The sequence below is a fragment of the Solirubrum puertoriconensis genome (genome assembly GCF_001483135.1).
Taxonomy (GTDB): domain Bacteria; phylum Bacteroidota; class Bacteroidia; order Cytophagales; family Hymenobacteraceae; genus Solirubrum; species Solirubrum puertoriconensis.
Genome location: NZ_LNAL01000006.1, coordinates 684106 through 741776 on the forward strand (window position 1 = coordinate 684106; position 57671 = coordinate 741776).

At 59.0% G+C, this 57671-nt stretch carries 46 protein-coding genes and 1 tRNA gene (2 of these 47 only partly in view); 18 read left to right on the forward strand and 29 right to left on the reverse strand.

The genetic code is table 11. The features are described from left to right. Positions 1-711: the 3' portion of a CCA tRNA nucleotidyltransferase gene (locus ASU33_RS07810; RefSeq protein WP_059069925.1), read on the forward strand. 741 nt of this gene lie to the left of the window's left edge; only the last 711 of its 1452 coding nucleotides appear in the window; the start codon falls outside the window, past its left edge; the stop codon is at positions 709-711. A 318-nt stretch (positions 712-1029) separates the two neighbouring features. On the opposite strand, the gene ASU33_RS07815 is transcribed toward ASU33_RS07810, so the two are convergent. Beyond that, entirely contained in the window at positions 1030-3624 is a 2595-nt protein-coding gene (locus ASU33_RS07815; protein WP_059069927.1) for a PspC domain-containing protein, read from the reverse strand. 29 nt (positions 3625-3653) lie between these two features. Further along, positions 3654-4028, reverse strand: a complete 375-nt coding sequence (locus ASU33_RS07820) for a PadR family transcriptional regulator (protein ID WP_059069929.1) — start codon at positions 4026-4028, stop codon at positions 3654-3656. Positions 4029-4383: 355 nt separating this feature from the next. Here ASU33_RS07820 and ASU33_RS07825 point away from each other — a divergent pair, with 355 nt between their 5' ends. The 3 genes from ASU33_RS07825 to ASU33_RS07835 all read left to right on the forward strand — a co-directional run bounded on the left by ASU33_RS07825 (position 4384) and on the right by ASU33_RS07835 (position 11773). Continuing rightward, complete coding sequence (locus ASU33_RS07825) at positions 4384-5496, forward strand: putative type IX sorting system protein PorV2 (RefSeq protein ID WP_059069930.1); 1113 nt, start codon at positions 4384-4386, stop codon at positions 5494-5496. A 61-nt stretch (positions 5497-5557) separates the two neighbouring features. Next, a complete protein-coding gene (porU2, locus tag ASU33_RS07830; RefSeq protein WP_078062968.1) occupies positions 5558-10639 on the forward strand; it encodes a putative type IX secretion system sortase PorU2 in 5082 nt (1693 codons plus the stop codon). A 147-nt stretch (positions 10640-10786) separates the two neighbouring features. Then, entirely contained in the window at positions 10787-11773 is a 987-nt protein-coding gene (locus tag ASU33_RS07835) for a quinone oxidoreductase family protein (protein WP_216818548.1), read from the forward strand. A gap of 15 nt (positions 11774-11788) precedes the next feature. Here ASU33_RS07835 and ASU33_RS07840 read toward each other — a convergent pair whose 3' ends face one another. From ASU33_RS07840 to ASU33_RS07850, 3 genes are all read right to left on the reverse strand, one after another. After that, a complete protein-coding gene (locus ASU33_RS07840) occupies positions 11789-12280 on the reverse strand; it encodes a dihydrofolate reductase (RefSeq protein WP_059069934.1) in 492 nt (163 codons plus the stop codon). A gap of 13 nt (positions 12281-12293) precedes the next feature. Continuing rightward, complete coding sequence (gene fmt / locus ASU33_RS07845) at positions 12294-13235, reverse strand: methionyl-tRNA formyltransferase (protein WP_078062969.1); 942 nt, start codon at positions 13233-13235, stop codon at positions 12294-12296. A 109-nt stretch (positions 13236-13344) separates the two neighbouring features. Continuing rightward, the gene (locus ASU33_RS07850; RefSeq protein ID WP_149867103.1) at positions 13345-14610 is read right to left on the reverse strand and encodes an exo-beta-N-acetylmuramidase NamZ family protein; all 1266 of its coding nucleotides are present in this window, start codon (positions 14608-14610) and stop codon (positions 13345-13347) included. 63 nt (positions 14611-14673) lie between these two features. Between ASU33_RS07850 and ASU33_RS07855 the strand changes: the two genes are divergently transcribed. Further along, positions 14674-15888: an ABC transporter permease gene (locus ASU33_RS07855; protein ID WP_059069940.1), complete on the forward strand. Its 1215-nt coding sequence runs from the start codon at positions 14674-14676 to the stop codon at positions 15886-15888. Between the two features lie 8 nt (positions 15889-15896). After that, the gene (locus tag ASU33_RS07860; protein ID WP_216818549.1) at positions 15897-16262 is read left to right on the forward strand and encodes a hypothetical protein; all 366 of its coding nucleotides are present in this window, start codon (positions 15897-15899) and stop codon (positions 16260-16262) included. Between the two features lie 73 nt (positions 16263-16335). On the opposite strand, the gene ASU33_RS07865 is transcribed toward ASU33_RS07860, so the two are convergent. Next, positions 16336-17037 (reverse strand): peptidoglycan DD-metalloendopeptidase family protein, encoded by a 702-nt coding sequence (locus ASU33_RS07865; RefSeq protein WP_059069944.1) that lies wholly within the window; start codon positions 17035-17037, stop codon positions 16336-16338. A gap of 226 nt (positions 17038-17263) precedes the next feature. On the opposite strand from ASU33_RS07865, the gene ASU33_RS07870 reads away from it, so the two are divergent. Both ASU33_RS07870 and ASU33_RS07875 read left to right on the forward strand, forming a co-directional pair. After that, the gene (locus ASU33_RS07870; protein WP_059070755.1) at positions 17264-18373 is read left to right on the forward strand and encodes a ferredoxin--NADP reductase; all 1110 of its coding nucleotides are present in this window, start codon (positions 17264-17266) and stop codon (positions 18371-18373) included. A 126-nt stretch (positions 18374-18499) separates the two neighbouring features. Further along, positions 18500-20242, forward strand: coding sequence for a M3 family oligoendopeptidase (locus ASU33_RS07875; RefSeq protein ID WP_059069946.1), 1743 nt, complete (start codon positions 18500-18502; stop codon positions 20240-20242). Positions 20243-20335: 93 nt separating this feature from the next. On the opposite strand, the gene ASU33_RS07880 is transcribed toward ASU33_RS07875, so the two are convergent. The 7 genes from ASU33_RS07880 to ASU33_RS07910 all read right to left on the reverse strand — a co-directional run bounded on the left by ASU33_RS07880 (position 20336) and on the right by ASU33_RS07910 (position 25437). Next, on the reverse strand, positions 20336-20668 hold the full coding sequence (locus ASU33_RS07880; RefSeq protein WP_149867104.1) for a hypothetical protein: 333 nt from the start codon (positions 20666-20668) through the stop codon (positions 20336-20338). Positions 20669-20835: 167 nt separating this feature from the next. Next, entirely contained in the window at positions 20836-21435 is a 600-nt protein-coding gene (locus tag ASU33_RS07885; protein WP_059069950.1) for a hypothetical protein, read from the reverse strand. A 69-nt stretch (positions 21436-21504) separates the two neighbouring features. Continuing rightward, positions 21505-22014, reverse strand: coding sequence for a 1,2-phenylacetyl-CoA epoxidase subunit PaaD (gene paaD, locus ASU33_RS07890; protein WP_059069952.1), 510 nt, complete (start codon positions 22012-22014; stop codon positions 21505-21507). Between the two features lie 82 nt (positions 22015-22096). Continuing rightward, entirely contained in the window at positions 22097-22852 is a 756-nt protein-coding gene (gene paaC / locus ASU33_RS07895) for a 1,2-phenylacetyl-CoA epoxidase subunit PaaC (protein ID WP_059069954.1), read from the reverse strand. Positions 22853-22906: 54 nt separating this feature from the next. After that, the gene (locus ASU33_RS07900; protein ID WP_059069956.1) at positions 22907-23566 is read right to left on the reverse strand and encodes a phenylacetic acid degradation b; all 660 of its coding nucleotides are present in this window, start codon (positions 23564-23566) and stop codon (positions 22907-22909) included. Between the two features lie 254 nt (positions 23567-23820). Then, entirely contained in the window at positions 23821-24819 is a 999-nt protein-coding gene (gene paaA, locus ASU33_RS07905; protein ID WP_059069958.1) for a 1,2-phenylacetyl-CoA epoxidase subunit PaaA, read from the reverse strand. Between the two features lie 30 nt (positions 24820-24849). Beyond that, positions 24850-25437 (reverse strand): TetR/AcrR family transcriptional regulator, encoded by a 588-nt coding sequence (locus ASU33_RS07910; RefSeq protein ID WP_059069961.1) that lies wholly within the window; start codon positions 25435-25437, stop codon positions 24850-24852. Positions 25438-25719: 282 nt separating this feature from the next. Between ASU33_RS07910 and thiL the strand changes: the two genes are divergently transcribed. Continuing rightward, a complete protein-coding gene (thiL, locus tag ASU33_RS07915) occupies positions 25720-26763 on the forward strand; it encodes a thiamine-phosphate kinase (RefSeq protein ID WP_059069962.1) in 1044 nt (347 codons plus the stop codon). A gap of 70 nt (positions 26764-26833) precedes the next feature. Here thiL and ASU33_RS07920 read toward each other — a convergent pair whose 3' ends face one another. The 3 genes from ASU33_RS07920 to ASU33_RS07930 form a co-directional block, all read right to left on the reverse strand. Then, positions 26834-27208 (reverse strand): hypothetical protein, encoded by a 375-nt coding sequence (locus ASU33_RS07920; RefSeq protein ID WP_059069965.1) that lies wholly within the window; start codon positions 27206-27208, stop codon positions 26834-26836. A 34-nt stretch (positions 27209-27242) separates the two neighbouring features. Then, positions 27243-28343, reverse strand: a complete 1101-nt coding sequence (locus ASU33_RS07925) for an acyltransferase family protein (protein ID WP_078062970.1) — start codon at positions 28341-28343, stop codon at positions 27243-27245. Positions 28344-28457: 114 nt separating this feature from the next. Next, a complete protein-coding gene (locus ASU33_RS07930; protein WP_160328155.1) occupies positions 28458-29528 on the reverse strand; it encodes an alpha/beta fold hydrolase in 1071 nt (356 codons plus the stop codon). A 235-nt stretch (positions 29529-29763) separates the two neighbouring features. Between ASU33_RS07930 and ASU33_RS07935 the strand changes: the two genes are divergently transcribed. Next, on the forward strand, positions 29764-30012 hold the full coding sequence (locus ASU33_RS07935; protein ID WP_059069971.1) for a hypothetical protein: 249 nt from the start codon (positions 29764-29766) through the stop codon (positions 30010-30012). Between the two features lie 108 nt (positions 30013-30120). Here ASU33_RS07935 and rlmD read toward each other — a convergent pair whose 3' ends face one another. The 3 genes from rlmD to ASU33_RS07950 form a co-directional block, all read right to left on the reverse strand. Next, positions 30121-31533, reverse strand: coding sequence for a 23S rRNA (uracil(1939)-C(5))-methyltransferase RlmD (rlmD, locus tag ASU33_RS07940; protein WP_059069973.1), 1413 nt, complete (start codon positions 31531-31533; stop codon positions 30121-30123). Between the two features lie 197 nt (positions 31534-31730). Beyond that, positions 31731-35909 carry a T9SS type B sorting domain-containing protein gene (locus tag ASU33_RS07945; RefSeq protein ID WP_160328156.1) on the reverse strand — a complete coding sequence of 1393 codons (4179 nt, stop codon included), beginning with the start codon at positions 35907-35909 and terminating at the stop codon, positions 31731-31733. A gap of 73 nt (positions 35910-35982) precedes the next feature. Continuing rightward, positions 35983-38214, reverse strand: coding sequence for a GEVED domain-containing protein (locus ASU33_RS07950; RefSeq protein WP_078062973.1), 2232 nt, complete (start codon positions 38212-38214; stop codon positions 35983-35985). A 174-nt stretch (positions 38215-38388) separates the two neighbouring features. On the opposite strand from ASU33_RS07950, the gene ASU33_RS07955 reads away from it, so the two are divergent. Beyond that, entirely contained in the window at positions 38389-39198 is an 810-nt protein-coding gene (locus ASU33_RS07955) for an SDR family oxidoreductase (RefSeq protein WP_059069979.1), read from the forward strand. A 160-nt stretch (positions 39199-39358) separates the two neighbouring features. Here the strand turns inward: ASU33_RS07955 and ASU33_RS07960 are convergent, their stop codons facing one another. Further along, a complete protein-coding gene (locus ASU33_RS07960) occupies positions 39359-39895 on the reverse strand; it encodes a hypothetical protein (RefSeq protein WP_149867105.1) in 537 nt (178 codons plus the stop codon). A 258-nt stretch (positions 39896-40153) separates the two neighbouring features. Here ASU33_RS07960 and ASU33_RS07965 point away from each other — a divergent pair. Next, positions 40154-40226: transfer RNA gene (locus tag ASU33_RS07965), tRNA-Lys, on the forward strand. 119 nt (positions 40227-40345) lie between these two features. Here ASU33_RS07965 and ASU33_RS07970 read toward each other — a convergent pair. The 3 genes from ASU33_RS07970 to ASU33_RS07980 form a co-directional block, all read right to left on the reverse strand. After that, positions 40346-40534 carry a hypothetical protein gene (locus ASU33_RS07970; RefSeq protein ID WP_059069984.1) on the reverse strand — a complete coding sequence of 63 codons (189 nt, stop codon included), beginning with the start codon at positions 40532-40534 and terminating at the stop codon, positions 40346-40348. A gap of 129 nt (positions 40535-40663) precedes the next feature. Then, positions 40664-42025, reverse strand: a complete 1362-nt coding sequence (locus ASU33_RS07975) for a sensor histidine kinase (RefSeq protein ID WP_059069986.1) — start codon at positions 42023-42025, stop codon at positions 40664-40666. Further along, on the reverse strand, positions 42015-43403 hold the full coding sequence (locus ASU33_RS07980; RefSeq protein ID WP_059069988.1) for a sigma-54-dependent transcriptional regulator: 1389 nt from the start codon (positions 43401-43403) through the stop codon (positions 42015-42017). The genes ASU33_RS07975 and ASU33_RS07980 overlap by 11 nt, the downstream gene beginning before the upstream one ends. Before the next feature lie 298 nt (positions 43404-43701). Between ASU33_RS07980 and ASU33_RS07985 the strand changes: the two genes are divergently transcribed. The 3 genes from ASU33_RS07985 to ASU33_RS07995 all read left to right on the forward strand — a co-directional run bounded on the left by ASU33_RS07985 (position 43702) and on the right by ASU33_RS07995 (position 48333). Further along, complete coding sequence (locus tag ASU33_RS07985) at positions 43702-44961, forward strand: efflux RND transporter periplasmic adaptor subunit (RefSeq protein WP_059069990.1); 1260 nt, start codon at positions 43702-43704, stop codon at positions 44959-44961. A gap of 199 nt (positions 44962-45160) precedes the next feature. Beyond that, a complete protein-coding gene (locus tag ASU33_RS07990) occupies positions 45161-45850 on the forward strand; it encodes an ABC transporter ATP-binding protein (protein ID WP_059069993.1) in 690 nt (229 codons plus the stop codon). Positions 45851-45903: 53 nt separating this feature from the next. Continuing rightward, complete coding sequence (locus ASU33_RS07995) at positions 45904-48333, forward strand: ABC transporter permease (RefSeq protein WP_059069994.1); 2430 nt, start codon at positions 45904-45906, stop codon at positions 48331-48333. 81 nt (positions 48334-48414) lie between these two features. Here the strand turns inward: ASU33_RS07995 and ASU33_RS08000 are convergent, their stop codons facing one another. Further along, complete coding sequence (locus tag ASU33_RS08000) at positions 48415-49305, reverse strand: universal stress protein (RefSeq protein WP_059069997.1); 891 nt, start codon at positions 49303-49305, stop codon at positions 48415-48417. An 84-nt stretch (positions 49306-49389) separates the two neighbouring features. Further along, the gene (locus ASU33_RS08005) at positions 49390-49605 is read right to left on the reverse strand and encodes a hypothetical protein (RefSeq protein WP_059069999.1); all 216 of its coding nucleotides are present in this window, start codon (positions 49603-49605) and stop codon (positions 49390-49392) included. A gap of 721 nt (positions 49606-50326) precedes the next feature. On the opposite strand from ASU33_RS08005, the gene ASU33_RS08010 reads away from it, so the two are divergent. Beyond that, positions 50327-51262, forward strand: coding sequence for a DUF5996 family protein (locus tag ASU33_RS08010; RefSeq protein ID WP_059070756.1), 936 nt, complete (start codon positions 50327-50329; stop codon positions 51260-51262). Here ASU33_RS08010 and ASU33_RS08015 read toward each other — a convergent pair. After that, entirely contained in the window at positions 51259-52041 is a 783-nt protein-coding gene (locus ASU33_RS08015) for an oxygenase MpaB family protein (RefSeq protein WP_059070001.1), read from the reverse strand. The genes ASU33_RS08010 and ASU33_RS08015 overlap by 4 nt on opposite strands. A gap of 213 nt (positions 52042-52254) precedes the next feature. Between ASU33_RS08015 and ASU33_RS08020 the strand changes: the two genes are divergently transcribed. Continuing rightward, positions 52255-53313: a LacI family DNA-binding transcriptional regulator gene (locus ASU33_RS08020; protein WP_059070003.1), complete on the forward strand. Its 1059-nt coding sequence runs from the start codon at positions 52255-52257 to the stop codon at positions 53311-53313. A gap of 137 nt (positions 53314-53450) precedes the next feature. Here ASU33_RS08020 and ASU33_RS08025 read toward each other — a convergent pair whose 3' ends face one another. Continuing rightward, complete coding sequence (locus ASU33_RS08025) at positions 53451-54896, reverse strand: amidohydrolase (protein ID WP_059070005.1); 1446 nt, start codon at positions 54894-54896, stop codon at positions 53451-53453. Between the two features lie 298 nt (positions 54897-55194). On the opposite strand from ASU33_RS08025, the gene ASU33_RS08030 reads away from it, so the two are divergent. Further along, the gene (locus tag ASU33_RS08030) at positions 55195-56484 is read left to right on the forward strand and encodes a cation:proton antiporter (RefSeq protein ID WP_059070008.1); all 1290 of its coding nucleotides are present in this window, start codon (positions 55195-55197) and stop codon (positions 56482-56484) included. A gap of 22 nt (positions 56485-56506) precedes the next feature. Here ASU33_RS08030 and ASU33_RS08035 read toward each other — a convergent pair whose 3' ends face one another. Next, positions 56507-57421 (reverse strand): pirin family protein, encoded by a 915-nt coding sequence (locus tag ASU33_RS08035; RefSeq protein WP_059070010.1) that lies wholly within the window; start codon positions 57419-57421, stop codon positions 56507-56509. 117 nt (positions 57422-57538) lie between these two features. Then, positions 57539-57671: the end of a DNA-3-methyladenine glycosylase I gene (locus tag ASU33_RS08040; RefSeq protein WP_059070012.1), read on the reverse strand. 479 nt of this gene lie beyond the right edge of the window; 133 of the gene's 612 nt are visible here — the last part of the coding sequence; the start codon falls outside the window, past its right edge; the stop codon is at positions 57539-57541.

Consider the following 57671-nt stretch of genomic DNA (forward strand, 5'->3'; position numbering starts at 1 on the left):
CGCCGTGGACAGCACGCACACAAAGACAATTTTTACCACACGCTGCAGGTGCTCGACAACGTGGTAGCTGCCGGTGCCGACTTGTGGCTCCGTTGGGCTGCCATTCTGCACGACATTGCCAAGCCGCCCACCAAACGCTTCGACCCCAAAGTTGGGTGGACGTTTCATGGGCACGAGGACAAAGGTGCCCGGTGGGTGCCCGGCATCTTCGCGGATTTGAAGCTGCCCCTAGGTGAGGAAATGCGCATGGTGCAAAAGTTGGTAAAACTGCACCTGCGCCCCATTGCGCTGGTAAAGGAAACCGTAACCGGCTCGGCCGTGCGCCGCCTGTTGTTTGAAGCCGGCGACGATATCGACCGCCTGATGACGTTGTGCCGCGCCGACATCACCAGCAAAGACCACCAGCGTGTGGCCCGCTACTTGCGCAATTTCGAGCGGGTGGAGGAGAAGCTGAAGGAGGTAGAGGAAAAAGACCACCTGCGCAACTTCAAGCCCGTGATTACCGGCGAGGTAATCATGCAAACCTTTGGCCTCTCGCCCTCCAAAGCCGTGGGCGAGCTGAAGGATGCTGTGCTGGAGGCTATTCTTGATGGACAGGTGCGCAACGAGTTTGCCGAAGCGTACGCACTGCTACTCGAGCTTGGGCGCCGCAAAGGCCTCGAACCCAAATCGACCGACGCTGCGGGGGCTCCTGCGGTACCCTTGCCATGAGTATTGGCCGGATCTAACTGAGCACCTAGGAAAAACAAAGCGACGCGCCAGCACTGGCGCGTCGCTTTGTTTTTCCTCTGGGCAGCAGCCGCTGCGAGTTCGAGGAAACCGTCACCTTCCAGTTGCAGCGCGAAAGGTTGAAGGTCTCCTCGGGGGCAACCATTCACTCACCAAGGAGCCCCTAAACTCGTAGAGTTGTAGCGGAAGGTGTTAAGTCCCATGCTCCTGCTTACGCAGTTATCGCGCGAAGGATACACCTGTAAGATAAGCAGTAGCGCAGTAGATTAAGTACTTAACGCAAGGCTTTGTTTTCAAGAATTACTCCTGAACGCGGGATACCTTGGAAGCACCCGATTTGCTGTTGCGCACGTTGGAGGGGTTGCCGCTGTAAGCTACCTGGCTGGCTCCGGAAACATCGGTGCGTAGCTGCCGAACCACTGCTAGGCGGGCTTTGCTTACACCCGTTAGCTCCACCTCGGCGTTGTTTACCGGAAACTCGCTGGCTTGCACCTGGCAAGCGCCGCTGCCTTCGAGGCGCAGTTGGTCGGCTTGGCCCGTCAGCGACGATTTGCAAGCGCCGGCCAAATCGAGCGACAGTGCCTTGCAGGTGCCGGCGAAGCGCAGGTGGCTGGCACCTGCTTGCTCCACATTCAGGGTATTCAGGTCGTTGAAGCCCGTAGCTTCAGCCTTCACGGCACCGGCTAGCTCGAGGCTGCTTAGCGTGGGCAGGGTTACTTCTACCAGCACTTCGTCGCCATCGTTGCGGCGCCAGTTGCCGAAGAGGTTGCTGCGGCGGGGACGTACCACTAACTCGTCGCCGTTGCGATGTACATCCAACTGGTTTAGCTCGCGGTCGGTGCCGTAGGCTTGCACCTGGTACTGGCCGCCTTGGCGCAGCACCACGTGGTAGGCGCCGTTCACTTCTACTTTGCTAAAATTGGCCTCGTTGTAGCTGCGGCGGGCGTCGCCATAATCGGCGGGGTCGGTCGAGAACTCATCCACGTCGCCTAGGTCGACTTCGATGTTCACATCCTCGTCGTCCGTGTCTACATCAATGCGCACGCCGTCGCTGTTGAACTCGCCTTCGTAGCCTTCCTCGTCTTCGCCCTCGGGCTGTGGGAAATCTTCGGCAGAGCAGTCGATGCACTCAAGCTGATTGCCGCGCAGGCGGTAGAGGTGCTTCGACGCATCCTCGGGGCGCTGATCGTTCAGGAAGTTGTAATCGTCGAGCAAATGGGCAAAGTCGCGCGTGATACGGAACTGCTTGTTGCGGGGCAGGCGCAGGGTTACGTCGAGCTCCTGGTCGCGGAAGATGGCACCCGGGCGGAACGAGAAGCGGTTATCGAGCACCACGCTCGAATCGCGCAGCACGGCACGGTAGGCAATGGAGTTACGCGCGGTGTTCGTTGCGTCTTCCAGGGTGCGGCCGTGGGCGCGGGCTTCTTGCGTCATCACGATCGTGTTTCCGCTATCTGCCGGTGCAAATAGGATTTCGGGCTGCATATTCCAGTCGTAATCCAGCTCGCGGGCGTCGAGCGTAATGGTGTTGCCAGCCAACGTACCTAGGGTGCGGTTAGTGGTGTAGCTGCCTTCTTCCTGAAACTCCTGCGAGAGGCGCACGCCACCGGCAATGGAACCCACAATACCCAGCATCCAAAGGCCCAGCAATAGGAGCGTAAGCGTACGGTTCAGCAACCAGCGGCGCACCAGCAGGCCAACGCCCGAGAACAGCAGCAGCAACACCGGAATACCAGCCGCCAGGAAACCGCTCACCACAAACCACCACGGCACACCGGCCAGCACGGCAAAGGCCGGGGCATCGCCCAGCTGAATGTTTTGCGACTCGGGCAACAGACCAATGGCCACACCAGCCACAATCAGCAGGCCCATGAGCAGGCCAAAACCAATCAGGATAAACATCAGGCCTACGAATACGCGCACTACCGTGCCCAATACCCGGGCTACCGGCCGAATGGCGCGGCCCAGCTCCTCAATAAAAGCGCCTACGGGGCGATTACTGACGGGCGTAGTGCCTTGGTTGCGCAGGCTTTGCTCGAGGCCCGAAAGGGTTACGGCTTCGCCGCGCATCTGGGCTTTCTGGGATAGGGTGCGCGCTGGCGGCACCACCATCCACAGAATCAGGTACAGCAATAGGCCCGTGCCACCCAGGAAGATGCTAAGCACAAATACGATGCGCAGAATAGCTACCTCGATGCCCATGTAGGCGGCCAAACCAGCGGCTACACCGCCAATCGAGCCACTATCAGTGTCGCGGAAGAGTTTGCGCGTCACGTCATCGTCAGGCATGGGGCGGTCATCGAAGCGCTTGGGCAGCGCAATCCAGAGCACCACGTAGGTGAGCAGGCTAATGGCTGGCAGAGCACCTAGGATATCGCCGATGATGGGCGAGAAAAGCGTGCCGATAAAAATAAGGCGCACCCACAGCGGGTTGATGTTGAAGTAGCGGGCCAAACCGGCTGCCACACCCGCTACGCGGCGGTTCGTCATGTCGCGGTAGAGGCGGCGGGGTTCTTCAACCACCGTAGGAGCGGGCGCCGTGGCGGTGCTAGTGCCAGCGTAGGCGCCACCACCTAGGGGCTGGCCGTAGCTAGCGGTATCCGCTACGTCGTCGTCATCGTCGAGCTGGCCATCCTGCTGAAAGTCCTGCACGCGGCCCATTTTCGCCACCACGGCTTCCACGTCTTCGAACGTGATAACCTGCTTGGTGCTGGAGAGGCGGGCGGCAAAGATTTCGGCAATGCGTCCTTCGATATCGGCCACAATTTCCTCGTGTCCGCGGTAAGTACTGAAGTACGCCTTCACGTCCTGCAGGTAGCGCTGGAGTACTTCGTAGCCGTCTTCCTCAATGTGGAAGATCAGGCCCTGCAGATTGATGCTGATATTCTTTTTCATCGCAGTGCTGCAACTGTAGGGGTGGTGAGTCAGATGGAGGCGCCGGCGGGCGCGACGCTGGCAGAGGAGTTGCCGTTGGGGTTGGAGCGGATGATCTGGATCGAGTCCTCAATCTCCTCCCACGTTAGGCGCAACTCGTGCAAGAACTGCTGCCCCACCTCGGTAAGGGTATAGTACTTGCGGGGTGGTCCACTGCTCGATTCCTTCCAGGTATAATCGAGCAGGCCGGCATTCTTCAGGCGGGTTAGCAGGGGGTACAGCGTACCCTCCACCACAATCATGCGGGCTTGGGTTAGCTCCTCCAGCATGTCGGAGGCATACACCTCGCCCCGCGCAATGATTTCCAGGATGCAGAATTCCAGAATGCCCTTCCGCATCTGCACTTGGGTGTTTTCGACTTTCATAGGCTTTGCGGGCAGTAGTCGGTGAAGTATGGTACAAATATAAAAGCAGGTACTTTGTAAAGCAAGGTACTTGGTTGAAATAATTTTTGTTTCAGAATATCCCAACAATCATTTAGTTGATTGACAAAGCGTTGATGAATCAGCCGTGAGCTATGCTTATAGTAATCAGCGGCTGATTGTCGCCCGAGGGGCTGATGCAAACCAGCTGCCCCCGAGACTTCGTACCCTCATGTGGGTTTCCGCTAAAGCTAGGCCCCTGCATAAAGCTGAGGCAAATGAGCTGCCGCGTGCTGCACTATTAATAAGTAACTTGCGTTGTGAAAGCTCGTTCGTAACCGGGTGTTTTCGTTACTCTATGACACACTTCTTCCGTCGCTCTATCACCACGTTGCTGGTTGCTCCGCTGTTAGGAGTGGTAGCAGCGCAGGCACAAACCAATCCGGTGCCTAAGGACAATACCCCTAAGTATAGCAACGACTTTCTCTCGATTGGCGTGGGCGGACGGGCCCTGGCCATGGGTAGCACCCAAGTAAGCTTGGCCGATGATGCCACCGCCGGCTACTGGAACCCTGCCGGCCTGCTGCGGCAGAAGTCGAAATACGATGCCGTGCTGATGCACTCCGAGCTGTTTTCGGGCATTGTCAAGAACGATTACGCCGCTTTCTCGATGCCGCTCGACGAGCGCAGCGCCATTGGGGCCAGCATCATCCGGGTTGGGGTAGATGACATTCCGGACACCCGGGCTTTGGTGAACGAGTACAATCAGATTTCCTACGACCGAATTACCTACTTCTCGGTAGCCGATTATGGCCTGCTGCTTTCGTATGCCCGCAAGCTGGAAGCCATTGAGGGGCTGCAGCTAGGGGCCAACGCCAAAATTATTTACCGCAACGTGGGCGACTACGCCAATGCTTGGGGCTTTGGGATTGATGCCGGCGCGCAGTACGAGCGCAACAATTGGCGTTTTGGGCTGATGGCCCGCGACATTACCACCACCTACAACACCTGGAAAATCAACGCCGAGAAGTTTCAGCCTACCATCGATACGCTGGATTTCGTGCCAAGCAACAGCACGGAAGTAACGCTGCCTCGGTTTGTGCTAGGCGTGAGCCGCTCGTTTAAGCTGCCCGGCGAGCTGACAGCCGTTTTGGCTACTGATTTGGAAATCACTACCGACGGTAAGCGCAACACGCCGGTTTCTACCAACTTCGTGAGCATTGCGCCCCACATTGGGGCCGAAATTGGGTACCGCAACCTGCTGTTTTTGCGCGGCGGTGCTACCAACGTGCAGAAGATTGAGGCATTCAGCGGCAAGGAGGAGTGGAAGGTGCAGCCAACCCTAGGTGTAGGCGTGGCCCTGAGCGGCCTGCGTCTCGATTTGGCACTGTCGCGCTTGGCCATCGAACGGCTAGGACAAAGCTCGCAGGCCAATTCCATTATGGTGTCGTTGGGTTACGCCTTCAAATAAAAGTATTGGCAGATGGCGGTGTCCCTAGGTACCAACCGCCGACGTTATAGATAACAACGTTATGAAGAACCGATACGCACCTCGCATGTGGCGGTGGAGCATATTGCTGGCAGTACTCCTGATGGGGCTGGCCCAATCAGTTGGGGCACAAACCCGGCAGTACGGCAACGAGTGGATCAACCACAGCCAGACGTATTACAAAATCAAAATCATCAAGGACGGCATCTACCGCCTCGATCAGGCCTACCTCTCACGGCTTGGTCTGAACGGGGTAGAGCCCCGGCGCCTGCAGTTGTGGCGGCGCGGGCAGGAGGTAGCCATGTACGGCGGCGGCAACCAGGCACAGCTTGATGCTACTACTTACCTCGAGTTCTTCGGCCAGCGCAACGACGGCAAACTCGACCGCGACATGTACAAAACGGCTGCTGAGCAGCCGCACCAGCTCTACAGCCTATTTACCGATACGGCAGCGTACTTCCTTACCTGGTCGCAGGCTACCACGGGCAAGCGCATGGCCGAGCCGGCAGTTACGGCCAGCGGCCACCACAACAACTGGCTGCAGCCGCGCCTACTAATTGATAACGGCGACTACCACTATGGCCAAACCGATGCGCAATTAGCTTGGATGCCCTGGGCCGACAGCGGCGAGGGTTTCCTAGGCGGCGCGATTGGCAGCAGCTGGACTTACCAACTCGACGGCATTGGCCGCCGCTCGGCGCAGGGTGCCATGCCATGGGTAGAGGTGCTGTTGGTAGGCGCTTCGCCTTCGATGCACAACACCCTAATATCGGCTGTGGCAGGGGGCAACGGTGCCGAACGCGTGCTCACCTCTACACCTGTTAACTATGGCCCTTACGCTGTACGAAAAGTGCAGTACCAACTGCAGCGCAGCGACATTGGCGCCAATGGTCGGGTGGGAATCAAAGTAGCCGTTAGCAACCCTACAACCCCCATTACCGACAAGTTTAGGGTTGGCTACATCCGGGTGGTGCACCCGCAAACGGTTACGTGGCAGGCGGGGCAGGCAGCCCTGCAAGTCCTGAACGACTCTACCTTGGCCGAGCCGGCCAGCTACCAGCTCGATAGCATTTCGGCCTCGGTAGTTGGCTACGATGTAACCGACCCCGCCAACGTGCAACGGATTGCCGGCGCTGGTACTAGCAACTCGCGCGTGTTCACGTTCCCATCGGCGGTTGGCCGCACGCGCCAGTTGCTACTGGCCGATGCAGCGCAGGCCGAAGTACCCGCGCCAGCCGTGCGTGTGCGTTTTCGCCCCATCTCGCCCAGCGCCCATAATTTCTTAATTGTAAGCAGTGGAGCACTGATGCGCCCGGCAGGCAACGTAGCCAACCCAGTGCGCGAGTACGCCAACTACCGCGCGTCAAACTCCGGTGGGCGCTTCGACACCCTGGTAGTCACCAGCGACTTGCTCTACGACCAGTTTCACTACGGCGAACGGTCGCCGCTGGCAGTGCGGCGCTTTGCGCAATATATGCTCACGGCGCCGGTAGCCAATCGCTACTTGTTGCTGCTGGGCAAAGGCGTAATGATAACCGAAGGCTGGGGCGGTACCTTCTACCGCAAAGCCTCTACGGCTGCTCGGGCCACATTCCCGGATTTAGTGCCAGCCAGTACCCGCGGCGGTTCGGACATTTTCTTTACCGCCGATTGGCAAAACGACTCTTACTTCCCGCAAATACCCACGGGGCGTTTAGCTGCCCAAACTTCTGCCGACGTCCTCGGCTACCTAAACAAGCTGAAGGACCACGAAGCCCTAGGTGTTGAGCCGTGGCGCAAGAACGTGCTGCACCTAGGGGGCGGCGTCCGGCAGAACGAGTTCGATCAGTTCCATGGCTACCTGCGTCGATATCAAAGCCGCGCCGAAGCGCCGCTGTTCGGGGCTAACGTTGAGAGCATCTTCCGCAGCAACTTAGGGGCGTACCCTGTTGAAACCGACATTGCGCCTAAGCTCAATCAGGGTGTTTCGCTGATTACCTACTTCGGGCACGGCTCCACAACCTACCTCGATCTGAACCCCAAGGACATTACGCTCGCCAGCAGTGGTTACGCCAATAAGGGTAAATACCCCGTATTCATGGCTTTTGGCTGTGCAGTAGGCAACAACTACACCCCTTATGGCTCCTTCGGCGAAACCTGGGTATTGGCACCCGAAAAAGGTGCTGTGGGTTTTATGGCCACCTCTGACTTTGCCGTCGACAACGAGCTGAACGATTACGCCGACCGCCTGTACTTGTTGATGTTTAACGATCCGCAGTGGTACGGCAAGCCGCTTACGGTTATTCAGGCCGAGGTGAACAAGCGCTTAATGGCTATTCCGCAGTACACGAGCAGCCGTTATGCCGTGAGCATGATGATGAACACCACGTGGCAGGGCGACCCGGCGCTGTCGTTGTTCGCGCCGCCAAAGCCGGATTACGCCGCCAACAGTGCGCAAATACTGCCGCTCGATCCGGGCCCGGTGTTGGCTTCGTCGCAGCGGTTCAACTTGCAAATTACCGCAAGCAACTTCGGCAAATTCATTTCCGATGATGTAAAGGTGACGGTAGAGCGCCAGGTTGGATCAACGATTACGCGCACCTCCAAAACCTTTGCCGGCTGGCGCAACAACGCCGTGCTCGACTTTGAGCTGACGAATACCGGCAACGTGTTTGGCCTCAATACCTTCACGGTACGGATCGATGACCCCAATGCAATCGACGAGCTAAACGAAAACAACAACTCGGTCACCACCACGTTCAGCTTCCTGCAAGGCGGGGTAACGGCGCTCAACCCGCACAACTTTGCCATTGTGGGCAAGCAGAACGTGCGCTTGGTGGCGCAAAGCAACTTGCCACAGGCCCAGCTGCGCACCTACGAGTTCCAGCTCGACACGGTAGCTACTTTCAACTCACCCTTTTTGCGCAATAATTCGGTGCAAGCAACGGATGTGGTGGAGTGGCGCCCCAACCTGCCGGCACCTAGTGCGCCGCGCGATTCGGTGGTCTACTACTGGCGCGTACGTTTCGGGGCCAACCAAGGCCTCGACGAAAGCTGGGCAACCAACTCGTTCCGCTACATCAACAATAGCCCCGGGGGGTGGTCGCAAAGCCACTACGGGCAAATGGCCTCGAACCAGAAAACCGGCTTGGTGCAGGATGCTCCATCGGGCCGCTGGCAATTTGAGGAGCGCACCCGGCAGGTGCAGTTGAAAACCGCCGGTGGCGGCAGCGGTGGCAACACCTTCCGCCCGGGCTACGGCGTACTCACCGACAACATCTCTACCCAAACCGATAACTGTGGCTCTATCCGTACGGGTACGCCCAATATCATTGCCGCTGTGTACGATGGCCGTACGCTTAAGCAACTCAACAACATGGGCGGGGCCTACTTGCTTTGCGGCCAGAACGGTGCTCCGCTGTACCACTTCTACGCCGATGGCAGCGACAACATCAACACGGCTAGCGGGCAGGCAAAGCTGCTGCAGTTTCTGCGCGATGTACCAGCCGGGCATTATGTAGCGTTGGTAAGCATGAATACCGTGCGCTTCGGCAGCATGGATGCGGCCCTGAAAAACGAATTGGAAGCCATGGGTTCGCGGCTAATCAAGCAAGCTCAGGACGGCGACCCGCTGGTAATGATGCTACGCAAAGGTTTCCCCGGCCAAGTGCAGGAGCGTACGTTTGATGCTGCCAGCACTACACCGCGCCAGAATCAGGAAATCAGCCTAGGTGCCGCCGTAAATGCGCGCGCAGGCACTGGTACGGTGGTGAGCACGCGCGTTGGCCCCGCACAACAGTGGCAAACACTTTACCACACCATCAAGAAAACCGATGCTGCTGATGCGTACACGCTGCGCTTGGTAGGCTACGACGCCCAGAACAACCGCACCGTGCTGGTGCCCAGTGTTACCAATTTGGCTCATTCGCTGTCGGGTGTTAGCGCCCAGCAGTACCCGTACCTGCAACTTGAGGCGGTCCTCATCGACTCGGTCAACCGTACCGCTCCGCAGCTTAAGCAGTGGCTGGTAACCTACACGCCGCTGCCCGAAGGCGTGGTGCGCCGCGACCATCCGTCGTTGCCGGCCAATGTGTACGCCACCGCCAAGCTGAACGCCGACGCCGCCAGTTCGGGCTTCCTTGATATCCCGGTGAAGTTCGAGAACGTATCGGCTGTTGATTTCCCGGAGCGCCTGTGGGCCAAAGCTACCGTGCGCGAAACCGCCGCCAATGGGCAAAGCAAAGAAGTGGAGCTGCAGTCGGCCCGCATCCTGAAGTCCGATTCGGTGGCCACTTATGTATTCCGCCTCGATGTGCGCACGTTCAAAGGCGAAGGCGCCGTGCGAATTCAGGTGAACTCGCGCCAGGTGCCCGAGCAGTATTACTTCAACAACGAGCTAAACCTGACCTTCCAGGCACCCAATACTGCGGTACCGCCCGTGCTCGATGTGGCCTTCGATGGCGTGCACATCCTGAACGGCGACATTGTATCGGCCCGCCCCGAAATCCTGGTTGATGTGAAGTACGAGGACAAGCGCCGCCCCATCGACGACCCAAGCAAAGTGCAGGTGTTCCTGACGCGCCCCAACCAGGCGCCGCAACAGGTTTCGATGACGGATGCTTCGCTGATTCGGTTTGCGCCCGATGCGGCCTCGGGCCGCACGCGCGTGTACTACACACCCGGCACCTTGGCCGATGGGGTGTACAAGCTGGAGGTGCAAGCCCGCGACATGGCCGATAACCAATCCGGCGCGCAGCGTTATGCCGTGAACTTCGAGGTAATCAACACCTCGAGCATCACCAATATCTTCCCGTATCCGAACCCCGTTACCAGCCGGGCGCGCTTTGTGTTTACGCTTACGGGCAGCGAGCTGCCGCGCAACATGAAGATTCAGATCCTGACGCTCTCGGGAAAGGTGGTGCGCGAAATCATGCAGGCCGAACTAGGCCCGCTGCACATCGGCAACAACATCACCGAGTATGCCTGGGATGGCACCGACCAGTACGGCGATAAGCTGGCCAACGGTACGTACCTCTACCGCGTGGTGATGGACGACCCGCAAAACAAATTCGAGCACCGCACCACCAACTCCAAGGCCGAGCAAGCCTTCAAGAAGGGGTGGGGCAAGCTGGTGCTGCTGCGTTAAGCAAGGTGCCAAGCAAGCCGAAGCAACCGGGGCCGCGACTAGCAAAGTCGCGGCCCCGGTTCTTTTTACAGAGTAGTGGGCGGGGTTATGCCGTTACCTTTGGCCTGCCTTGGTGTTAGGCACGTTTCGGCACCTAGGGCAACTGCCATGCTCCAAACTACCATGCACGCTTTATGCTTCGATGAGTTCGGCGATGCCGAGGTACTGCGCTACGATGTAATGCCGGCGCCGGCGCTTCGGCCCGGACACATTCTGCTGCGCACCGAAGCCATCGGGCTAAACTTTGCCGATGTGTACCGCCGCAACGGCAACTACCACCTGGTAGGCAAGCCGCCGTACATCTTGGGCTACGAAGCGGCCGGAGTAGTAGAGACCGTGGCCGACGACGTAACCACCCTGCGCGTAGGCGACCGGGTAGCCGTAGCCGATGTACCCCACGCCAACGCCGAGTTGATGCTAGTGCCCATAACGCATGCCCTGCCCGTGCCGCACGACATCACAAGCAAACAAGCCGCGGCCGTGCTGTTGCAGGGCCTCACGGCGCAGTACCTTAGCTCCGATAGCTACCGCGTACAGCCCGGCACTTTGGCTGTAGTGCACGCAGCGGCGGGCGGGGTAGGGCAGTTGCTCACCCAGTTCATCAAAGCCCTAGGTGGTACCGTTATCGGGCTAACCTCGAGCGAGGCTAAGGCTGCTGTCGCCCGCGCGGCTGGGGCCGATGAGGTGCTGTTGTATTCGCAGGATTGGGTAAGCGCCGTACGCGAGTACCGCAACCAGCCTACCGGCGCCGATGTGGTATACGATTCGGTGGGCAGCACCGTGCCCGATAGCCTACGGGCAGCGCGTAGTGCTGGCGGAGCGGTGGTGTTCTACGGCATGGCCGGCGGCGACCCCGCACCCGTTGATCCGCGCATGCTGATGGACGAATCGAAGACCCTGACCGGCGGCGACTTGTGGAGTTACCTGACCACGCCGGCCGAACGGCAGCGCCGGGCAACTGCCTTGTTCGAGCTAATGCGCCAAGGCAAGCTGCGCGTCGATATTTCGGCCACGTTTGCGCTGGCCGATGGCGCCGCAGCCCACCGCTACCTCGAAAGCCGCCAAAGCACAGGCAAAGTGCTGCTGATTCCGTAGCCGCTCCCTAGGTGCTTAGCGTCGGCGTTGTAGCGTCACGAAACTGTAGGCGTAGGCGTGTTTCTCGTCGGGCTCGTGCCGCTCGCGGCTGGTTTCGCGCCAAGTAGTATCGGCCTTAAAGTCGGGCAGTACGGTGTCGCCTTCGGCCTCGTGGTGCACCTCGGTTAGGTAAATGGTGTCGGCGGCGGGCAGGGCTTGGCGGTAGATTTCGGCGCCGCCAATCACGTACACTTCCTCGGCGGTTTGGCGGGCCAGCTCCAGCGCACCTAGCACCGAGTGTGCTACTTCTACGCCCTCAACCTGCCAATCAGTCTGGCGCGTTACCACAATGTTGCGCCGGTTGGGCAGCGGTTTGCCAATGCTCTCGTAGGTGCGCCGGCCCATCACGATGGGGTGCCCCGTCGTCAGCTGCTTAAAATGCTTGAGGTCGGCGGGCAAGTGCCAGGGCAGCTGGTTGTCGCGGCCAATTATGCCGTTATCGGCCCGGGCTACTACGAGAGCAATCATGGGTAATTACTAATTATGAATTGATAAGTGACTGGGCGTTGAAGCCGCGCAGGAAGTCGCCCACGGGCATGCGTTTTTTGCCTTCGAGCTGCACATCAAGCAAATCGAGCTGGCCATCGGCAGTTTGTACCCGCAGGTAGTTGCGGCCATCGGTTAGCCAGGCACCTAGGGGCGTGTCGGCAGTGGGGGCAGCCGGGTGCGCTTGCGCCCGAAACACCTTCAGGCCGCGGCCGTCGGGCAGGTTGGTAAAGGCCGTTGGTATGGGCGACAGGCCCCGAACCAAGTTCACCAGTGCGTGTGCTGGCTGGCTGAAATCGAGGCGGCCGGTTTCCTTTTGGAGTTTGGGCGCGGGGCGCAGGTCGCCGCGGTCAGCTTGGGGCGTGCTGGGAGCTGTACCAGCGGCTATGGCCTGCACCGTTCGGAGGGCCAAGGCAGCACCGGCTTGTTTCAACTTGCCGTACAGCGAGCCGAAATCATCCTCCGGCTCAATGGCAACTTCGTCCTGGTAAATTAGGTCGCCGGTGTCGATTTCGTGCCGCAGAAAAAACGACGTAACGCCCGTCACCTGCTCGCCGTGTATTAGCGCCCAGTTGATGGGAGCCGCGCCGCGGTACTGCGGCAGTAACGAGGCGTGGATGTTGATGGACCCTAGGCGCGGCATGTTCCAAACAGCCTCGGGCAGCATCCGAAAAGCCACAATCACTTGCAGATCGGCCGCGTAGCTGCGCAACTCATCCTGGAACTCCGGCGACTTAAGGTTGGTAGGCTGCAATACGGGCAGGCCCAACTGCACCGCTACCTGTTTCACAGCCGATTCGTTCAGCTTCTGGCCGCGGCCGGCGGGTTTGTCGGGTGCCGTTACCACGGCCACCACTTGGCAGCCCGACCAACCGTGCAAAGCTTCAAGGGTGGGCACCGCAAAATCGGGTGTGCCCATAAATATTATTCGGAGCATGTTGATTCTGGAAATTTCAGCCCGCAGCAGGCACAGAGGCTTGCCGCTGAAGACGCTGCTGCACTCTGCGCGAGAACCTGCAGCGCCTTGTGCGGGCTATACGAGCGGGTTATTTAAAGTCGGGGTACAGCAGGTACTTCTTGCGCATTTGCTTGTACTGACCTAGGGCCGGCTCCCACGCTTGGCGAATTTCCTTTTCCGATTTACCCGCAATAATCATCTGGCGCACGGTGGGCGTGCCGGTGAGCTGCTCGAAGTACTTGCCGAAGAACTTGTCTTTGGCGCTGCTCTTCTGGTAGTAGTCGATGAGGTAGCGCAGGGTAAAGCCCATGTCGTTGCCGGTTTTGCGGAGGTCTTCGCCGTAGCAAAGCTTGCCGTTTTGGGGCGGCGAGGTGGAGCCCGGATTCGGCTTGGGCGTGAAGCTAAAGGGGCGAGTGCTCGGCTGCGTAGGGGCGCCAATCACTTCGAATGGAAACTCAGTACCGCGGCCTACGCTCACATCGGTGCCCTCGAACAAGCACAGCGTAGCGTACAGCGACACCGCGTGCGGATTGGGCAGGTTAGGAGAGGGGCGCACAGGTAGCTCGTAGCGGGTGGCGTGGGTGTAGCCCTGCACGGGTATCACCGTAAGCTGACACTGCTTGCCGCCGGCCAGCCATTTCTCGCCGTTAATCATTTGGGCCAGCTCACCTACCGTGAGGCCGTGCACAATCGGAATAGGGTGCATGCCCACAAACGATTTGTGCTGCGGCTCCATAATGGGGCCATCCACGTACCAGCCGTTGGGGTTGGGGCGGTCGAGCACAATCACGGGTTTGCCCTGATCGGCGGCGGCCTCCATCACGTAGTGCATGGTACTGATATAAGTGTAGAAGCGTGTGCCCACGTCCTGAATGTCGAAAACAAGCACGTCCACATCCTGCAGCATTTCGGCTGTGGGTTTCTTGGTGGCACCGTAGAGGCTGCGCACTGGTTTGCCGGTGCGCTCATCCTTGCCGTCTTTAATGGTCGCACCGTCGGCCGCTTCGCCCCGGAAACCGTGCTCCGGACCGAAAATGGCCGTGATGTTGACGCCTTTCGCCAGCAGCGTATCGGGAAGCAGCGCCCGGCCTACCGTAGAAGTTTGGTTTACCACTACGCCCACCCGCTTGCCTTGCAACAGCGGTAGGTACTCGCCAAAGCGGGCAGCGCCCACTTGCAGCCCGGCCGGAGCGGCAGGCGTGCTGGGTGCGGCGGCTACCGTCGGGGCTGAACTTGGGACAGCCTCAGCGGAGTTATTTGCCGAGGTTGGCAACGTTGTAGGCCGTGCCGGCGTACAGGCCGGACCTTGCAACAAGAAAAGCGCGCACAGCGCCGAAAGGCTGTTGGGTATCATCGTTGGCACTCTAGCGGTGAAAAGGGTCACAAACTTAGCCTGCTTCGCGTAGCTTTACGCCCAGTGAACGTTTCGCGGTACATATCCCAGAAGATTGAAGGCTCCGATTCGGGGTCGTTCACCTCATCGGTGACCAAGATAGCCATCATTAGCATTGCCCTCGGTTTGGCGGTAATGCTAGTGTCGTTTGCCATCCTGGAGGGTTTCCGCAACGAAATTCAGGCCAAGATATTTTCGTTCGGCGCCCACCTCACCGTCAGCAAGTACGACAACAATAACTCGCTCGAGGTAGAACCCATCAACGGCGCCGAGCTCACGCGAGACTTGCGGCGGTACCCACAAATCAAGTCGTCGCAGCCGTTTGCCCGCAAAACGGCCATCATCAAAACCCGCGACGAGGTACTGGGCGTGGTGCTGAAGGGCATTGATGAGGAAAACGGCCCATCGCCGATGCGGCAAAACTTGGTAACGGGCAAGTTTCTGACCTTCCCCGATACGGCCGCCGCCGAGCAAGTGCTGCTGTCGCGCAAAATGGCCGATAAGCTGCGCCTGAAGGTGGGCGACGATGCCTTGTTTTACTTTATTCAAAACCCACCTAGGGTGCGCAAGTTTGTAGTGGCCGGCATCTACCAAACTGGCCTCGACGAGTTCGACGAAGTGTACGTAATTGGCGACATTCGGCAGGTGCGCGAGCTAAACGCTTGGGCCGACTCGCTGGTAGGCGGCTACGAGGTAGTGCTGAAGGATTTCCGCCAGCTCGACCCCGTGTCGGACAACCTCTACAACTCGCTGCGCTACGACCTGAAGCTCGACAAGATTACCGACCAATACGCCCAACTGTTCGATTGGCTGCAGCTGCTCAACCGCAACGTTATCATCTTCCTGGTGCTGATCATCTTCGTGGCTACCTTCAACATGGTGGCTACGATCTTCATCATGATTTTGGAGCGCACCAACATGATCGGCATTCTGAAGGCCATCGGCGCTACCGACAACCAGATTCGGCGGATGTTCTTCTTCCGCGGTCTCAACCTCACCGTTAAGGGTATGCTGTGGGGCAATCTGGTGGGCTTGGGTTTCTGCGCGGTGCAGTACTTTTTTCACCCCATTCCGCTCGACCCCGAGAACTACTACATGGACCGCGTGCCCATCTTCTGGGACCCGCGCATCATCCTGTTACTCAACGCGGCGGTATTCATTACGTCGCAGCTCGCTGTATTAATCCCCACCTACTTAATTGCCAGAATTAAGCCCGTAGTGGCAATTAAGTTTGACTAGGTCCTGCAATGAAAATCAAGAACGTCGAGGGCATGACCTTGGGTCAAGTGGAGGCGGAGATTGAGCGAGGTGGCAAGTTTGTGTATTACCAATACTGCGTCTCGCTGTTGGTGCTGACGTTCCGCCGTCCATCTAATATCTATCTGGTGCGAGCAGGCCAGAGCGACATCCTGCCCGGCTTAGGCTTTACAATACTCTCGGCGCTACTGGGTTGGTGGGGTATACCTTGGGGGTTTATTTACACGCCCATGGTGCTGTTCAACAACCTGCGCGGCGGCAAAGACGTGACCGAGGAGGTGCTGCACGACATGCGTATGCGCCTAGTTGGAGCCGCCAAACCCGAGGCGACAGAACTGCATTCAACGCAATCTTAAGTTTGCTAGCAAGTACCAAGCAAAAGGGGGGCTGCCCATAGGCAGCCCCCCTTTTGCTGTAGCGACCTAGGTGCTAGTTCAGCCAGCGGCTTTGCAGTACCAAGTTGGGGTTGGGGCACAACTCAGCCCAGTATTCTTGCTCCTCAAGCAGCGCCACACCAGGGAAGTCGCCGCGGCGACCTTGCAAATCGGCCATTAGCTGAAAGTGCAGGTGGGGCGGCCAGTCGCCGTTTTCGGGCCAGGGGCCAACGGTGGCAAACGCTTCGCCTTTTTCGATACGCTGACCTTCTTGCAGGTAAACCAGCTCGGCTCGACCTAGGTGGCCGTAGAGCGAGTAGAACGTGGTGCCCTCCAACTCGTGCTGCAGAATTACCGTGGGGCCGTAGTCGCCGAAGTTGTCGTTATCGGCGAGGCTGTGCACGGTTGCTGCCAGCGGAGCTAACACTGGCGTGCCGGCAGGCAGCCACACATCAACGCCTAGGTGCAAGGAGCGAGCTGGCAAGGCAACATCGCCGAAGAGAGTAGGACTGCGGCGATAGATAACACGGTTTTCCAAGTAGCCGCCTACACCGATGCGGGCATTTTGCGCCGCGAGCAACTCATTCACGAGCGCATCAAATGCTTCGGTATTGCGCAAATCGGCATCTTGCAAGCGCGGATTGCTGACCGTAAAATCGAGGCTGGTTACGTCGGTCCCGTTAAGGTCGACGGGCAGCACGGGGCCAAATTCGGCAGCATGGCGCTGCAGTAGCTTGGTAAGTGAAGTAGTAGTCAAGGCGAGCGAAAAATTGTCGGATAAGAGCGGCTACAAGGTGAGTAACCTGACTGCTGAGGCTGCAACTAACAACATCCAACGCGTAACTAACAACTGTTAGGAGCTAACTGTGAACTAACATTGGCTTTTGACGTACCTTGCACGCCCGTTGCCACAACCTGTGGCCGCGCTGCTTGTTGTTCCACCGAACCTTGTTTTCGAACGCCGACCACTGGCCGAGAACCGCATGAGTACAAGTCCTTATCTGACCCTGAACGTTGTCGAACTCACCCGCGAAACCGACGACGCCATCACCATCCACCTCGAGCGTGCCGACCGCCAGGCCGTGGCTTGCCAGCCCGGGCAGTTCCTCACGCTCATTGTGCCCTGTGGCTCGGGCAGCCGCCCCGAGCGCCGTTCTTACTCGCTCAGCAGCACGCCGAGCGAAGCACCGCGCCTGTCGGTAACCGTAAAGCGCGTAGCTGGTGGCCTCGTGAGCAACTACCTGCTCGATAACGTGCAGGTAGGCCAAATCATGGAGGCCATGGTTCCCATGGGCAACTTCACGGTGCAGTGCAACCCCGGCAAAGCCCGCTCGTTGGTGCTTATTGGGGCTGGTTCGGGCATCACGCCGCTCATGTCCATCCTCAAAGCGGTGCTGCAACAGGAGCCACAAAGCCAAGTGCTGCTCGTGTACGGCAACCGCAATGAGGAATCGGTCATCTTCAAGCAGCCGCTAGCCGACCTGGAGCAGCAGTACGCAGGCCGTTTGCAGGTAGAGCACGTGTTCAGCCAGCCCACCAAGCCGGTAGCCCCGCACCAGCACTCGGGCCGCCTCAACCGGACAATGATGCTGCGTATTCTGGAAAAGCGCCAGCAGCAACCTGCCGACAAGGCCGAGTACTACATGTGCGGCCCCGAAGGCATGATGACCGAGGCCAAAGCGGCGCTTGAGTTGCTGGGCGTACCGGGCAGCCAGATCTTCCGCGAAAGTTTTGTAGCCTCGGCCGATTCGGCCGAAACCGCTGCTGCCCAGCCGGGTGGCCACGGCACTGTTTCAGCCGACGATTCGGATGAAATTGTGTCGCGTAAGGTGACCATTCAGTACGAAGGCACCGACTACGAACTGGAAGTGCCCCCCGGAAAAACCATTCTCGAAACTGCCCTCGATCAGGACATTGACCTGCCTTACAGCTGCCAGGCCGGTTTGTGCACGGCTTGCCGCGGTAAGTGTTTGTCGGGCAAAGTACACCTCGACGAGCGTGAGGGCCTGTCCGACTCTGAGCTCAAGCAAGGCTACGTGCTGGTGTGCGTGGGGCACCCACTCACCAACGACGTAGTCATCGAAATCGGGTAATTACCTGCGCTTATTTGGTGGCCGGGCGTATAAGTATTTTCACGCCCGGCCATCCGACCTCAAAGGCGTAATCTGCGTAGGTACATAATTTGTTGCTGCGAAACTTTTGCTGCTGCTTTCTCGCCCATGATTCACTCCCTTCCGGAAATCTCCGCCGACGTAACCGCGCCCACCCGGCCGCCCCGCCGGTATTTGCCTGAGGCATTCACCGTAACCGACTGGGCCGCGCTCGAACCGTATTTTATAGAGCTACGCGACCGGCCAGTAAACAATGCCGAGGAGCTGGAAGCGTGGCTGCTCGACCGCTCCGAACTGGAGTCGGTGCTGAGCGAAGACTTGGCGTGGCGCTACATCCGCATGACCTGCGACACGCAGGATCAGAACCGCGCCGAAGCTTTTCAGTACTTCGTGAGCCAGATCGAGCCGAATGCGGCGCCCTACGACCACGCACTCAACGAAAAGCTGGTTGCCTCGCCCTACATCGACGAGCTGAACCAGGACCGCTACCGCATCTTCCTGCGTTCGGTACGCCGCGCCCTAGAGATTTACCGGGCCGAAAACATTCCGCTTAAAACGGAAATCAGCACCAAGCAGCAGGAGTACGCTGCCACCGCGGGCGCCATGACGGTAACCCTCGACGGCGAAGAAATGACGCTGCAGCGCGCTGCCGACCGCCTTAAAGATCCGAAACGCGCTAAGCGCGAAGAAGCATGGCGCGCCGTGCAAGACCGCCGCGTGCAGGACGCACAGAAGCTCGACGGGTTGTTTACGCAGCTGATCGGCCTGCGCCATCAGATGGCGCTGAATGCCGACTTCCCAAACTTCCGCGACTACATGTTCGCGGCCCTGGGTCGCTTCGACTACACCCCGCAGGACTGCTTCAATTTTCATACGGCCATTCGCGAAACAGTGGTGCCCCTGATCGACGAAATCGACCAGCACCGCCGCCACGACCTAGACCTTGCCGAACTGCGCCCCTGGGACCTCGACGTAGACACCTCGGGCAAAGCACCATTGCGCCCCTTTGAAACCGGACAGGAGCTGCTGGGCAAAACCATTACCGTATTCCAGCGCCTCGACCCCTTCTTGGGCGACTGCCTTACCACGATGCGCGAAATGGGCCACCTCGACCTAGAGTCGCGCAAGGGCAAGGCCCCCGGTGGCTACAACTACCCGCTCGACGAAACCGGGGTGCCGTTCATCTTCATGAACGCTACTTCGTCGTTGCGCGACGTAATTACTATGCTGCACGAAGGCGGCCATGCGGTGCATTCTTTCCTGACGCGCCGCCTGCCCATGGGCGCCGATAAGCACCCGCCGAGTGAGGTAGCCGAACTGGCATCCATGTCGATGGAGCTTATTTCAATGGACCACTGGGACGTATTCTTCGGCAACGAAGACGAACTGCGTCGGGCCAAGAAAACCCACCTCGAAAGCGTGCTCGAAACTTTCCCGTGGGTGGCTACCATCGATAAGTTTCAGCACTGGATTTACGAGAATCCGCAGCACAGCCCGGCCGCGCGCCAAGCCAAATGGGTTGAAATTTTCGACACGTTCAACCAACGTACGGTTAGCTGGGAAGGCATTGAGGCATACAAGCCATGGCTGTGGCAAAAGCAGCTGCACCTTTACGAAGTGCCTTTCTACTACATCGAGTACGCCATGGCGCAGCTGGGGGCCATTGCGGTGTGGCGCAATTTCCGCCTCGATCCGCAAGCCGGCCTCGAAGCTTACAAGCGTGCATTGGCCCTAGGGTACACCGCTACCATCGGCGAAATTTACGAAGCAGCCGGCATCCGCTTCGATTTCAGCACCGAGTACCTGCGCAGCCTCGCCGACTTTGTGCGGCAAGAAATGGCGCAGCTCTAGGTTGGGAACAAGCCAAAAGCCGCGGCCCGGATCAAGGCTGATCCGGGCCGCGGCTTTTGTAAGCGCACGGGGCAGAACTGGCGCGGCAGCTACTTATTTGCTCGTGGAGTTCATGGAGCGCAGGCACGTAACGCGCACAGTTTCGCCCACCATGCAAATGCTGCCGCGTGATTCGGGCTCGTAGCTGACCTTCACTTTTGCCCCGTCTGTTTTCACCAACTCTTGCCACAGTTTGCCTGAGGGCTCCAGGCGTTTGCCATCGGGCAACTCCAGTACGTAGCCGCACCCATCGAGTCCCGTAAGGTTGCGCACAGTGGCAATGGTTTCGCAATCTTCGCAGTTGGTGGGCTCCGGGTCGTTCTTGTCGCAGGTAAAAGCGGCTTGGGTAAGCAGCAAAGCAAACATCCAAAGGGCAGGTCGGCGCATGGGTAGGATGGTTTGAGTTGGAATATGTGTGTACTTAAGAGTACCTCATATGCCGTTTGGTTGCATAGCGGCCTATGAATATTTCAGCCGCAGTAATGCGCAAACAAAACAGCCGCTCAAGCACTTGGCAGGGGCGGCTGTCGTAGGCTATAAGCAGTTTTGATGGGTTAGTACTTGAGCTCGAATAGGGGCAACGGTTGGAGCTTGGCGTACTTACGGCCTGCTTTTTTGAGGGCTGGGCCGTGCATCTGAATGTAATTGTTGTAGAGCTTCACGGCTTGGTCGTAACGCACGCGGTAGCCGGCCACTTCGCTGTCGGCCACCTTAATGGTTTCGGTGAGGGCCTGCACATCCTGGTTCTTGTCGTAGTGCGGTTGGGCTAAGTCATACACGGCGCGCAGCACCGAGTCTTGGGCTACGTCGTAGGCATCGATGCGCTCCGATACCGACATGGTTTGCTGATCGTAGCGCAGGCCCAGCAGCCGCTCGTTGGCTTTGGTGAGTTGCTTGGCCTGATCGGCGTTGGCACCCGGTAGCCGCTGTAGCTCAGACAGCACGGCGGTGGTAGCCACTAACTTCTGGTTGTCGCTGTTCATCATCTGCTTCCAGCGCGAATCAACCGTGTCGCGCAGCACCTTTAACTGGGCGCGGGCAGCCGAAGGCGAGGTCGGGTCGACAACCGCAGCAGTTGGGTTATCGGCAGTTTTGCGGCACGAGGCCGCCGCCAGTAGCATTACCAGCGGAATAAAAATCAGCAGTTTACGCATAGGGGCTAGAACGCAAGAATTGGCCTGAATATTCCCCAAAACCACCCGCTCAGAGGTAAAATGGCAGAATTATACCGGCTTGAACTGCTCGAAGCCCTGGCGGCAATCGTTGCAGTAGTGCAAGGCACGACAAAGGGTAGGGCCGAAAGGACTGCGCAAGGTGGTGTTGCGGCTGCCGCAGTTGGGGCATTCGGCGTACTCTAAGATATCTAAATCGACGATGCCTTGGTGTACGGGCGGCGGCGATAATCGATGCGCCTTGAGGGCGGCACGCCCGCGTTCGGTTACCCAGTTGCTGCTCCAGGCTTCCTCAAGCGACATCTCAACGGCAAAGCGCTCCACGCCATGCTCGCGTAGTACACGCTCCACGTCGCGCCGCATGTAGTCCATGGCCGGGCAGCCCGAGAAGGTAGGCGTCATCCGCACGGTAACATAGCCGTCGTCGGCCACGCGCACGTCCCGAATCACCCCTAGGTCGACGAGCGACACCGTGGGTATTTCGGGGTCAGTGACTACCTCGAGCCACGTCAGGATGGTGGCTTTGTCGGGAGCCGATAAGCTGTGCTGCGACTGATTCATAACCGTATGCAGAACGGAGAATGGCTAAGAATTAGTTGCCCTAGGTAGCTGGGCAAACAGCAGGAGCAAGTTGCGGTGGGGCTTACCAGTCGGCAGTGGGGTCGAGCCGGAAAACCTCGGCCATTTCGTCGAGCAGGGGCTGCAGGTGCTCGGTATGCTCGCCGTGACGGCCGCCGTACACGGGCGCAACCGTGCTGAGGTCGGGCAGCTCGAGGTTGGTTTGCGCCAACACTTTGCTGATGCTCTCCAGCCACTGGGCTTTCAGCTCGTCTTCGCCGGGGAAGATGCCATCGGCAATGATGGCCTCCTCGTGTTCGGTTTTCTCGAACAGACCTAGGGCGTAGGGGAGGGTTTCGTTCAGCGCCGTTTGCAGCATTTCAATAGCTTCCTCGGTGCTGGTACCTAGCTGCTTCACCCAGGTATTGGCGTGCAGCACGTGGTACTTCAGCTCGCCCTTCAGCTTGCGCGCAACCTGGGCTAATGGCTCGTAGGAGCTTGTGGCCAGCAGCTGAAAGCGCAACAGCTCGGCGTGGTCGTAGAGGAAGTGGCGGATGAGGCTGAAAGCGTAGTCGCCGATCGGCAGCTCTACCAACTGAGTGCAGTGGAACTGCGGCGCGTTGCGCGTAAAAGCCACCGTGTCGGGCTCAGCCTCGCCTAGGTTGTGCAGCAAGGTATAGAGCTGCAGCGAGTGGCCAAGCTTGTCCTGCGCCATCGACGAGAAGGCAATGTCCTCTTCCAGAATCGGACCTAGGCCATTCCACTCGGAGTTGCGATGACCCAGGATGAGCTGGTCGTCGGCGAGGCGGTAGAGCAGGTCTTTGAGCGCGGTGGTATTCATGGGCGGTACCGCAAACGGGGATTCGCGGCAGGGTAGGTTGGGTACTTTGGTTTGCTACTGCTGTTCTTGCTTGAAGCGGTCGATGCGGTCTTGCACTTTGTAGGCAATGGCATCGCGGTACTTCTTCTCGGGCGTGGTGCTCCAAATGTCGCGGTCCTCGTCGTCGGAGGTTAGCACATCGGCCCAGCGCACCACCCACACGTTTACCACGGGACGTTGCTCACCGAATACCGCCTTGGCTTGCAGCAGGGCCTCATCAGGCGAGGCGGCGCGCACCATGCCTACGTGCACGTGTGCTTTGCCGCGCTTTTTCAGGTGGAAGATGGCGTAGTCCTCTTCGCCGCGGGCGTACGCTTCGGCTTGCTGCACGCTCTCGTCGGGCTCGGCACCAGTTTGCGCGGGCAACTGCTCGGTTACAAAGTCATACACCGACTCCGTATCGCCCACGTAGCGCGTGAGGCTAATAGCCCGCGTGGGCGCTACCCACATACCCGTGCACGGAAAGCGGCGGCTGTACTGCTCTTTGGCAAACAGGAAGGCCACATCTGCTGTGGGAGCGTGTACCGGGCCTACATAGGTGTAGGCGGTGCCTTCTTTTTTCTGGTGGAACGCCTCGTACGTTTCAAACTGGTCGAACGCTTCTTTGGGCTCGATGGACGGGGGCGCATCGGGCAAGTGCAAGCGTGTAATACGAGGGTCGAGAGAGGTCAGCATAACGGGGAGAAAGGTGAGTAGCGGAATGGCGAACTAAGCTTGGCCCGGTAGTAGGCACTGTGGTTCACCATCCCGCTAGTTCACAAGTAGAGCAGAGCAGCAGCAGGGCTCCCAAGTTCGGGGAAATGCTGGGGGAATGCAGGTTTGGGTTCCCCGCCGCGCTCATGGCAGCGAACATCTACCGTTAATCGTTTACCGGCTCGGGCGGGATGTAGGAACGGGAATGCAGCCCGTAAACGATCAACGACAGATGCTTAGGCCAGAGGCCGCACGTGTTTGGCGGCTTGCTGCTTGGCCTGCAAAGCCCGGCGAACCCAGGCTCCGTTTTCTTCGGCGGCGCGGCGCACCGCCAAGCGTTCTTTGTTGCAGGGGCCGTCGCCGTTAATCACGCGGCGTAGCTCGTCCCAATCCGGCTCGGTGTATTCCCACTTGCCGGTTTCTTCGTTCTTGCGCAGCTTGGGGTCGGGAATGGTAAGGCCGATTTCCAAGATTTTCGGCACATACATGTCGAGAAACTGCTGGCGGCAATCGTCGTTCGAGGCCATCTTCACCTTCCAGCGCATCAGAATTTCGGTGTGCTGGCTCATCTTATCGGCCGGCCCGAAGAACGTCATGATAGGCGGCCACCAACGGTTCAGTGCCTCTTGCATCATGCGACGCTGCGTGGGCGTGCCGGTGGCCATGTGCACCACGGCATCGTGGCCGTACTTCAGGTGGAACGACTCCTCGGCGCAAATCCGCTCCAGGGCGCGGCAGTAGGGGCCGTACGAGCCTTTGGCGTTGGCCATCTGGTTTACGATGGCGCCCGCGTCGATCAGCCACGAAATCACGTTCGAGTCGGCCCAGGTTGGCGTGGGGTAGTTAAAGACGTTAGAGTACTTCGACTTGCCGTTGATCAGGTCCGTAATCATTTCCTCGCGCGTCTTACCTAGGGTTTCGGCCGCCGAGTACAGCAGCTGGGCGTGGCCCACCTCATCCTGCACTTTGGCCATTTGGGCCATTTTGCGGCGGAAACCCGGCGCGCGGGTAATCCAAGTACCCTCCGGCAACGAACCGATGATTTCGGAGTGTGCGTGCTGCTCAATCATCCGAATGAGCTGCTTGCGGTACAGAGCCGGCATGTAGTCGTCGGGCTCGATTTTCTCGCCGCGGGCAATACGGGCCTCAAACTCGGCCAGCAGTTGCGGGTCTTCGTTTTCGAGGCCAGTCGGAGCCTGCGCCGGAATATCGTGGGTGCTGACGGAACCGTACATGGTATATGAAATGAGTGGTTACAAAAGGAATTACTTGGCCAAACCGCCCAGCAGCTGATCGGTTAAGCGCTCGGCAATTTGATCGGGCCCGAGCTTGCCGTCTTTGCGGTACCAGTTGGGCAACCACGTTAGGCTGGCAAACAGGGTAAGCGCCGCAAAAGCGGGGTCGGGAGTTTGCAGCTCGCCGGCTTCTACACCACGCGCAATCAGCTCGCGGTAAGCAGCCTCGTAGCTGTGACGCAGCTTCAGAAATTCCGAAAGGGCCGGCTCGCTGAGGTGGCGCCACTCGTGCAGAAACACTACCGAGGCATCGGCATCGTGAATGAGCACGCGCACGTGGCTTTCGATGGCGCGGCGCAGCTGCGTAGCCGCCGAAGCCGAGGCATCGGCCGTGGCCTGGCGCAAGCCGGCCATAAATTCATCGGCCAGCCGGAAGCAAATGCGGTGCAGGATTTCCTCCTTCGAGCGGATGTGCGAGTAAATGCTACCCGCCTCGATACCTAGGGCCGCTGCCAACTCGCGCATGCTGGTAGCAGCATACCCACGCCGACGAAACAGGGCCGTAGCCGTTTGGTCGATCTGGGCTTTGCGCGAAAGGGTAGGAGCCGTAGTTTCCATATTTGCTATATGCTAACAAATGTATGGTTCCTAACGTTCGTTAGCAAGGCTGGGTTGCTTTTTTTGCAAACGATTGCAGAATGTGCTGCCGAGGTGCACTGAGCGTAAGGTAGGAAGTAATACAACCTGAACAATTATGTCCTAGGTGCGGCTGCTGGTTTTGCTGATTCTTCCTAGATAGTTCATGCAGCCAGCGGCTCAGGAGGGCTTTGCTAACACGTTTTCGCGCAAAACTGCTTACTCAGGCTACCTTTGCGGCCCTTGCACCGTAGTGCTACCGTTATGTCAGAACAAGTCACCCCGCTTAATCAAGTCGGCGAAATCGGCCTGATTCGCCTGATTCAAGATACCATCACCCTGCACCAGCCCAGCACCGTGCTCGGCATCGGCGACGATGCAGCCATTATTGCGCCGCCCGCCGAGCACGAAGTGGTCGTCAGCACCGATTTGCTCGTGGAAGGGGTGCACTTCGACCTGATGTTCTGCCCGCTTAAGCATCTAGGGTACAAGGCCGTGGCCGTGAACGTGTCGGACATTGCCGCCATGAACGCGCTGCCTACCCAAATTACCGTGAGCCTGGCTTTACCGGCGCGCTTTTCGGTTGAGGCCGTGCAGGAGTTCTACGAAGGCGTGCGCTTGGCCAGCGAGGCGTACCGCGTGGATGTTATCGGAGGTGATACCACCGCTTCGCGCGCCGGCTTGGTTATTTCCGTAACCGCCATGGGCACGGTGGCCCGCGGCAAAGCCGTGCGCCGCAGCGGGGCTAAGGTCAACGACCTCATCTGCGTAACCGGCGACCTAGGCGGCGCCTACCTTGGCCTGCAAATTCTGGAACGCGAAAAGCAGGCCTACCTAGCCGACCCCGAAACGCAGCCCAACCTAGCCGCTTACGAGTACGTGGTGCAGCGCCAGCTTCGGCCCGAAGCCCGTATGGACGTGGTGCACATGCTGCACGACATGGAGGTAACGCCCACCAGCATGATTGATATTTCCGACGGGCTTGCTTCCGAAATCATGCACCTGTGCTCGGCCTCGGGCGTTGGCGCCACCATCTTCTCCGACCGCTTGCCCGCCGACCAGCAGGTGTACGACGTAGCCGACGAGTTCCGCCTCGATCCGGTGATGTGCGTGCTCAACGGCGGCGAAGACTACGAGTTGCTCTTTACGGTACCGCTCACCGATTTCGACAAGATCAAGAACCACCCCGACATTACCATTATCGGCAAAATAACCGAAGCCTCGGAAGGTGCGATTTTGGCTACCAAGGGCGGCAACGCCGTACCGCTGCGGGCGCAGGGTTGGTCGCACTTCGGCAAGCAGCAGTAACACTTGAATAATTACAATGAAAAAGCCCGCGGCAGCTGCCGCGGGCTTTTTCATTGTTGGGTACCTAGGGTTAGTCTTCGGGGTAAGGCACGAACACGAACTTCGTGAACTCGCCATCGACCACGAACAGACAGCAGAACTCGTCGGCGTCTTTGTACGCGCGCTCAAAGTCGTCGATGTGCTCGGGCGAAATGACGCCTTGCTGCACAAAAATGTCGAGGTACGAGGCCAGTACGTACCACTCGGTTTCCATCTCGTCGGGCGAGATGAGCAGCGAACCGAAGGGCACCGGGATGCGCGCAAACACGAAGATGGGGTGCTTCGAAATGTCGCGGCGGCGAATTTGGTACGAGGCTTCTTTGAGGGTGTCGGCTACTACAGCAAAATCCTTGGTGATGGTGCCGAGGTATTTGCCGCTCAGCTCGGGGTCGTTGGCGTAATCCATGGTCAGTAAAAAAGCTCGGGGCTTGAGGTTCGGGTTAAACAGCCTTTTGGTACGCAGGCTTCGGGGCAAAGCGGTCGGCCACTTTTTTGCCCAGCCGTATGGCCGGCCGCTCCACCAAAATGTTAAAGATGGTAGATGCAATCAAGGTTCCGACCACCACAAAGGCCAGCAGCACCCAGTACACGCGCCGCTCGCCGCCGATAAGCGAAGCGAGGTAATCCCAGCGGTCCATCACGAAGATGACGAACAGCCAGTGCAGCAGGTAAAGGCTATACGAAATGCGACCTAGGAAAAGTAGCGGCCGGATAGTGAGCCAGCGCTGCAGCAGCGGTTGGTTGATGACAAGGGCCAAAATAGCACCCGCAGCCAACCCCGTAAAGTGAAACAAATCGAGGCGGAACAAGCCCAGCCAGTAGTTTTGGATGTCGCCCAGGGGGTAAATGCGCGTAATGTGCCGGATGGAATACAGCGCGAAAATCAGCAGATAAATGCCGTAGCGGTAGGGGTACCAGCGGGCTTTTTTGATGTCGTACTGCTCGATGTTGCGGAAATAATACGTGAGCAGCATGCCCAGCCCAAAGTGCAGTACGGCCCAACTAAACGCGCCGGTGGCAAGGATAACCAGCAGTAAACTCACGAACATAACGCGGCTGTTGCGGAGCAGCAAGGCCAGGAAAGGCACAAGCAACGACACCACCATTTCGACCTCGAGCGTCCAGGCCGGCAGGTACAAATCGTGCTTGCCCCTGATCAGCAAAGCCTCTTCAACCCAATGGGTTTCGTTGGTAACAAATTGGCGCACCAGCAGCCCTAGGTCGTCGGCGCGGTGGTTGTAGAGGTAGTACAAACCCAGTGCGGCCAGAAACGGCACGTACAAGCGCACAACGCGGTTGAGCACGTACTGCCGAAAGTGGGCACCGTCGATTTTCACCGATTCGTCGGGGTGGAAGTATTTCCACGAAAGCACCAAGCCGCTGAGCACGAAAAACAGCGAAACCGCATCGCTGCCGTTGAACACCATCGAGCCCAGTTTGTAACCCAGGGTTTCGCCCCAGCGCCAACCAATAAAGTGATAAATCATTACGGAAAAGGCAGCTAAGCCCCTCACGCTATCCAGATACTCAACTCGCCGCATGTAGTAGCGCCATTCACGATTACAGCCAGCAACTAACCACCGGCAGGTTTATTCAAACAAAACTCGTGAGAATTTTCGGCATCCAACGAGTGACGCCGTGCACTGCATACGCTCTCAGAATGCCCGATAGGTAACCGGCGCTGTAACCGGGGCATGCGTGGTGGTTTCGGCTAGTACAGCGTTGATGGCCTGCGCCACCACGTCGGGGTGGTCTTCGGGGGTGAAGTGCCTGGCGCCGGGTATGCAGGTAAAGTCGGTTTTCAGATCAGTGGCCAGCCGCTGGCCCGAGTCAGGACTTAGTATGTCTTTTTGGCCCCAAACCACGCGGGCGGGCACGGTTACCTGCGGCAGATCGGAGGCAATGTTGAGCGTGTCGAGGTTGTTTACGCTGCGTACCTGGTCGGCAAAGGCGGCTGGCCCAAACGGTTGCCCATAGGGCTGTGCGTGCAGCCTGGCCGACTCCTGCCGGCGCCACTCATGCTTATCACCTAGGGCCAAAATGGCCTTGCGTAGCCAACCCTTGACGATGACGGGTGGCATTTTCTCAATCAAACCGCTTGACTTTTGCGCCGCCAAAATGGGCGGCACAGGCCAGTTGTCGTATGCTACGCAATCGGCCAGCACTATGCCAGCACACACTTCGGGGTAGAGCGTGGCCATGCGCTGCACCACGCCACCGCCTAGGTCGTGTCCCACAAAAACGGCCTTGGTAATCTGCTCGTGCTGCAGCCACAGGTACAGGTACTCGGCCTGTCGGGCCACCGAAATGTTGCGCCCCAGGCCCGCTTGCATCGACCAACCGTAGCCCACCATCTCCCAAGCCAAGCACCGAACACCCGGGCGCACTACCTCGGGTATCACATAGCGCCACAACCTAGGGTTCGTGGGCAGCCCGTGCACCAGCACAACGGTATGCTCCGCGTTGGGCTCGCCGTGTTCTTCCCAGCGCATCTGCATGCCGTTGATGTGGGCGGCGCGCACCAGCTCGGGTGCTGCGTGCGGATCGGGGTTGAGCAGGTGCCGCTTGGGCTTATTGCGCAATGCCTCCACAAATTGCCAGCCGGCTGCAGCCGCAAATGCCCAGCGCCAGCGGTTGTTGCGGGGCAGCAGCAAAGCGGAGGCTGCGGCGGCGCCAGCTAACAGCACATGACTAGTGCGGCTCGAAGAAGTAGTGCGCTTGGTCATAAAGGCATCAACGTTTGGGTGGCACACGCTTCGCGGCATCAAAGCATTTGCTGATGTACGCCAAGATGGATGCGTAGTTGGTGCTTTTAAACCTTGTCTGCATTTCAAGCAAAAAGCCCGGGCACTTCTGAAGAGGTGCCCGGGCTTAAGCTATTGGTAAGTCGAAAGAGAGCTAGTCTAAGGCCTGGAAAACTTCCACATCCTAGGGAATAGTAAGCCAAAGACAAGCCCGATTATGGCTGATTCGGCAAACACCACAATGGTGAAAGTGCCCGACCCTAAAAGAGCCCAACCTATTAATAAAGTGAAACTGCCTAAAGCATACAGTACTGACGCTATTGCAAACCTCATGAGACTCGAAGAGCGGCAGAACCTGCAAATGAGCTTTTCCGGCAATTGGATGAACAAGCCATTGGCCAACATCACAAAAATGAAAGACCAACTGGCTACGACAACTGTGTCAAGTGACCTTAAGTTGGCATAACAAACCAAAGAGCTAGCCCCATGAAAAAAGATAGCAACGGCCCAACCTGCTACTAGTGCTAAGGTTGAAGCCAGTGTATAGCTTTTCATAGTGCAAGCCAGCAGTTGACTACTTCAGCTCCAGCAATACCACGTTCTCCACGTGGTGGGTGTGCGGGAACATATCCACCGGCTGCACACGGGTTACCCGGTAGGTGTCGGCCAGCAACTCTAGGTCGCGGGCCTGGGTGGCGGGGTTGCAGCTCACGTACACGATGCGCGGGGCGCGCAGCTCAATGAGGCGATTTACCACATCCACGTGCATACCGGCGCGGGGCGGGTCGGTGATGATGACGTCGGGGCGACCGTGCTCGTCGGTAAAGTCCTTGGTCAGCACGTCCTTCATGTCGCCGGCGTAGAACTTGGTGTTCCGCACGCCGTTGATTTCCGAGTTCAGCTTGGCGTCTTCAATGGCCTGCGCCACGTACTCTACACCAATCACCTCGCGGGCCTGCTTGGCTACGAAGTTGGCAATGGTGCCGGCGCCGGTGTACAGATCGTACACTAGCTCCGAGCCGGTAAGACCAGCAAAGTCGCGGGCAATCTTGTACAGCTCGTAGGCTTGCTCGGAGTTGGTCTGATAGAACGACTTCGGCCCCACCCGGAAGCGCAAGCCTTCCATTTCCTCGTGGATGTAGGGCAGGCCCTTGTAGCACACCACCTCCAGGCCGTCGAGCGAGTCGTTGCCCTTGTCGTTGAGCACGTAGTTCATCGACGTGATTTCGGGGAACAGCTCCAGCAGGTGGTCCAGGATTACCGGTATCATCTGGTGCTGGCGGTAGAACGCGGCCACCACCATGATTTCGCCGGTGCTCTTGGCCGTGCGAATGGTAAGGGTGCGCAGCAGCCCGGTGTGCTTCATCAGGTTGCCGAAGCGCAGGTTGTTGGTGCGCGCATAGTCGCGGAACGCCAAGCGAATCTGGTTGCTCGGGTCGGGCTGCAGCCAGCAATGCTGAATGTCGATGATCTTATCGAAGCGCGAGGGCAGGTGGTAGCCCAGCACGCGGCGGTCGTACTGCTGCGATTCGTCGGCAATCTGCTCCGAAGTCAGCCAGCCGTTATAGCTGAAGGTGTACTCCAGCTTGTTGCGGTAGTAGGTGGTTTCCTTCGAACCTAGGATGGGCATAATCTCGGGCAGCTCAACCTTGCCGATGCGCTGCAGCGTGTCCTCAACCTGCTGCTGCTTGTACTGCAGCTGGGTTTCGTAGCCTAGGTGCTGCCACTTGCAGCCGCCGCAGGTGCCGAAGTGCAGGCAGAAAGGCTGCACGCGTAGCTCCGAGTACTTGTGGAAGTGTACGGGTACAGCCTCCAGAAAGCTCTTTTTCGACTTGGTGATGCGCAGGTCGACCACGTCGCCGGGCGCCACGCCCGACACGAAAATGACGAGGTTGTTGTGGCGCACAAGGCATTTGCCCTCGGCTACCATGTCTTGTATTACCACTTCGCGGAGGTCCTCCGCGGGGATCTTCTTCGGATTGGGCATTACTTGATTCACAATGCAAAGATAGACCAAGCAGAGCTGCCGATTTTTGGCGGAGCTACGATTTCCTAGCTAACACATGCACTGTTATTTAGCTATGGCCAATGAGCCTCTCATGCTTCATGCTACCTAGGCTCTTGCTACCAATAAAAAAGCCGCTCCGGTTACGGAGCGGCTTTTTTCCTGATGAGCAGTAAATGCTAGCGAACCACCTCGAACCAGCCTTTGGTAATTTGGCCGTTGCTCTGCTTGAACTCGAAGTAGTAGGTGCCGGCAGGCTGTTTATCGGCGCCCCAGGTATTGCGGTAGTTGCTGGTGCGGTACACCTCTTTGCCCCAACGGTTAAACACCGCGAAGCTGTTGCCTGGGTATAGCTCCACGCTTCGGATGAAGAACACGTCGTTCAGCCCGTCGCCGTTGGGCGTAATCACGTTGTAGAAAGCCAACTTGTTCTCAAAGGCAGCATCGGCCTGGTTCGACCACGCCGAGCGGGCTTGCGCCTCGGAGCTGATGGCCTTGATGCGGAAGCCTTGGTTGAAGCCCGCCAAGCTGCTGGCAAAGCCGGCCGAGTAGGTGCTGTTGGCGTTGGCCGGCACGGTGGTCAGCAGTTGCAACTGGCCGCCATCGGCGGTGCGGTATACCTCGTAGCGAGCTACCGGGAAGCCTAGGTACGCGCTCCAACGCAGGGCCACTTTGCCTTCGGTGCGGCCTTGGCCGGGCTCCGAGTTGGTAAGCTCTAGGCGGATGGTGGTGTGATTAGTACTGCTAAGTGTAGTGCCGCAGGCATTCACTAGGTCGAGGCGGTACTCGTAAGCTTTGTCATCGGCATTAACGCCGGTGTCGCTGTAGCTGGCGGTGGTGTTGGCTACGGTGCCTACCTGCACAAAGGCGGTTGTGCTGCCAGCGTCGCGGCGCATAATGCGCACTTGGTTAGGCGAGTTGGCGTTGTTCGGTACGTTCAGCGCGAGGATGATGCGGCGGTCGTCCTGCAAATCAACGGATGCGGTGTTCAGGGCAACCGTAGCGTTATCGAGCACCACGTTGAAGGTGGCCGCGCAGCCCACCGCCGACGACTCCGTTACCGAAATGCTGCGGGCAGCGGCGTTGGCGTCGAAATCCACCTGCACACGTTCGGTGCCTTGGCCGCTTACCACGGTGCCACCCGTTACCGACCATTGGTACGTGCTGCCCGCGGTGCCCACCAGCGAGTAACCTAGGCCCGTAAACGAGCCCGGGCACACGCTGCGTGGGCCCGTAACCGCTGCGGCCGTAAGCTGCGGCACCACCGTGAACTGCATGGTAGAGGCCGCACCTAAGCAGCCCGCCGAGTTGGTTTCGCGCACCGTTAGGGTGTAGCTGATGGGAGCCGTTACGGCACCAGGAGCAGGCACCGCGAAAGTAGCCGTAGCACCCGTAGCGGCCAGCGCAACCGGGGCGCTGGTGCCTTGCTGCACTGCCCACTGGAAGGTAGAGCCGCTGGTACCCGGCACCGAGAAGCTTACGGTGCCAGCGCCTGCGCACACGCGCCTAGGTCCGGTAATAGCAACCGGGGCAGGGGAGGGCAGCACCGTTACGTACAGCGTATCGGAAGTGCCGAGGCAACGAACCGAGCCTGGTTGGCTGGTTTCGGTTACCACAATTTTGCCCGTGCCGGGGCGCGTCCACTGCACTTGCAGGCTGGCCTGGTTGGTGCTTACCTGCGTACCGCCGATGATTTGCCAAGCGTAGGTAGAGCCGTTGGTGAACTGTGTTTGGTACGTGAACGGACCATCGGCCTGGCACACGCGCGCAGGGCCGGTAGGCCGCTCGGTAGCCAGCAGCTGATTGATGCGCACCGGGAATACCACGGTATCCGACGAGCAGCCTTCCTGGTTTAGGCGGAACGCTTTCAGGCTAGCATTTGCATTAGTGCCGCCCCAGTTTACGATAACGTTGCTGGTACCTTGGCCACTGGCAATGGTGCCACCCTCAATCAGCCATTGATAGGCCGTGCCGCGAGGGTTACGGATGCTGTACGCCACGCCCGCTACCTGCGGGCACACCGAGGCACTGCCCTGGATAGGATCGGCTTCGGGGCGTGGGTTCACGCGCACCAGCACCGAGTCGCGGGCCGAGCAGCCTTGGGCGGTGGTTGCAGTCAGGTAAAGCTTCAGGGTTTGCGCAGCACCAACCGGCGGAGCGGTAAAGGTGGGCTGCGCCACCGTAGCGTTGCTGAGGCCCGTTGCCGGGCTCCATTGGTAAGAGTAGCCAGCTAGGGCTGTCACGCCCAGGCGCACGCGCTGCCCGGCACAAACGGTTACGTCGGGGCCGGCATCGGCAGCGGCGGCAGGATTAAGGATAATTACTACCTGGCTTGTGGCGCTGCAGCCTTCCGGCGAGGTGGCGGTTAGGGTATACGTTAGGGTTTGCGGGGCCGAGCCCGGCGCTAGGGTTTGGCTGAGTTCAGGTTGCGCAACGGTGCTGCTGCTGAGGCCGGTTGCCGGGCTCCAGCGGTAGGTGTAGCCGGCAAGGGCTGCCGTACCTAGGGTAGTACGCTCGCCCGAGCACAGCGCCCGGTTGGCGCCTGCATTGGCCACTACCGCTGGGTTTACCGTAACGGTTACCCGACCGTTGGCGCACGTACCATCGGCTGCTACCACGGTGTACGTGGTGGTTTGGCCCGGCGACACGGTAATGGACGTGCCGGTGTATGTTTGGCCGCCGCCCGTCCAGGTGTAGGTGGTACCTCCGCTGGCCGTGAGCGTAACCGATTGACCGGCGCAAATGGTGGGTGCCAATGGCGTGATACCAAGCGCTACCGTCGGCTGAATGCTGACCACACTGCTCACGGAGTCGCTGAGGCAACCTAGGGCCGAGCGGCTACGCACCGTTACGCGGGCCTGGGCGCTGCCGTTCCAAAGCACCTGCACCGAAGAGCCGTTGTTGGCCCCCTGAATGGTACCGCCCTGCACGCGCCAGTTGTACCCACCCGCCGGCGCTGTGCCCGATGCGGTGTACGTGTAGGTGCGCGAAATATCGCAGAGCTCCAGGGTGCCGGTAAGGCCCGTGGGGGCAGCCGTGCGGGTAACGAAAATCTGGAACACCTCGGCCACGGTTTTCGAGCCGCAGGCGGCATCAGTGGCTGTTACGGCTACGTCGTAGGGGTTGGGGCGGGCGTCGCCGCAGCGCGGTGTAAAGCTAAACTGGCCGCTTGCGCTTCCGTTGCCCGATACCGTAACGGTGCCCGTGCTGGCGCCGGGAGCCACCGTGCCCGGCTGGCCCGCAAACGAAGCATTGTAGCCGCCCGTGCCATCGAGCAAACCGCTGTTTACCCGCAAGCTCACGGGGTTGCCATCGGCATCGGTAGCGGCAAGGTTAAAGTTAAGGGCTTGGCCCTCTTCGATGGTGAAGGTGCGCTGACCTAGGGTGGCTGGCGTAAACTGCGGACTTCGGTTGGGCGCGCAAGGCCTCACAACCAGCTGTACATCGCGCCGGGTGGTGCCTACTTGCACCTCGGTACCGTTGATGCGCCTGTACTCTTTTACATCTATGGCCACTACGTACTTGCCCATGTTGGTAGCTGCGTAGCGGGCAATGCCAGTGCTGGCATTCAGCGAGGCATAGTTGCGCGCACCCGGCCCAAACGGATTGACGGCGCTAAAGCCCGGTAAGTAGGTTACCGGTACAGGAGGCAGCGTGAAGGCAGGGAAGGGCGGGTTGCCGGCAGAGGGCGTGCCAAAGGTGTAAATCAGTCGGTCGCCATCGGCATCAAAAGCGTTGTTGATGATGATGGTTGTGTCGCCCTGGCAAACCACTACCACGGCCGTATCCGAAAACACCGGCGACGTGTTCGGGATCAGCGGCGGGGCCATTTCCGTGTATAGCGACATGTTGGTGTTGCCCGGATTCGTGATGTTGTTCACATCGTTGTTGCGGGCAATGTCGCTGTAGAAGGCGTAGTAGCCATCGAAGGACACGGGCAGGTTGACAACCGCAGTGTACTTGGCCAGCGTAACCGGCACGTTACCGCCCGGGATGGTGCAGCCCCCCGGCAAGCTGGGGTTGATGCGAACCGTGCTGCTGCGCGGTATCCGCAACAAGCCGCCGTTTGCCAACGGGCTGTTTACGCTGGTAAGCGGAATGCGCGTGTTGTTCTGCGACTTGTTGTAAATCGAAACATCAACGTCGGGCCGACCTAGGCCACCCGGAGTTGCAGGACTATCGGAGTTCACGTAAACCACCACCGTAAGCTCGTAGCGGAACGGGGCTGCCTGTGGTCCGTTGGCATCGAGGTACTTATACTGCATTTCGCCACCTAGCAAGTGCGACGCCAACGCGGTACCCTTGCCGAGTAAGCTCAGAATAACCCACAATGCTCCAAAGCGGAGTAAAGTTTTCATCATATAGTGCCGAAGAGAGAAGCGGAAAAAGTATAGGCGGCCGCACACGGAGCCGTGCGGCCGCCTACGCAGGTTAGTTGCGCACCACGCGGCGAGTAATCTGGTCGCCGTTGGGTGCAGTGAGGCGCAGCAGATAAACTCCTTGCGCCAGGGTGGTTAAATCGAGGCTAGCCTGGGTGTTCGCGCCCAACTGCACCGCCTGCTGGCGTACTTGGCTACCCAAGAGGGTTTCGATAGTCGCCGTGTAAGTGCCTACTGGAACAGCGGGCAGTTGCAGCTTCAGCAGGCCGTCGTGGGTGGGGTTCGGAAACACAGCCAAACCTGCCATGGCTTTCGACTCGCGCGTGGGCAACGGCGAGCTGATGTTAACGGAGTAGTCCTCCGTTTCTGAATTCATCTGGTTGGTTTGGCAAGCGAAAGCGAAGTTCGTATTCAGTCGCATCACCACCCGCATGCGCGTAAGCCCTTGGAAGGAAGCAATGCTGGGTACCGTAAACGTGCTGGTGGTTGTACTGTTGGTGGTTGCGTTCAGCACGATTTCGCTCTGATCGAAGAAACCGTCGCGGTTGTAATCAATCCAGGTTGTAACCGTGCGCCCAAAGTTCGTAGCTGCCGCAACGCTTAGGGTGTAGCTGATCCCGCTGCGCATTTCCAATACCTCGCGGGTGTAATCGCCGTAGCCACCGCTGTTTGCACCCGAAGAGTTGCTGTACGGCGTGGTTAAGTGGCCGCCGCCCAGGCTAACGTTGGTAATCCATACGCCTTGGTTGTTGCCCGACGAAGCACAGTACTGCACGCAAGGCACCGTTAGCACGATGTAGCGGCGTTTGGTAGTGGTTTGGGCGCCAAATGCGTTGGTCGCGGTCAGGCTTACATCAAACACGCCCGATTTGGTATACGTGTGCGTGGGGTTTTGCTGCGTGGAGGTGTTGCCGTCGCCAAAGTTCCACAGCCAGCTCGTCGGCACATTTTGGCTTTCGTCGGTGAAGCGCACCGTCGTGGAGCACGTGGTGGCATAATTGGAGCTGAACTCTGCAGCGGGCGGTTGCGAGTTGGTTTGCACAATCACGCTGTAATCGAGGGTTTGGCCGTGCTGTAGGTCGCTGCAGGGCCCAAAGTTCGAGCCCACGAAATCAGACATGATGCGCAACCGCAGCGGTACGTTTTTGAAGGCGGAGCCAGGTACCACAATGGTGCCCCGAACGGGCGAAGGCTGATTGAGCGTCGTGAGCAGCAACTCCGACGCGGCAAACTGCCCGTCGTTGTTGGCGTCCAGCCACACCCGGGTATCTTGGTTGTTGGTACCGGTTTGGATTGTAATTGGGTAGCGGTTGCCTTCGGTGAGCGTAACCTTGCCAGAGCAAGTAAAATCCTGATAGCCGGTGGAGGAGTTGCTGAATGTGTTGTTGAGGGTGCCCAGCTGCACTTGGGTGATGCCGTAGCCGCAGCAGAAATTCAGGGTTTTGGGCGCGCAAGTGGCCGCAACCGGTATTTGGTTGTCGTAAATGATGTAGTTGGTGCGCGTTACCGTATTGGTGCCGGCGCTGTTCGTAACCGTGAGCGTTACGGTGTAGGTACCCGGCTGGGTGTAGCACTTATTTGGGTTTTGCTGCGAAGACGTGGTGCCGTCGCCGAAGTTCCATTGCCAGCCGGTGGGCGCATTGGTGCTCTGATCGGTAAATTGCACGCAGCCCGAGCACGTGGTGGTGCGGTCGGCCACGAAAGCAGCAACCGGAGGCTGCGAGTTGGCCTGTAGCGTTACGCGGTAATCCTCGGTTTGCGAGTACTGCGGGGTGGAGCAGGGCGTAGGCGGGGTGGCATTCACATAATCGGCTGCCACGCGCAGGCGCAACGGCGTGTTTAGGGTTGCCCCGGCCGGAATACGAATGGTGCCGTTTTGCACATCCTTGCCCGATGCCGAAAACAGCAGCTCGCCACCGGTGCTCGTGGGCGCGTCGGTAAACTGCCCGTCGTTGTTCAGATCAAGCCATACCCGCACGTTTTCGTTGGCAGCCGGGTTGGTGCGCACCGAAATAGGGTAATCCTGGCCTACTGTCAGGTTGGTGCCGATGGTGCATGCGTAGTTGCGGTAGCCATCTTGCACGCCCGCCGTAACATTGCTGATGGAGCCCAGCGTTACGCTGAAAATGCCCATGTTGAACGGATAGGAAGTGCTAGGTGCCGAGCCCGGTGTGCAGTTGCTCGGGGCGGTTGGGCACTGGGCCAGCACATTTGAGGCCCACAACAAAGCAATAGGTAAAAACAAAGCCGACGACCAGCGTCGAAGGCGTAGAGGTGTTGCCATACAAGAGCCTAAGGAGCAGGTATAATCTACTGCCTAAATGTAGCGACTAAATGCAAGGAGGCGTAACATTAGTGCAAGATTGGCGTAGCAGATGCGCCATTGCCCACGCGCCTCACGAAAAGCCCGTAGCTTTGCTCGTACCGGCTCTTGCCAGTAAGAGCCGCGCCATTAAGCATGCAAGGAAAAGTAGTACTCATCACCGGTGGCACCTCTGGTATTGGCCAAGCGTGCGCGGTGGTATTTGGGCGAGCCGGCGCCCGCGTAGCATTTACCGGCCGCGACGAAGCCCGCCTTCAGCAAACCAGCCAGCAACTCCAAGCCCTAGGTATAGCCAGCCTAGCTATTCGGGCCGATGTAGGCGAGGAGGCCGATTGCCAACGGGCCGTTGAAGAAACAGTGAAAGCCTTTGGGCAGCTGGATGTGCTGATCAACAATGCCGGCATTTCCATGCGTGCCACCTTTGCCGACGCTTCGCTGGATGTCATCCGCAAGTTGATGCAAACCAACTTCTTCGGCACGGTATACACCACCAAATACGCCTTGCCCTACATCCAACGCACGCGCGGCAGCATTGTGGGCATTTCCAGCATTGCCGGGTACCGCGGTTTGCCCGGTCGCACGGGCTACTCGGCCTCGAAGTTTGCCATGAATGGCTTCCTCGAAACCCTGCGTACCGAGTTGATGCCGCAGGGAGTGCACGTGCTCACGGCCTGTCCGGGTTTCACGGCTTCCAACATCCGCAACACCGCCCTGGCTGCCGATGGCTCGCAGCAAGGCGAGTCTCCGCGCGACGAGGCCAGCATGATGACCAGCGAAGAAGTGGCCGCGCACATTATGCGCGCTGTGCAGGCTCGTCGTCCAACGTTGGTACTTACCGGCAAAGGCAAGCTCACGGTGTTTCTCAACAAGTGGCTGCCCGCCAGCATCATGGATAAGCTGGTGCTGAATGAGTTTAAGAAAGAAAAAGACTCGCCCGTAAGCTAAGGCCAAGGGTGAGCTTTACAGCAGCAAAGCCGACGACTCCGCAATGGAGCGTCGGCTTTGCTGCTGTAAACAGGTTGATCGTGTATAAATAACGTGTTATGATCCCTAGGTGTCCTGCCTTTCCCGTAAGGCAAGCAGCACCTAGGAGTTGTGGCTCAGGCTAATTCACAATTACCAAATCGTGTTGCCGAATGTAGGCTGTGCGCCCGCGCCAGAGTACTTTAAACCAGATGTCCTCTTGCCCTTGTACTAGCAGCCGGTCGCCGGCGGCGGCGGTGCTTAGCCAACTGGCGCCGGCGCTGGGTGCCGTCATCAGCACCGCCCTAGGCCGACACACCAAACCCGTAGTTGGCGTGTCGAACACATTCAGAAACGCACCAACCAGCGCCAGGTATACCCCATAAAGTAGCCACCAGCCCCGCGCCGTACCCCGCCGCCGCAATACCAGTAAGGTACCCGCCGCCACAGCTACTCCCAGCAGCGTTTGGAGCACCGTAGGGTAATAGCGCCGGAAGGTAAGAGCCACCTGCTGGCGCCATGTATTGGGGTAGCCCGTAAGCCGGTGCGTTACCGAAAGCTCCGTCATTTTGCGCCACACTGCGGTGCTGGGGTAATGCGCTTGGTACAAATTGAGGTAGTACAGCGCCGAAGGGTATTGGTCACGGCTCTCCTGCACGGCGGCAAGGCGCAGCAACATCTGCGGACTGGCTTGTCCGTTTGCTAGTACCTGTTTGTAAAGCTGGTATGCTTCTGCAGGCTTACCCGCGTTGAAGAGCGAGTCGGCTTTTTTTGTGAGGAAAATTTGCTCCTGAGCCTGAGTTACTTGGATGGAAAAAGCCCACAGGAGCCAAAAAAGTACGACTTTTTTTGCCGAAAAGTTTGGCATCAATAAATCCGACCTACTACTTTTGTGCCACAATCAACGACAGCAGGTCGCTGAAACCACAAAGAAAACGATTCTGTAGCTCAGCTGGTAGAGCAATACACTTTTAATGTATGGGTCCTGGGTTCGAATCCCAGCGGAATCACAAAAAAAGCCTCACAGAGATGTGAGGCTTTTTTGTTTACTGCTCATGCTAACTACAAAGCATAGTTGGCGCGCTGCTCGAATGCTATCCTTGAGAATGACCAAACGACCCAAGCAGCATTACTGGATGGGTCTTTTCGTGTAGCCGTAGCCGTTGTAGAAGTCCCGAAATGTGTAGTAATCCGAGTCGCTATTGGCGTCGGAAGAAGCGTATTGCGAGGGGCCTGCAGGTACAGTCGCTAATGCTTTGTACACGGCAAGGGCGGCAAGTGCCACAAGCACTATAATAGCTGATAGAAGGAGTAGCATAGGTGGGTGGGGAGAAAAGCTTGCTACTGCTTTGTACGCGGTTTGTTATTTGATGTTGAGACGATAAAGCGGAAAGAAGCTAACCTTGTACGAGCTAAGTACACCCTTGAGCTATTAGAGAAACGAGGCTTACGCAGCTCTGAACTCTAGACGAAACACGCTGCCCTGCTTCTCGGCTGATTGCACCTTGATGCTGCCTTGGTGTAAGCGCATAATTTGCTTGGCCAAGCTTAGCCCAATGCCGGTGCCGTTTTTGCGCGTAGTGAAAAAGGGAATGAAGATGCTCTCGAGCAAATCAGCCGGAATGCCGTGGCCATTGTCGGCCACCTCGATAATGGGATGCCCGGCTTCACCTAGGTAGGCCGATACCTGAATGCGGGGCAGTGGGGAATTCGACACTGCGTGCGCGGCATTCTGGATAAGGTTGATGAGTACTTGCTCCAGCAATTGCCGATCGGCTTGCAGCGTTAAGCTTTCGGGTACGGTAGAAACGGAGCAGGCAATACCTTGCTCCGCTAATTGGGGCTGCAGCAGGCGGTACGTGCTGCTAAGCAGGTCGTGCACCCGAACTTCGGCAAGCTGAGGTGTGGTAATTTTGCTGAAGTTGCGGTACACCTCGGCAAAGCGCAATAGCCCCTCGCTGCGGTTCTGAATGATGCTGATGCCCTCTTCCACGTCGTCGAGCAAGGCGCGGTCGGTGCCAATCGGCTCGGGCACTTGCGCTAGCGCATGGCGCAGGTGCCGGCGCAGCGAGTCGGCCAACGAAGCAATGGGCGCCACCGAGTTCATGATTTCGTGCGTCATCACGCGCAAGAGCTTCTGCCAGGCTTCGGTCTGGGTTTCGTCGAGGGCCTGGCTAACGTTCTTGAACGCCACGAGCGTAAACTGCTGATTCTGCAGCCGAAACACAGTGGCGGAAAGCAGCAGTTGCAGGCTGCGCTGCCCAACGGTTATTTTTACGATGGCCGAAGCACCGGGCTGCAGCTTTTCAATTGCTTCGTAAAGCACCGGTTGGCGCCGCTCAAGGGCCTGAATGTTATGGAGGTAGGGCAATTCCAGAGTTTGCTTGAACGAGTCGTTGAGCCACTCCACTTGCCCATCGGCATCGTAGGAAATGATACCAGAATCTATCAGCTCGAGTAGGGTTTGCAGATAAGTGTACTGCGCCTCGCGCTCGGCGCTGAGCTGCCGGAAAGTGCTGTTTAGCTGATTGAAAGCCGCGTGCAGCGGGCGTAGGGAGCGGTCGGGGTGGGTTTCGTTGTAGTACTGCGCAAAGTCGCGGTACTTCACGGCCAGCAGGAAATCGGCCAACGCTTGGTTGCCACGCGTTACGTAACGCGTCAGCTCCCAGAATACCAGGCCTACCAGCAAAACCAAACCGACCACCCACGCCGGCCGGCCGTGCACCCCGGCCAGCACGGCACCTAGGAGCAGCACGGCCAGCCCAAGCAGCCGCAGCAGTATGCCAACTTCGAGGCGCTTAAAGGTCATGTTTCTCGAGGCGGCGATATAGGGCGGTGCGGGTAAGACCCAGCTCTTTGGCGGCTTTGGTAATGTTGCCGTTGTGGCGCTCAATCACGCGCAGAATGGTGTTCTTTTCTACCTCGCTGAGCTGCAGCGGGCCTTCGGGTGGGTGCGGTTGTGCAGCCACGGCAGCGGCTGCCTGCTCCATCGGCGAGAAGGTGAAATCGTGCGGGCGGAGTACGTTGCCTTCGGCCAGAATTACGGCGCGCTCCACAGCGTGCTGCAGCTCGCGCACGTTGCCGGGCCAGTGGTGTTGCTTTAGCTTGTGCAGCGTGGTAGGCTCAAACTCGGGCGCGGGCTTGCGGTTGCGCTCGGCGTAAATGCGGCTGAAATGCTCGGCCAACAGCAGCACGTCGTCGGCGCGGGCGCGCAGGGGCGGCAGCGTAATCTCCACGGTGTTGAGGCGGTAAATCAGGTCGCGCCGAAATTCGTTGCGCGTGGCCATTTCGTACAGCGGTGCGTTGGTGGCCGATATCAGCCGGATGTCGACGGGCACGGGCGTGTTGCTACCTAGGGGAATTACCTGGCGGTTTTGAAGCACTGTGAGCAACTTGGCCTGCTGCGGCAGCGAGATGTTGCCGATTTCATCAAGAAACAACGTGCCGCCCGAAGCGGCCTGAAAGCGGCCAACGCGGTCTTCGCGCGCATCGGTAAACGAGCCTTTCTTGTGCCCGAACAGCTCGCTCTCGAATATGCCTTCGCTCATGGCCGCTAAATCGGCCGTAACAAAGGGCTGCGCCGCGCGGTACGACTGCTGGTGCAGTGCTTTGGCGATGAGCTCCTTGCCGGTACCGTTTTCACCTAGGATGAGCACGTTGGCCTCGGTGGGCGCAATCTTTTCAATCTTATAAAACACCTCCTGCATAGCTTCCGACTGGCCCAGAATGTCGGCCCCGGAGAAGGAAGCGGGGCGCTTGGGCGCGTGGCTGGCCGGAGCGGTTTTGTCGGCGGAGACGGCGCGTTGTTGCAGGGCGGCTTCCAGGGTTTCGAGCAGCTGGGCGTTGTGCCAGGGCTTCACCACAAAGTCGCTGGCACCGGCTTTGAGTGAGCGAACGGCCGTGTTGATTTCGCCGTGGGCGGTAATCATGATAACCGTGGCGGTGGGGTCTTTCTCGCGAATGCGCCCCAGCCAATACAGTCCCTCGTTGCCGGTGCCTAGGTTGCTCTTGTAGTTCATGTCGAGAAAGATGACGTCGAAGCGCTGCTTGCCCAGGAGCGAGAGTAGCAGTTCGGGGTTCTTCTCCGTTACTACTTCCTGCACTTCGGTTTTGAGCAGCATGCGCATGGCGAACAGCACGTCCGTGTCGTCGTCGACTACCAACACGCGGGCTTTCTTCAGGACCATTGAACCTAGGAGTATAAAGGGGAGGGTTGAGCCAGCGGCAGCTGGGTGCTGCCACCGCCCTCATAAACTGTACTAAGTTCCGAAAAACTGCGGCAGCTGCCCAGGAAAGCCGTTTTTAAATTCCGGAAGCACCTAGGGGTGTATCACTTCCGAACACTGAGGTGTATCAAAACCGAACACTTTTGGGGCCTTATTGCTGCATGCTGAAGTTAACAAGCTGATAAACAGAGTTTTATAAAATTGGCATCGTTCTTCGTGAGCATTTGGCAGTCGTATTTCAGGCGGCTTCTCAAGTGCCATGGACGTTATCATCAAAAAGAAAACCTGGACGCCAACCCGCATACTGCTCCTAGGTGGCGCGGTGCTGGTGCTTGTGTTGGTAGGCGTAGGCTTGTTCTCGACGGCGGGCGCTGCCAAGCTGAACGTTGACCCGGAGCGGCTGACAATTAGCGAGGTTACGCGCGGTCCTTTTCAGGAGTTTGTGCCCGTCGATGGCGTGGTAATGCCTATTAAAACAATTTACCTCGATGCGCCCGAAGGCGGCACGGTGCAGCGCATTTTGGTAGAAGACGGCGCCACGCTGCAGCCTGGCCAGCCCATCATTCAGCTCGCCAACACCGATTTGCAGCTCGAGATGGTGAACCGCGAAACAGCCGTGTTCGACCTGATGAACAACCTGCACAATACGCGCAACCTGCTGCAGCAAAACCGCATCCAGCAGCTCAACCAATTGGCCGACATCGACCACCAGCTGCAGGAGGCCAAGCGCGTGCACGACCTGAACAAGACGCTCTACGAGCAGAAAGTGATTTCGCGGCAGGACTTTCTGCAGACGCAGAACAACTACCAGTATCAGCAGCGCCGGCGCCAACTTACGCGCCAGGCCCTGCGGCAGGATTCGGTAACCATGCGCCAGCAAATCAGCCAAATGGAGCAGTCGGTGGGGCGAATGCAGGCCAACCTGGCCCTGATGCGCCGCAAGCTCGACGACCTCACGATTAAGGCACCCGCCGCGGGCCGCATTACCTCGCTCAACGCCGAAATAGGGGAGCTGAAAACCCGCGGCCAGCGCATCGGCCAGCTCGATATGCTTAGCGGCCTGAAGGTGCGCGCCACCGTCGACCAGTACTACATTTCGCGCATCTTCCCCGGCCAGAAGGTAGAGGCCGCCGTGAACGGCAAACCCTACCAATTGCAGGTAACCAAAATTTACCCGCAGGTAACCCAAGGGCTGCAGGTAGATATGGAGTTTGTGGGCGCCACGCCCGCCGATATCCGGCGGGGCCAAAGCCTGCCCGTGCGCCTCGCCCTCAGCGACCAAACCCAGGCCGTGCGGGTGCCCAAGGGCGGCTTTAACCAGAAAACCGGCGGCAACTGGGTATTTAAGGTGAACGAGAACGGCACCAAGGCCTACCGCACCGACATCCGCCTGGGTCGGCAGAACCCCGATTTCTACGAAGTGCTGGAAGGCCTGAAGCCCGGCGACCGGGTAATTACCTCCAGCTACGAAGGCTACGAAAACATGGGCGAGCTGGTGCTCGAAGCCAAGCAGGAATAAGCCCACCAACCCACAACCCTAGGTGCCGAGCGGCCCGCAGCGGCGGCAACAGCAACCCAACGCCGGATGCTTTAGTGAGTGAGTGACAACCAACCGCACTGCCTTGCCGCTGCGGCGCTGCTTGCACCTAGGGCCAATACCACACCCCAATACCCGCTTCTTTTCCACAGCCTCTCTCACGCCGATACCCTCAACCACCATGATCAAGATTGAGAACCTCGAGAAGATTTACCGCACCGACGAGGTGCAAACCAAAGCTCTGAACAACGTGTCGCTCGCGGTAAACGAGGGCGAGTTTGTGGCCATTATGGGTCCTTCGGGCTGCGGCAAATCGACGCTGCTGAACATCATCGGCTTGCTCGACGAGCCCGACGGCGGCAGCTTCCGGTTTGGCAGCACCGAGGTAGCGCACGTAAGCGAGCGGCAGCGCTCCAAGCTGCGCAAAGAGCACATCGGCTTCGTATTCCAGAGCTTCAACCTGATTGATGAGCTGACGGTGGCCGAAAACGTGGAGCTGCCGCTGATTTACCTGGGCATGGGCGCGGCCGAGCGCAAGCAGCGCGTGGAGCAGGTGCTCGAGAAGATGAAGATTATGCACCGCCGCAACCACTTTCCGCAGCAGCTTTCGGGTGGGCAGCAGCAGCGCGTGGCGGTGGCCCGGGCCGTAGTAAACAGCCCCAAGCTCATTCTGGCCGACGAGCCCACCGGCAACCTCGACTCGCGCAACGGCAACGAGGTAATGGAGCTGCTTACGGAGCTAAACGAGGCCGGCACCACCATCGTGATGGTGACCCACTCGGAGCACGATGCCCGCTACGCCCACCGCGTGATTCGGCTGCTCGATGGCGAAGTAGTGCTCGAGAATGTGCAACAGCCTTTTACGGTGTAGGGCAGCCGCGCCCCAGGCTTCGCTAACGCATCAGCTGCTTAACCTCCACAGCCATGTTCAAGAACTACCTCCTCGTGGCCTACCGCAACTTGGTACGGCACAAGAGCTTTTCCCTTATCAACATCTCTGGCCTGGCCCTAGGTATTACGGCCTGCTTGCTGATTGGCCTGTTTGTGCACGACGAGCTGCAGTTCGACAAGAACGTGCCCGACGGCGAACGGATTTACCGGGTGTACACCCAGCAGACCAAAACCGATGCACCCGAAACGTTTGCGCCGGTTGCGCCCATGTTCGCTACCACGCTCAAGCAGGAGTTTCCGGAAGTGGAGCAAACCATGCGCATACTGATGCAGAATTCGGTGAATCTGCTGGAAGTAGGCGACAAGAAGATTTACGTGGGAGACGACCTGATGGTGGACTCCACGTTTTTCGATGTGTTTCAGCTGCCCTTTAAGTACGGCTCGGCGGCCAAAGCCTTGAATGCGCCCACCTCCATTGTGCTGACGGAGGAAGTAGCCCGCAACTTCTTCGGCGACGAAAACCCCATTGGCAAGGAGATTAAAGTAGATAAGTCGACCTTCAACGTAACGGGCGTGCTGGAAAACAGCCTGGATAAGTTTCACCTGAAAGTCAACTTCATCGTACCGTTGGCGGCGGCCGAACTACCGGCCGAGCGCATGAAAAAATGGGGTTGGCAGCAGTTCTTCACCTACGTGAAGCTCCGCCCCGGCGCCGATGCCAAGCAAACGCAAGCCAAGCTGCGGGCCTACCTGAACGATAAAGTACAGCCCACGCTGCCCCCCGACGAGAAGCTGACGAGCGTACCGGTGTTGCAGCCGCTGCACCAAATCCACCTGTACTCCTCCAACTTCAAGTACGATTCGTCGGTGAAGGGCAATATCACTTACGTGAAGGCGCTTAGCCTCATAGCCGTGTTCATCCTGCTCATTGCGGGCTTCAACTTCGTGAACCTGGCCACAGCCAAATCGATGCAGCGGGCCAAGGAAGTAGGCGTGCGCAAAACCATTGGCGCCAGCCAGCAACAGCTAATGCTGCAGTTCCTGAGCGAAACGGTGCTGCTTACGCTGGCGAGCGTGGTGCTGGCGGCGGTATTTACCTCCTTGCTGCTGCCCGCCCTCAACGCCTTCACGGGCAAAACCATGGAATTTGATTTGCTCGCCAACCCTGCGCTGCTAGGCGTGCTGGTGCTGCTGACGGTGGTGGTAGGTCTGGTGGCTGGCTTCTATCCGGCGTTGGTGCTATCGAGCTTTAAGCCCGTAAAGGTGCTGAAAAGCGCGGTGGTTACCGATGGCATTTTTGGCCGAGTGCAGTGGTTGCGCCACGGACTGATTGTGGTGCAGTTTGCCTTGTCGGTGTTCCTGATTATTTGCGCCTTGGTGGTGTTCGGGCAGGTGTCGTACCTGCACAACAAGGAGCTGGGTTTCAACCGCGAGCAGATCATGTTTTTCCCGATGCGCGGCCAAAACATGAACCAGCAGCACGAGGCGTTTAAGAACGAGCTGAAGCAAGTGCCCGGCGTGGTGTCGGCCAGCATTGGCTACGGATTCCCCGGCGACCAAGTAGCCGGCGACGGCATCATCGTACCTGCCAACGGCGAGCGGAAGGATCATCCGGTAACGCAGCTGATGGTTGATTACGACTACATCAAAACCCTAGGCCTGCAGCTGGTGGCCGGGCGCGATTTTTCGAAAGAGCTAACTACCGACAAAGACCACGCCTTCATCATCAACGAAACGGCCGTAAAGGAGCTCGGCTTTGGTACGCCGCAGCAAGCCCTAGGTAAAACGGTGGAGTGGGAGGTGTGGAACGACCGCAACCCCGACTCGCTGAAAGTGGGCAAGGTTATCGGGGTGGTTAAGGACTTCCACTACAAGAGCCTCTACGACAAGCTGGAGCCGGCCGTGCTGCAAATCTTTCCTGATGCATACTGGAAAGTGGCCGTAAAAATGCGAGCCGACAACCTCGGCAGCTCGGTGGATGGCGTGAAGCAAGTGTGGGCCAAGTTCAGCCCCGAAAGCCCCATCGAATACAAGTTCCTTGACGACAACTTCGAGGAGATGTACCGCGCCGAGGACAAGCTGAACACGCTGCTGTGGGTGTTTACGGGCATTGCCATTTTTGTGGGCTGCCTGGGGCTGTTTGGCCTGGCTACCTACGCCGCCGAGCGCCGCAAAAAGGAAATCGGCATTCGGAAAGTGCTCGGCGCCGATGTATCGACTATTGTGGGGCTGCTTTCGAAGGAGTTCCTGAAGCTGGTGCTGGTGGCGGCCATTATTGCCTTTCCGGTGGCGTGGTACGTGATGCACGAGTGGCTGCAGGACTTTGCTTACCGTATCGACATGCCGTTGTGGGCCTTTGTGGTGGCAGCCGTTGCTGCTGGCACGGTGGCTTTCCTAACCGTGAGCTACCAGGCGGTGCGCGCCGCTACGGCCAACCCTATCAAAAACCTGCGGGCTGAGTAGCACCACCCCATACACCCCAACGCACACGCGGCGCCCCTAGGTACCTAGGGGCGCCGCGTGTGCGTTGGGGCCATAGTGCCGTTAGGCTTCGGGCATGAGCAGGCTGTTGTTGTTGGGTTGGTAGGCTGCGGGTTGTGGCTCGGCGGGCTGTGGCTCGGTTACGGGCACCACCAGCACCGGCACGGGCGCAGTAGCAATTACCTGGGCCGTTACGCTCCGATGAAAAACCTCGCCTAGGTAGCTGCGGCTGCGGGCAAGTAGCAGCAGCAAATCGGCACCGGTTTCAACTTGAGCCTCCAGCAAACCCTCGGCGCAATTGCTGTTGAGGTAGCCCCGCAAGTACAAGGTGTGGCCATCGGCCAAACCGCTGTGCTGCACGGCCCGGAGGGCGCTGGTGCAGCCGCCGTCGTCTTCCACCTCCGATACGTACGCCACCGTAAGCTCGGCGCCGAGGTTGCGCAGCAGGGCTGCCGTGCCAGCCGCCGCACTACCCAGGGCAAAGGCTTCGCGGTCGGCAGCTACCAGCACTTGCTGCGGCGGTATTGCCGGGGTGCCCACGGGCACCAGCAGCAACGGCAACTGGGCTGCCCGCAGCAGCTCGAGGGCAGCCGTGCCTACCGGGGTGGTGTTTTGGTTGGCGGCGGGTAACCCAAGTACAAACACGGCTGGTTGGTAGCGCACGGCCAGGTCCTGGGCTAGCTCAGGCAGCAAATCGGTGGTGAGCTCCACGGTGGCAGGGCTACGCAGCTGCGCGGCCAGTTGGTTGAGCAGCGCGGCCGTATCGGCCGATTGCTCAAGCTCGTTGCGGCGCCAGGCCTCGCCGGCAAACACATAAGGATCGTAGAGCGAGGCGCGGTTGATGTGGAGCAGCACCAGCCGGCCGCCTTGGCTGCTTGCCAAGGCATCGGCGTACTGTAGTGCCGTGCGGGCCGCCGGGTAAAAGTTGGTAATTACGATGAAGGTGGGGCCCATAGCAGTGTGCGTAACAGAAGTGGAGAAGACACGAGCCGCGCCGCAACCAACCAGCGCTTCCCTAGGTGCCAGCGGAATAAGGAATTAGAAAGAACCGCCGTACAAGCCGTTGGCGTATTTGTTGCGCGCCAGGCCTTCGGCTTCGGTCAGGGTGTCGTTGAGGTGGTGGCCGTGCGCCGAGCTGTAGCTACCCGCCGCTTGCCACAACTGGCGGGCCGGCAAACCCACGCGCTGCCCAGAGTTGTTGTAAACCGATTTGGCGTAGTGCTGACGCACTTTGCAGGTGCTGCGATAAATCATGCGAAATACTCTTGGTGAGTAGAAACTGCCGAGTATCAAAACGTTGCCCGGCGGACGGCGCAACAGGTGCAAGCGCGGCAACCCAGGTGCCAAAGCCGTACGCTGCGTGCAAGTTGAAACTAAGTGCGGCGAGCCCGAATGACGGCCGTCAATGACTTAGCTGATAAATATCATATTAGAAGTGGGTTGCACCATATCCTGTTCAGGCAAGCGTACCCCTGGAAGCATGGTTCCTGAGGCTACAATTAGGCCAAGGCCTAGGTGCCGCTGGCTGTGGTGCAGGCCGGCAACACCTAGGGGTGGGAGGGGCTAGTACACAAACGGGCCGTTGTGCGACGAGCGGTACTGATGCCAGCCAATGGCCGCCAACATCAGCACCAGCAGGTAAAACCAGAGGGTGGGCGTAACCATAACTGCTAGTACAAGGCAAGTGGTTGATCTTCAGAAAAACGGCTGCTCAGCCATCCTTAATATGCTACAGCGCAACGCCGAAAGCAATGATGATGATCAATGCGACAAAGCTTAGGCAGCAGGGCCGATGTGCTTTTTAACGCAAGCGCCACCGTACCAAAATCGGGTTGGATGGTACGCCGCTAGCTGGCTTTCTGCTCGGTCTTAATCAGGCAAGGGAAATGCAGGTATGATGCTCGGAATAAGCAGTATACAGATGTTTCGCATCCTAAAATTTCCGATCTTCTTAGGTGTTACCAACCCCAACGCCATGAGCTCGTTACCTGCCGCCGCCCTGCCCCGCACCCAGGTTTGGCCTGCACTGCCCGCCGCCTCCTGGACCGATACCCGCGAAACCCTGCACCGCTGGACGCAGATTGTGGGCAAAACGCGCCTGGCGTTGTGCCCCATGCTCAACCACTGGTGGCAGGTGCCGCTTTACGTCACGCCCAGGGGCCTATCAACGGGCTCCATGCCATACAGTGGCGGCGCTTGCGAGGTGGTGTTCGATTTTCGGCAGCACCGGCTGCGGCTGCACACCAGCGCTGGCTCAACCCTGGAGCTTCCCCTCGAGGCCTGCTCGGTAGCCGAGTTTTACCGGCGCTACCGGGCGCTGCTGCGGCAGGCTGGCGTGGAGGTGCAAATTTGGCCCGTGCCGGTTGAGGTTGAAGACGCTACGCCTTTTGCCCTCGATGAGTACCACCGCACCTACGACACCGCTGCCGTGGAGCGCTTCTGGCAAGTGCTGCTCCTCAGCGACGAAGTGCTGAACGAGTTCCGGAGCGGGTTTGTGGGCAAGTGCAGCCCGGTGCACTTTTTCTGGGGTTCGTTTGATATGGCCGTTACGCGGTTTTCGGGCCGGCCCGCTCCGCCGCACCCCGGCGGGGTGCCCAACCTGGCCGATTGGGTTACGCGCGAAGCCTACTCGGCCGAGGTGAGCAGCGCGGGCTGGTGGCCGGGCGGCAACGGAGCCGAAGCCGCCTTCTACAGCTATGCGTACCCCGCGCCTGCCGGCTTTGCCAACGCTCCGGTGCAGCCTGCGCAGGCGTACTTCAGCACCGAGTTAGGCGAGTTTTTGCTACCCTACGAGGCGGTGCGCACGGCAACCGAGCCGCGGCAGTTGGTGCTCGAGTTCTTGCAAAGCACCTACGAGGCCGCCGCCGAGCTGGCCGCTTGGGAGCGGAGCAGCCTGGAGCGCGTGGCCTAGGTGCTTTGGCTTTGGTAGCTAGGCTCGTGGTTGAGGGCCAGGATTTGGGCGCGGTACTCGGCGGGCAGCAGGCCGGTTTTGGCCCACTGGCTAAGCTTAAGATGCTGCGTGTGGCGGTACAGCGGCACCACCGGCCGCAGCCACGGAAGCTTGCCCAGCGGCAGCAAGCGGCGCACCTGCGGGGGCGTTACCATCAGCTGAGCTTGCCGCAGCAGCTGGTAGCGCAAAGCCCCTAGGTGACGGCGGTACTGCCGGTACAAGTCAGTACTGAAGCGGCTGTGCTCGAGGTGTTCGGCAAGGTGCTGCGCGCGCATGGGTACCCACGCCTGGTAGGTAGCCGGCAGGCCAGGTATGCCCATGCGTTGGCCTACGCGCCCGAATACGTCAAACACTTCTTGTTTCTCGGGCAGGGTAAGGGGGCGCTCCAGCAACTCGTAGGCCCTGATAGAGTAATCGATGAGCATGAACAACACGTCGCGGTAGGCCCAGTCGGGGATGGCCGCGCCGCGCTTGGCCTCCACGCCGGCATGTATGGCGGCAATGGTATCGATGGCACGTTCGGCGGCGTCGCGCGGAGCAAACACAATGCGGCGGGCATACTCCACCGTCGAGAACAAGCGGCCCAGCGGATCGGCGGGCAGCTTACCCGTGAAATACAGCCAATCAACGGCCTTGTTCAGCGCAAACTCGGCCGCTGAGCCCGCAAAAATGAAAAGCACCGTATCGGACTTGCCCCAGATGGTGCGCACTACCGAGTTCGTTGCAACGAAATACTCCATACGAAAGCAAAGCAAAATGCCGCAGCTGTGAGTTCGATTTGACCTAGGTAAACTCGCCTATTTCAAGCAGTTTTGCATGTTTGCATCCGCGGTGCGATAAAAAAACTATGCAGGTTTTATCTTGTATTCCGGCTTGCGTGTTTCCGAACCGGCTGCAGGTTATGAATTTTGCATAACCGACGTGCGGTTTCCTATTGCTTACCCCGTCCTCCTATGTCAGCCAAAAAGCCTCACGCTTCTATCCGGGATATAGCCCGCCAGCTCAACCTCTCTACCTCCACGGTTTCGCGTGCGTTGTCCGATCACAAGGACATCAGCGACGCAACCAAGGCACGGGTGCAGCAGTTGGCGCAGGAGCTCAACTACCGGCCCAACCAGCTGGCCGCTGCCCTGCGCAAGGGCCGCAGCCAAACCATTGGGGTAATTGTGCCCCACATCAAAGGGTACTTCTTCCCGGCCGTGATGAACGGCATCGAGAAGGTGGCTACGCAGGAGGGCTTTAAGGTGATGATGTGCCAGAGCAACGAGGACCTAGGGCGTGAGCAGCAAAACGTAGAGGCCCTGCTCGACGCGCAGGTAGAAGGCATTCTGGTTTCGGTATCGGCTACCACATTCAAAGAGGTAGCGCACTTCGAGCAGGTGCGGCGCCACGGCACGCCGCTGGTGTTCTTCGACCGCGTGCCCGAACTGGAGCAAAGCATGGCCGTCATCCTCGACGACTTTCAGGGCGCTTACCAGGCCACCACGCACCTCATCGAGCAAGGCTGCACGCGTATAGGCCACTTGGCCGGTCCGCAGCACCTTAACACCAGCCATAACCGCTATTTGGGATACCGTGAAGCCCTGCGCGCCCACGGCTTGCCCTTCGAAGAGCAGTGGGTGTTTTCGCTGCCGGCCCTCACGCACGAGGCCGGCCGCGAAGCCATGGAGTATCTGCTGAGCCTCAAAGCCAACTTCGACGGTATTTTTGCCGCCTACGCCATTCCCACGGTAGGTGCTTTGGAAGTGCTGCGCGAACACGGCCTGCGCGTGCCGCAGGACGTAGCCCTCGACTGCTTCAGCAACGAGCCCTTTACCCTGATGACGCAGCCGCGCCTGACTGTAGTAGATCAGCGGGCCGAGCAAATGGGCGAAACCGCCGTACGCCTGTTTCTGCAGCTGCTGAAGCGTGGCCCCGCTTACACGCCGCCGCACGTTATCCTGAAGCCCGAACTGATTGTGCGCGAGTCGTCGTTGCCCCGCACGCACGAGCAAGTGCTGGCGCAGGTGTAGGTCAGGCCGTAGCAAACAGGCAACCCCAACTGCAAAACACAAACGCCTAGGTCGATACCTAGGCGTTTGTGTTTCGAGCAACATCAAAAGCTAGTACCTGTGGACGCGCACTACCAAGTTCGCGCTACAGGCATGACTCAGTCGCGGTAGTTCAGCGCGGGCTTGCGGTTGCCGAGCAAAGGCTTGTACTGGTAGCTGCCAATGTCCTGCTTGAACTCCTCTTTAGCTTGGCTGAGCAAGGCAGGATTAGTAAGCAAATCGAGGGCCGTAAGGGTCATGGTTTTGGCCGCAACGAGCATGCCTTTGGTGCCGATTTCGGTGCCGCCGCACGCCACGGCCTGCCAGCTGTGCGCGGCGGTTCCGGGTACCCACGTGGCCGCCTCCAGGCCAACGGTGGGCACGGTGTAGCTTACATCGCCCACATCGGTGCTGCCACCGCCCTCGTGCATGGTGTAGGGGCTGATAGCTGCTGCGGCCTCAAGCGGGGGCGCCGGAAACCCAAACGAAGCCTGAATTTTGCGGCCGAACTCCTGCTCCTGCGGCGTGTACTGCACACCGCCCACGCGCGTGAGGTTTTGCTGCAGTGCTTTGGCCAGGGTTTCGTTGAGCAGCAGATCGTGGGTCCCGCCAATGACTTCGTACTCCATGGAGGTGCCGGTACCTAGGGCGGCGCCTTCAGCCGCTTTCACCACGCGGGCAAAAATGGCGGCCACATCGTCTTTTTTGGGGTGGCGCACATAATAATACACCTCGGCATAATCGGGCACTACGTTGGGGGCCTTGCCGCCGCTCGTAATTACGTAGTGAATGCGGGTCTCCTGCGGCACGTGTTCGCGCATCAAGTTCACCATGTGGTTCATGGCCTCCACGGCATCGAGGCCGCTGCGGCCGCGCTCGGGCGCCATGGCCGCGTGCGCCGATACGCCCCTGAAGCGAAACTTAGCCGATGAGTTGGCCAAGTAGTTGTTGAGCATGGCGCGGTTTTCGTTGGCGGGGTGCCAGTGTACCACGGCGTCAACGTCCTTAAAAAGCCCGTCGCGCACCATGTACACTTTGCCGCTGCCGCCTTCTTCGGCGGGCGTACCGTACACTTTTATGGTGCCTTTTAGCTTGTGCTGCTGGATAAGCTTCTTCAGCTCGATGCCCGCCGCCACGCTGGCCGCGCCAAACAGGTGGTGCCCGCAACCGTGGCCGGCATCTTTGCCCGCCACGGCTTGCTTGGCCGGCGCAGCCTGCTGCGACAAACCCGGCAGGGCGTCAAACTCAGCCAAAATGCCAATTACCGGTTCGCCGCTGCCGTAGGTAGCCACAAACGCCGTCGGTATTTCGGCCACACCGGCCTGCACGTTGAAGCCATTGGCGCGCAGCGTTTTCTGCAGCAGCGCCGAGCTGCGCGTTTCTTTGTAGCCTACCTCGGCGTAGTCCCAAATTTGTAAGGCCACCTTGCGGTAATCGGCGTAGTTGCCTTCGAGGTCTTTCAGCGCCTGCTGTTTAAGTGCCTCAACCGGGGTGGTATCGGTGGGGCCTGCAGCCGCCGTCAGCAGCAGAGTGCCGAGCAACAACGAGGCAGTAAGGATTCGCATTCGGGTAAGATAAGGTTGTGAGCTGAACGATGCTGAGGCCAAGGCTAGCCGCAGGCGCTCAAATTAGCGGAAACGCAGCATTGGGTAGCTACCGACGCACCGCTACGCTGCAGGTTGTTTGAGCGCGGTGTATGCTGACCTAGGTGCTACTCAGCCGACCACCAAAACCCACCTAGGCGCGCACGCATTGACAGCTAGCGGAGTGGGACCAAGCCCGCCAGTTGACCATTGCGCCCGGAAGTACGTAGGCAGTAGCGTCGCCTTGCTACCGCAAAGTGGCTCTACCACACCGCTGCCGATGTCGATTTACCCTGTAATGCTGGCTGTGCTCGGCATAGCCATTCTGGGCGTGTCTTGGTTGCCTTCGTTGCTGGCCAAGTACCCGCTTTCGTACCCCGTTCTGTTTATCGCCTTGGGTTTAGGCGTGTATGCCTTGCCGCTCGATTGGCCCGCCGCCGAGCCGCTGCTGCACAAAAAGCTGGTGACGCATCTGTCCGAAATCTGCGTAATCGTGGCCCTCACTGGCACTGGGCTCAAAATCGACCGGCCGTTTTCCATTCGTACCTGGCGCACGCCGCTGCTGCTGGTGTTGGTGCTGATGACACTTACCATCGGGGGGCTAACGGCCGCCGCTTGGGGCCTGAGCAACTTAAGCATAGCCTCGGCGGTGCTGCTGGCTGCGTCGCTGGCACCCACCGACCCCGTGCTGGCCGGCGATGTGCAAGTCGGCGACCCCGGCGAAGGCCGCGAAGACAACGTACGGTTTGCCCTAACCGGCGAAGCGGGCCTGAACGATGGACTGGCCTTCCCGTTCGTGTACCTGGCCATTGCCTTGTTGCCGGCCGCCGAGCCGCTCTCCGATCGGGTGCTGCAGTGGGCTTGGTACGATGTGCTGTACCGCACGGCGGCGGGTATTGGGCTAGGCTGGCTCTCGGGCAAGCTGCTTTCTTATCTCATCTTCAATCTGCCTAAGCGCATCAGCATTAGGCCCAGCGGCTACGGCTTTGTAGCGCTGGCTATTACGCTTATTAGCTACGGTGCCACTGAGCTTCTGCACGGTTACGGCTTCTTGGCAGTATTTGTGGCCGCCATTACGGTGCGTAGTCGCGAACGTAAGCACGAGTACCATCGCCACATGCACGCCTTTACCGACCAGATGGAACGCGTGCTGATTGTGGTGATTCTGGTGCTGTTTGGCGGTAGCATAGCAAGCGGTTTGCTGAAGCCCCTTACCTGGGAAGGCGCGGCCATTGGGCTGTTGCTGGTGCTGGTACTGCGGCCGCTGGCAGGCTACCTCACGTTGCTGGGCGACAAGCAGGTAAACAACGCCGAGCGCTGGGTTATAGCCTTTTTCGGCATCCGGGGTATTGGCTCGGTTTTCTACCTGAGTTTTGCTTTGGAGAAAGGCAACTTCGACAATGGCGAAGAACTGTGGGCCATCTTGGGCTTCAGCATGCTGTTGTCGATAACCTTGCACGGCGTACTGGCCACGCCCATCATGAATTGGCTGGACCGCAAGCATGGCCGCCCCACCGCCGAGGAGCACGAGCAGCAGCTAGAAGAAGCCGAAGCCAAAGCTGCAGACTAAGCTTTTTGTGGGCACCTAGGGCTCAGGATAACGGCTCGGGGGCTGCGGTGCCGGCGGGCTTGCTGCGGTCTTGCGGCAGCGGAATAAACTCGGCGTTGTCGTTGGGCGGCAGGGCAATGCGGCCGGCTTCCCAGTCGGCTTTGGCTTGCTCAATCCGCTCGCGCCGCGACGACACAAAGTTCCACCAGATAAACCGGTCGCCGACGTGTTCGCCGCCCAGCAGCATCAGGGTGCTGGCCTCGCGGGCCAGCAGAATGGGGTCTTGGCCCGGCGTGAAAACCAGCAACTGCCCCGCCGTGTAAGTGCGGCCGCCTACTTCCACGCTTCCCTTTGCCACGTAGGCGCCGCGCTCGGCATGGCCCTGCGGAAGCCCAAATCGGGCGCCGGGTTGCAGCACCACGTGCAAGTAAAACAGGGGGGAGTGCGTGCGCACGTCGTTGCGCAGGCCGTAGGCGTTGCCGGCAATCAGGCGCATCCATACGCCCGTATCGGTAAACACAGGCAACTCGTGCGGCTGGTAGTTCACGAAGGAGGGCGCGGTTTCCTCGTCGGCCTCGGGCAGGGCCACCCACGTCTGAATCATCTCGAGGCTGCCGCCGGCCAGCGTGGCGGGGTCTTCGAAGCGCTCGGAATGGGCAATGCCGCTGCCGGCCGTCATCCAGTTTACCTCGCCGGGCCGGATGATTTGCTCCACACCCAGGCTGTCGCGGTGGGTAACTTGCCCGCCAAACAGGTAGCTAACCGTAGAAAGCCCAATGTGGGGGTGGGGCAGCACATCGAGATTGGTGAGTTGCTCGGGGGCGAGATTTACGGGCCCGGCGTGGTCCATAAAAATGAACGGCCCCACCATGCGGCGCATGCGAAAAGGCAAAATACGGCGCACGTTGAACCCGGCACTAATAGCAGCCGGCCGGGCATCAATTACTAAATCGAGCATGGCGGTAGGTAATTTGGTTGCGGCTAGGCCAACTCCCCTACAGGGCGGCGGCTTAATCTACAAATACTTGCGGTTGCTCAGGTAGGCAAAGAGCCGAACACCCAGAAAGAGCAAGCCCTAGGGGCTAGTAGCCAGATTAAAACCGGCAGCCAACTGCAGGCACTCGGCGTGGCGCGGGCAACTCAGCAAGTGGTCGTTTACCAGCCCAGCGGTTTGCATAAGGTTGTAGCAGGTAGCGGGGCCTGTCATC

Coding starts and splice junctions, on each gene's coding strand:
- ASU33_RS07815 (WP_059069927.1), bottom strand. CDS start 3,624: ATGAAAAAGAATATCAGCATCAATCTGCAGGGCCTGATCTTCCACATT.
- ASU33_RS07820 (WP_059069929.1), bottom strand. CDS start 4,028: ATGAAAGTCGAAAACACCCAAGTGCAGATGCGGAAGGGCATTCTGGAA.
- ASU33_RS07825 (WP_059069930.1), top strand. CDS start 4,384: ATGACACACTTCTTCCGTCGCTCTATCACCACGTTGCTGGTTGCTCCG.
- porU2 (WP_078062968.1), top strand. CDS start 5,558: ATGAAGAACCGATACGCACCTCGCATGTGGCGGTGGAGCATATTGCTG.
- ASU33_RS07835 (WP_216818548.1), top strand. CDS start 10,787: ATGCTCCAAACTACCATGCACGCTTTATGCTTCGATGAGTTCGGCGAT.
- ASU33_RS07840 (WP_059069934.1), bottom strand. CDS start 12,280: ATGATTGCTCTCGTAGTAGCCCGGGCCGATAACGGCATAATTGGCCGC.
- fmt (WP_078062969.1), bottom strand. CDS start 13,235: ATGCTCCGAATAATATTTATGGGCACACCCGATTTTGCGGTGCCCACC.
- ASU33_RS07850 (WP_149867103.1), bottom strand. CDS start 14,610: ATGATACCCAACAGCCTTTCGGCGCTGTGCGCGCTTTTCTTGTTGCAA.
- ASU33_RS07860 (WP_216818549.1), top strand. CDS start 15,897: ATGAAAATCAAGAACGTCGAGGGCATGACCTTGGGTCAAGTGGAGGCG.
- ASU33_RS07870 (WP_059070755.1), top strand. CDS start 17,264: ATGAGTACAAGTCCTTATCTGACCCTGAACGTTGTCGAACTCACCCGC.
- ASU33_RS07875 (WP_059069946.1), top strand. CDS start 18,500: ATGATTCACTCCCTTCCGGAAATCTCCGCCGACGTAACCGCGCCCACC.
- ASU33_RS07880 (WP_149867104.1), bottom strand. CDS start 20,668: ATGCGCCGACCTGCCCTTTGGATGTTTGCTTTGCTGCTTACCCAAGCC.
- ASU33_RS07885 (WP_059069950.1), bottom strand. CDS start 21,435: ATGCGTAAACTGCTGATTTTTATTCCGCTGGTAATGCTACTGGCGGCG.
- paaD (WP_059069952.1), bottom strand. CDS start 22,014: ATGAATCAGTCGCAGCACAGCTTATCGGCTCCCGACAAAGCCACCATC.
- paaC (WP_059069954.1), bottom strand. CDS start 22,852: ATGAATACCACCGCGCTCAAAGACCTGCTCTACCGCCTCGCCGACGAC.
- ASU33_RS07900 (WP_059069956.1), bottom strand. CDS start 23,566: ATGCTGACCTCTCTCGACCCTCGTATTACACGCTTGCACTTGCCCGAT.
- paaA (WP_059069958.1), bottom strand. CDS start 24,819: ATGTACGGTTCCGTCAGCACCCACGATATTCCGGCGCAGGCTCCGACT.
- ASU33_RS07910 (WP_059069961.1), bottom strand. CDS start 25,437: ATGGAAACTACGGCTCCTACCCTTTCGCGCAAAGCCCAGATCGACCAA.
- thiL (WP_059069962.1), top strand. CDS start 25,720: ATGTCAGAACAAGTCACCCCGCTTAATCAAGTCGGCGAAATCGGCCTG.
- ASU33_RS07920 (WP_059069965.1), bottom strand. CDS start 27,208: ATGGATTACGCCAACGACCCCGAGCTGAGCGGCAAATACCTCGGCACC.
- ASU33_RS07925 (WP_078062970.1), bottom strand. CDS start 28,343: ATGCGGCGAGTTGAGTATCTGGATAGCGTGAGGGGCTTAGCTGCCTTT.
- ASU33_RS07930 (WP_160328155.1), bottom strand. CDS start 29,528: ATGACCAAGCGCACTACTTCTTCGAGCCGCACTAGTCATGTGCTGTTA.
- ASU33_RS07935 (WP_059069971.1), top strand. CDS start 29,764: ATGGCTGATTCGGCAAACACCACAATGGTGAAAGTGCCCGACCCTAAA.
- rlmD (WP_059069973.1), bottom strand. CDS start 31,533: ATGCCCAATCCGAAGAAGATCCCCGCGGAGGACCTCCGCGAAGTGGTA.
- ASU33_RS07945 (WP_160328156.1), bottom strand. CDS start 35,909: ATGAAAACTTTACTCCGCTTTGGAGCATTGTGGGTTATTCTGAGCTTA.
- ASU33_RS07950 (WP_078062973.1), bottom strand. CDS start 38,214: ATGGCAACACCTCTACGCCTTCGACGCTGGTCGTCGGCTTTGTTTTTA.
- ASU33_RS07955 (WP_059069979.1), top strand. CDS start 38,389: ATGCAAGGAAAAGTAGTACTCATCACCGGTGGCACCTCTGGTATTGGC.
- ASU33_RS07960 (WP_149867105.1), bottom strand. CDS start 39,895: ATGTTGCTGCGCCTTGCCGCCGTGCAGGAGAGCCGTGACCAATACCCT.
- ASU33_RS07970 (WP_059069984.1), bottom strand. CDS start 40,534: ATGCTACTCCTTCTATCAGCTATTATAGTGCTTGTGGCACTTGCCGCC.
- ASU33_RS07975 (WP_059069986.1), bottom strand. CDS start 42,025: ATGACCTTTAAGCGCCTCGAAGTTGGCATACTGCTGCGGCTGCTTGGG.
- ASU33_RS07980 (WP_059069988.1), bottom strand. CDS start 43,403: ATGGTCCTGAAGAAAGCCCGCGTGTTGGTAGTCGACGACGACACGGAC.
- ASU33_RS07985 (WP_059069990.1), top strand. CDS start 43,702: ATGGACGTTATCATCAAAAAGAAAACCTGGACGCCAACCCGCATACTG.
- ASU33_RS07990 (WP_059069993.1), top strand. CDS start 45,161: ATGATCAAGATTGAGAACCTCGAGAAGATTTACCGCACCGACGAGGTG.
- ASU33_RS07995 (WP_059069994.1), top strand. CDS start 45,904: ATGTTCAAGAACTACCTCCTCGTGGCCTACCGCAACTTGGTACGGCAC.
- ASU33_RS08000 (WP_059069997.1), bottom strand. CDS start 49,305: ATGGGCCCCACCTTCATCGTAATTACCAACTTTTACCCGGCGGCCCGC.
- ASU33_RS08005 (WP_059069999.1), bottom strand. CDS start 49,605: ATGATTTATCGCAGCACCTGCAAAGTGCGTCAGCACTACGCCAAATCG.
- ASU33_RS08010 (WP_059070756.1), top strand. CDS start 50,327: ATGAGCTCGTTACCTGCCGCCGCCCTGCCCCGCACCCAGGTTTGGCCT.
- ASU33_RS08015 (WP_059070001.1), bottom strand. CDS start 52,041: ATGGAGTATTTCGTTGCAACGAACTCGGTAGTGCGCACCATCTGGGGC.
- ASU33_RS08020 (WP_059070003.1), top strand. CDS start 52,255: ATGTCAGCCAAAAAGCCTCACGCTTCTATCCGGGATATAGCCCGCCAG.
- ASU33_RS08025 (WP_059070005.1), bottom strand. CDS start 54,896: ATGCGAATCCTTACTGCCTCGTTGTTGCTCGGCACTCTGCTGCTGACG.
- ASU33_RS08030 (WP_059070008.1), top strand. CDS start 55,195: ATGTCGATTTACCCTGTAATGCTGGCTGTGCTCGGCATAGCCATTCTG.
- ASU33_RS08035 (WP_059070010.1), bottom strand. CDS start 57,421: ATGCTCGATTTAGTAATTGATGCCCGGCCGGCTGCTATTAGTGCCGGG.